Origin of the sequence: Legionella santicrucis, assembly GCF_001468135.1 — a bacterium.
Taxonomy (GTDB): domain Bacteria; phylum Pseudomonadota; class Gammaproteobacteria; order Legionellales; family Legionellaceae; genus Legionella; species Legionella santicrucis.
In genome coordinates this window covers 163,422-221,092 of record NZ_LNYU01000091.1, presented here as the reverse complement: position 1 = coordinate 221,092, position 57,671 = coordinate 163,422, and the positions used below count along the sequence as shown (strand labels likewise).

Here is a 57,671-nt window from a genome sequence, read left to right as displayed (position 1 = left end):
TTGGCTATGATCAAATCTACTGGATATTGTAATGCATCAGGCAAACTTACTAGTAATTGATTCTCTTCTAATTGGTTCGTTAAGGCATTATTCGTGGTAGCTTGCAAAGCTTGCGGATCAATATCCACCGCATATACTTCTTTTGCTCCTAATTTTAATGCAGCCAAAGAAAGAATTCCTGAGCCACAACCATAATCAATAATAGATTTATTGCTTAAATTTGCTTGCTCAAGCCAGGTTAAACATAATGCTGTAGTAGGATGGGTTCCTGTACCAAAAGCTAAGCCTGGGTCGAGCATTAAATTCACTGCATTGGGTTCTGGTGGAGTTGACCAAGTAGGGCAAATCCATAAACGTTGTCCATAACGCTGTGGTTTAAAATCATCCATCCACGCTCTTTCCCAATCTCTATCCTCCAAAATTTCTAAAGTACATGCTAATGCAGGATAAGCTTGGGTCAACTGATCGCGAGTATATTGAGCTTGAAATATTTCTGCAAATAGGGCATGAATAATAACTTCGGGCCATAAAGGGGTAGTTCCTGGTTCTGGCTCCAGAACAGGGTTGTCATTTTTATCAGTAAGCATAATGGATAGTGCGCCAAAATCTTCTAACTGATCACTCAGTTGTTCAATTTCTTGGCTAGAACAATGTTCTATTTTTAATTGAAACCACATAGTAGTTAGCCCTTAAGCATTTTTTCCAGATAGTGAATATTTGTGCCACCTGCAATAAAAGATTGATCATGAAAGATGCGTTGATGCAATTCGATATTCGTTTTTATACCATCAATGATAATTTCATCCAGCGCATTACGCATTCTTGCAAGTGCCTCAGCACGAGTGTTTCCATAACTAATGAGTTTACCAATCATAGAGTCATAATTAGGGGGCACCGTATAACTACTGTAAATATGAGAGTCAAAACGAATACCTGGACCACCTGGTTGATGTAATAATTTTATTGTTCCTGGCGAAGGCATAAATGTTTTAGCATCTTCTGCATTAATTCTACATTCAATTGCATGGCCGCGTAATTGAATATTTTCTTGCGTCAATGTAAAAGGTTGATCACTTGCAATTTTGATTTGTTCTTTAATCAAATCAATTCCTGTAATCATTTCAGTTACTGGATGCTCAACCTGAATTCGAGTATTCATTTCGATAAAATAAAAACAGCCATCCTGATATAAGAACTCAAAAGTACCTGCACCACGATATTTTAAATCTTGGCACGCTTTGACTACAGAAGCACCAATTTTATCTCTAAGCTCAAGGCTAATCCCTGGCGCAGGTGCTTCTTCTACTACTTTTTGATGGCGTCTTTGCATGGAACAGTCACGTTCACCAAGATGAATTGCGTTACCCTTACCGTCTCCTAACACTTGGAATTCAACATGGCGAGGATTTTCCAGAAATTTTTCCATATAAACGACAGGATTATTAAATGCGGCTTTAGCTTCACTACGTGTTAGTGCAATCGCGTTGAGAAGATGTGATTCACTATGTACAACGCGCATACCACGCCCCCCGCCACCTCCTGCTGCTTTAATAATAACAGGATAGCCAATTTTTTGACCTATTTCTAAATTTTTATGATCGTCATCAGTTAAAGGACCATCTGATCCAGGAACACAAGGAACTCCTGCGGCTTTCATGGCCTTAATCGCAGAGACTTTATCTCCCATGAGGCGAATTGTTTCACCTCTTGGGCCAATGAATCGAAATCCACTTTTTTCTACTATGTCCGCGAAATCAGCGTTTTCTGAAAGGAAACCATAACCAGGGTGAATGGCTACAGCGTCAGTAATTTCAGCAGCAGAAATAATAGCTGGAATATTCAGATAGCTTTTTTGTGCTGGAGCAGGTCCTATGCAAACCGTTTCATCAGCGAGACGAACATGTAATAAATCTTTATCTACGTTTGAATGTACGGCTACAGTCTGAATACCAAGCTCTTTACATGCACGTAAGATGCGAAGGGCGATTTCACCTCTGTTGGCAATAACAATTTTACTGAGCATGGATGCACCCTCATTCTATAATAAATAGAACCTGATCGTATTCTACAGGCTCTCCATTACCGACTAATATTTCTACGACTTTACCGGCGCGGTCTGCTTCAATTTCATTAAACATTTTCATTGCTTCAACGATACATAAAACATCACCTGCCTTGACTGTTTGGCCAAGGCTGACAAAAGGAGGACTTTCTGGCGAGGGTGATGTATACATTGTCCCTACCATGGGTGAATGAATTTGATGACCAGAAGTAGTGGGTGCTGCCGGCTTGCTTTCTTGGTGTGTGCTTCCTACGGTAGAATTAGACGTAGATCCAGCAGAAAGTGACGCTGCTTGTGGTACAGGAGGTGATACGTAATGAACTTGAGGATGCTCTACAACAGGAACACTGCTGTGACGACTTAATCTAAGTGATTCCTCACCTTCTTTAATTTCAATTTCTGAAATGCCAGTTTCTTCCAGCAATTCGATTAATTTTCTGATTTTACGAATGTCCATTATTTGTTTCTCTTTCAATAATTGAGGTTAATGCTAACGAATACCCTTGTACACCTAAGCCGCTAATAATGCCTATGGCTATATCAGAAAAATAAGAGTGGTGACGAAAAGTTTCGCGGGAATAAATATTACTGATATGTACTTCAATAAACGGAATTGCAACAGCACTCAACGCATCTCTTAAGGCTATACTGGTATGAGTAAATCCTGCAGGATTAAAAATTATATAATCGATTTCATTAGTACTTGCTTGGTGGATCGATTGAATTAAATCTGCCTCAGAATTACTTTGGTAACATTGCAGAGCAAATCCTGCTTCTGTTGCTTCTTTAGCTAAACGAGTATTGATATATTCTAGCGTCGTACCTCCATAAATCGAGGGCTCTCGTGTTCCCAAGAGATTTAAATTTGGTCCATGTAACACCAGAATTTTTTTCATGTTTTAGTCTGTATCGATAATTTTGGCAGATTTTGCCTGATCTCTGTAATGTTGTCTATATATCTCCGAGGATATCTACATGTTCTCTGCTATTTTTATATTTTAGATCATAAATTATATGGAAAAAGTTGATTGCTTTAAGGCATTAACCTAGACTCTATTGAAATAAAGCTGTGTTTTTTTAATGCCTTTAACCCTGAAAAAGAGTCGAGCTTATCCTGGTAAGGGCATGACGACAGCGGATTGTTTTAGGTTTTTTATATACTGTAGTGAGGCTACTGATTTCAAAAAAATTCAGCCTGTTGGGTGCTTCTTGCCGAGCTCACTGTGGACTTAACTGTCTAGGTTTAAAAAAGGAAGAAATTCAAAGGACTTTTAAATGCAGGAAATATTCAAGCAGCGGTTAGACGCGCCTAAAGTACAGCCAGAAATTTATTTTGTCATTTTTATGATGATGATCTTGGTGCAAATCTCCATAGATCAATATGTTCCATCATTACCTGCAATTACTAAAGATTTTCATAGCTCCGAATCATCAATTCAATACACGCTTTTTCTTTTTCTGTTTGGGCTGGGAAGTTCTCATCTATTTTTTGGACCCTTATCTGATAAAATTGGTCGTAGGCTTCCTCTTATTTATGGAATAGGTATAAGTATTTTAGGTAGTTTGTGTTGTTTTTTTGCACCATCAGTTATGATTTTAATTTTTGGGCGCTTTTTACAAGGATTTGGTATTGGTTCTTGTAGTTCAGTAGGGCGCTCTTTAATGAGAGATCTTTTTACAGATCGATATTTGTCAAAAATCAGTTCCTATGTTGGTGTATTAAGCACATTATTATTGGTTGCTTCTCCAATATGGGGTGGATTTATTCAGCAACATTTTGGATGGAGAGCTAATTTTTTATTTATCTTTATCGTAGGATTGTTATTTTGGATTTTTATTTTATTCGCTTTACCAGAAACAAATAAAAACCTTAACCCTAATGCAACAAAAATAAATGTTATATATGAGACTTATCATAGCTTATTAAAGTCTAAAGTTTTCTTAGGATATACGCTTTGTGCTTGTTTTGCTTGTTCAGGTTTAGTTGCCTATATTACTATCGCTCCGTTTTTATTCCAAAATGTATTGGGATTAACCCCTTTAGAATACGGACAATTGTCAATTTTTATAGCTGGGGCGATTTGCCTTAGTGGCATTATAAACAGCCAATTAATTATGATTAAGGATGTATCTTTCATGTTGTTTCTTGGTGTGTTGCTGATGATTGGTGGGGGTTTGTTGATGTTTGTCTTTGCATTATTAGGCATAATGCATGTGTTAACGATTATGATCCCTATCGCTTTATTTAGTATGGGTTCAGGCTTTACTTTCATTAACGCTTTTGCAGGAGTTTTCCATCCTTTTCCTCAAATAGCAGGAACAGTTGCTGCATTATACGTTAGTATGCAAGATTTTACCGCTGCATTAACGAGCGGCATGATTGCAATTACTAAGGTGCAAGGGCAGCTGTCATTATCCATTATATTATTTGTTTTAGGCTTAAGTGCTCTAGCCGCTTGGTATTATCAGCAAGTATGAAATAATAATTTCAAAAATTCTAAAATTATGCTAGTTTGGATGGGCTTTATATTTTCAGTTGTATTTGTAGGTGTGACTCCCTGTTGAATTCATTCAAGCTTTATAACTTGTTTTTAAGGATATATTGGATTCACCAGATACGAGTTGCTTCAATATTTTCAATTAAGTTGCAAAAAGGAGTTGATTTCAATGCATCATAATTACTATTTATCTCCATTAGCTGTTGCTCTGGCCCTAGGAATGATATCTCCTGCGAAAGCGGCAGACCCCATACTTTTACAAAACGCATCTTTTTCGGAAGTAAAGCAAAAATTTGCTTTATCAACTCAAGGTGTTGTTGTCGCTAAAGATAGCTTGAGCTTCGTTAGTGAGCATACTGATCGAAATAAAGTAACTCATGTCCGTATGCAACAAAAATATGTAGGATTTCCAGTTTATGGTGGTTACGCAATCATGCATAGCATGAATACAGCAAAGTCATTGGCCGCTACTACCCAGTCTACAGTTGAGATGAATGGTGTTGTTTATCAGGGGTTACAAACGGAATTAGGTCAACCAAATGCTTCTTTTGTGCAAAATGCAGATCAAGCATTACAACAATTTAAAGCTAAATATGCTGATCAAAATGTAGTCGATGAAAAAGTCATTCCTATGGTATATATCGATAAGAATAATCAAGCACACTGGGCTTATAAGGTAAGCATCCATGTGAATCATCTGGATAAAGTCCCAGAGCGTCCAACAGCAATTATTGATGCTCAAACTAAGCAGCCTTTTGTACAATGGAATGATATTAAAACCGAGAGGGTATCTGTAAAAGGATCTGGTTTCGGAGGAAATAAGAAAATGGGGTATTACGAGTTTGGTAAGGACTTCCCATATTTGGACCTAACTCGTGATGTCAAGAATGCAACGTGTTATATGGAAAATGAATCTGTAAAAGTGATTGATATGAAACACAAATACAGTTCTGTCAAAGCGGCGATGTCGTTTGCCTGTTCAACAACCGACTCTGATATCTACCCCACTGGGTATCGTGCAGATAATGGCGCACTTTCACCATCAAATGATGCATTATATGCGGGTTATGTGATCAAACATATGTATACCGACTGGTATGGCGTAGATGTTCTTTCTAATTCTAATGGATCTCCAATGCAATTAGTCATGCGCGTTCACTATGGTGATGGTTATGAAAATGCTTATTGGGATGGTGAGCAAATGACTTTTGGTTGTGGCGACAGGATGATGTATCCTCTGGTTTCTCTCGGCGTTGGCGCTCATGAAATTAGTCATGGATTTACAGAGCAGCATTCTGGTCTTGAATATTACGGCCAATCTGGCGGAATGAATGAGTCTTTTTCTGATATGGCAGCCCAAGCAGCTGAGCATTATTCAGTAGGTAAGAGTAGCTGGCAAATTGGCGGTGAAATTATGAAAGAAAGTAGTGGCTATGATGCTTTGCGTTATATGGATAAACCAAGTCGTGACGGTGAGTCTATAGATACCGCAGATGAGTATTATAGTGGCCTAGACGTTCATTATTCAAGTGGCGTATACAACCATTTATTTTACATATTAGCAAATCAGCCTAATTGGGATACTCGTATGGCTTTTGATGTTATGGTGAAAGCGAATATGGATTATTGGACACCTTATTCAAGTTTTGATGAAGGTGGTTGTGGTGTACTAAGCGCAGCTAAAGATTTAGGCTTTTCTTTAAATGATGTGAAAAGCTCATTACAAGCTGTCGCCATCAATGTTAGCAAGTGTGGTTAATTTGTATTCATCATAAAATCAGCCAGAAGTTGGCTTACAACTTCTGGCTGTTCCATATGAATATGATGTCCCCCATCCATTTTTTTAAGAATTAAGTTTCTTACAGTCTTGATGCGATTTTTAGTAATTTCAGCGTCAAAAGAAAATCCTTGATTTGCTATAAGCAAATAAGTTTTTGCAGTAATTTCTTTTAAGCAGGAAAGAATTTGCGTTTCTGTCATGCGTAAAGGAGAGCGCGCCAGTAAACGCTGATCATGTCGCCAGTAATATTTGCCTCGTTTTTCTACTAAACTCCGCTCACACAGAGTTTTTGCGATATCTATGGAAACGTATCCTTTAAAGGCACGAGCCAGCGCAGCACTCTCTAAATGAGCATAGCCTTTAGATTTTTTGCTTTTTTGTGTGAGAAAATGGGCATATTCTCTTAATTGTTGGCACGCTGTCTCTCCAGGATGCGAAAACGGTCCTAAACCTTCAATGAGTATTAGAGAAAGAAAGCGTTCGGGAATAACCCCTCCAACCAAACTGGCCAGACAAGCCCCCATGGAGTGGCCTAATAAATGGACTTTATCGATTTTTAGGGCATTGAGTATTTCAATGACAATAAAAATCCCGTCAAAAAAATGATAATGACATCCTTTAGGTAGATGGGATGAATGACCGTGTCCAGGCAAATCAACTGCAATAAGATAAAAATCATTCTCAAGGTATGAGGCTAGTGGAAGGAAACTGTTTGCATTATCTAACCAGCCGTGCAGTGCTAAGATAGTTGGTTTTTGAGGATGCCCCCAAGTTTTGCAAGCTATAGAAAAGCCTGGAATCTTAAGATTTAGTTTGTTCATATCATTTAATATTTATATATTTTATTAAGTAGTTATTATATCTCTACTAGGAGTAGTAGAGCTATAATTCATTCATGGCCTGAATAGAGATTTGCAGTATATTGGCTACAGTTTTTCCATATGAATTGAAGATTTCATTTTAAAACAGTTAAGATAAGGCAAGAAGATGATTTTATATTGATTAGTAATTATGCTAAGTAAAGAAACCTGAATAGGGTAAGGCATGCAACAAGATAAACGTAGTATTTCATTAATAACTTATAATATTCACAAAGGATTTGGGGTGGGTGCCATTCGCTTTTTGCTTCCTAAAATGCGTGATGCGATAACGAGTTTAAATCCTGATTTTGTTTTTTTGCAAGAAGTTCAGGGGGAGCACATAAAACGACAAAAACGAATTAATGCATGGCCTGCTTCCCCACAATCTGAGTACATAGCTGAAAACATATGGCCGCATTATGTTTATGCGAAAAATGCAGTATATCAATCAGGGCATCATGGGAATGCTATTTTAAGTAAGTACGCCTTTGAGCGATTTGAGAATATTAATCTTACACATATTCGTAGGGCCTCAAGAGGAATATTACATGCGCAATTGAAGCTGGATAATGTAACGATTCATTTATTATGCGTGCATTTAGGTCTTTTTAAAGCAGAGCGTACCGTTCAATGTAATACTTTAATGCAACGAATTAAAGATGTTGTTCCTCAAGATGAGCCTTTATTGATGGCTGGTGATTTCAACGATTGGCGCACTATTATTTCCAAACCTTTGGCCGACTATTTAAATATAGAGGAAGCGTTTGTTTCTGTTGAAGGGCAACATGCACGCTCTTTTCCTGCAATTAGGCCTGCCTTGTGTATTGATCGAGTGTACTTTCGAGGTATGAAAGTACAAGAAGTAGCATGTTTACAGGGTAAACCTTGGAGAATGCTTTCTGATCATTTGCCACTTTATGCACGTTTTGAATTGGTATAGTTTTTTAACTTAGCGTGAGTTCGGGATAAGCGGACGTGAATGGATCGTGCTCAAGAAGGATTTTCATAATTCCGCACTCACGTTAACTTAATGTAAGCTCGACATAAAAAATACCCTCCACGAAGCGGAGAGTATTGGATATATTGATGTGGGGCTGATTGTCATACCTGAACAGGTACCCCATTAGAAGACTATTCCATCCCGTTATTATATTCACCCATACAAGCTAAGCTGTTCAAGCGGGCGCGATTGAGTAAGGCTTCTTGTGCTGCAGTAATATTGGCATCTTTGCCAGCCCAGGCAGATAGGCAATTCTCTTGCAAAGCCCTGCCAAAGGAAAAACTAAGCAACCAAGGTTGATGGTCAATGCTGTTGATTGCATTTAAATTTGCTGTAGCTTGTTGGGGTGTTTGACCACCAGATAGGAAATTAATTGTGGGTACCGCAGCAGGAACATTATTACGGAATACACCAATCGTGTAATCAGCAACTTCATCGGGTTCACTAAACGGTTGATTTTCTTTGCCACAGGTTACCATACTTGGTTTTAAGATAATATGTTCTAGTTCAACTTGATGGATAAATAAGGCATGAAATAACTCATGGAGCACAATTTCGCATACTTCAGCGCAGTGCTCTATGCTGTGATTTCCATCCATAAGTACTTCAGGCTCAACAATAGGAACTATACCTGCTTCTTGGCAGGCTGCAGCATAACGCGCCAGATTTTCTGCGCCTGTTTTTACGGCAGTTAAACTGGGTGTATATTCAGAAATAGAATAAACATTACGCCATTTAGCAAATTTTGCTCCTAATTTTTTAAAATGCTGTAAACGCTCTGCTAAGCCATCTAGGCCTTGTGTTACTTTTTCCTGTTCCGTATTGGCTAAATCAACTAAACCTTTGTCTACTTTAATTCCAGGAACGATACCTTTATCTGCAAACAATTTAACAATGGGGGTTCCATGTTTATCAGTTTGGCTAAAGGTTTCTTCAAATAAAATAACACCATTGATATAGTTTTCTAAATCAGGTGTTGTGGCGAGTAATAACCTATAATCTCTGCGGTTTTCTTCAGTATTTTCAATTCCTATTGAGGAAAAGCGCTTACCTATAGTTGCATTACTTTCATCGGCAGCTAAAATGCCTTTACCTGCCTGAAGTATTTGTTCCATAGTGCTGGATAATTCTTCATAACTCATAATGTGCTCCTGATCATTATCTAGATATATATTTTTCACGAATAATTTGTTGCATTGCAAAACCCTGATCTTTTAAAGAATTAAAAGCCTCGTCAATCATACCTGGATTTCCGCATAAATAAATAATATCTTTTGTGGGATTAAGGTTTAGTGACGGAAAAGCATGTTGTACATAGCCACTGAATTCATTTTCAATTAATTCATGTTGGGGTTGGCGACTTAAGTAAGGTCTGAATGTGGCTTGAGGATGTTTTTGAACAAAATCTCGAAATTCATTAGCATAGAGAATCTCTTCGCGCCGTTGTACTCCCTGGAGAATAACCACTTGTAGTTCAGGATATTGGTTCATGAGATTTCCAAGATCTTGGAGCATTGATCGGTATGGAGTAATCCCTGTACTAGTGGCTACCAAGACAAAACGCCCAAAGTGGCCTTCTTTAAGTGTTAACCGGCCGTAAGGACCGCTGACTTGTATAGTATCACCAGGTTTTAAATGATACAGCAATTCAGTACCTGGCCCATTTGCAAAATATCCTGCAGCGATCTCAATTTTATTATCCTGTTTTGGGATATTGGCTATACTATAACTACGCTTTAATGTTTTACCTTCATGTTCAAAGTGAATGGTAATAAATTGACCAGGAGAATAGTTAAAATATGGAAAAATCTGACAATTAAAAACAAAGTGTTTTACTTTAGGTGAGATCATAAATGATTCTACTAAAGTGATGGGAAATGTATTTATTTGCATAATGAGTATAAACTTTATTATAAAACTTGAGATTATAACCTTGAAATGAAGTTAATATAAGCAAAAATTATGCATTATAAGTTTTAACGGCATATAATTATATTATGAACACTCCAGACCTTGTTACAATGATAGGCAATTTAAGCCGTTCTTTATATCCGGTACAGCATCTAATTACTGGTGGGGCTTATATTCTAGGTATTTTATTTTTTATGACCGCTATTGCCAAACTCCGAAAAATAGCTGATTACAGGGCTCAGTCGTCTTCTCATGAAAAGATGTACGGTCCAATGATGTACTTAATATTTGGAGCCCTCCTTCTTTATTTGCCGTCTGCTTTGGACTTAATGGCCAATACGGCCTTTGGAGTAGGGAATATATTAACTTATAGCTCATATAATCCTTCAAATATATTTAGTTCAATGGGGCTTCTCATTCAAACTATAGGCATATTATGGTTTGTCCGCGGCTCTGTTTTAGTAGCACATTCAAGCCATCCGGGGACGGGACATGGGCCAAAAGGTTTAGCATTTATCTGTGCAGGGATTTTAGCGATGAATTTTGATAATACGATAGCTGCTCTGAATTATGTTGTGAATAATTTTGTGAGTTGGACACTTTAAAAATACGTCATGGTTGTTACTTTATATCTTAATTAGTCTTCTCCACATATCCTGAGATTATTTGCTTTAGCAAAATCTAGAATTGATTGGTATAATAAGGGACTTGATTCTTTGAGTTTAGGGTCAAGCAAAACGCATTGATAGCCTTCACTATTTACACTTGGGCGCAATAAAGGAGAATAGCGAATACGGCTATTTTTGAAACTTGCTAATGAGCCACTCATTCGTTCAGCCCAGTCACTGGGTCTGAATGTTTTTCCCTGATCAGTTATTCCTTCGATGATAATTGTTTTATTTTCTGCGGCAGCCATGACACTATGCAATTTAAATACAGTGTGCTAAGTATAACATCATATGGGAAGTGCTGTATTGAAATTTATTCATTTTGTTGAAATAAATTTGTGTTAAATATAATTTGCAAAAGTAATTTTTATCCCTATTATGTCAAGATACTTTATTTAGGGGTTTTTTAAAGGTTATTAAGAATGGAAAAAGATAGTCATTCTGGTATTTATTTGTTGCCCAATCTGTTTACAACGGCAAGTTTGTTTGCCGCATTTTATTCTCTTGTTGCATCAATGAAAGGACAATTTGAAGCATCAATCATTGCAATATTTATCGGTATGATTGCAGATGGATTAGATGGAAGAATTGCACGTTTAACTCATACGCAGACCGCATTTGGTGCCCAATATGATAGTTTATCCGATATGGTCACATTTGGGGTGGCTCCTTCACTTTTAGCATATAATTTGATTTTAAGTCACTTAGGAAAAGTGGGGTGGCTAGTTGCATTTGTTTATACAGCAGCAGTTGCTTTACGTTTGGCTCGTTTTAATACCCAGCTCGAAACAGCAGATAAAAAATATTTTCAAGGACTGCCTTGTCCGCCTTCTGCAGCAGTAATCGCTTCTTTTGCATGGTTATGCTATCAACATGAGTGGCAAAACATTTTTGTTGCGTTATTAACTGCGATTTTATCGTTAATTACGTCTACATTAATGGTTTCTAATATTCGTTATTATAGTTTTAAGGAAGTAGATTTTAAGGGGAAAGTTCCATTTCTGTATGTATTAGTAATGATCATTTTATTTGTTGCTATTGCTGCTGATCCTTCATTAGTTTTATTTGTCGGATTTACTATTTATGCTATTTCTGGATTAATTATGACTTTAATTGTTTTACAGAAAGTGAGAAAGCAAAGAAGGAATATGGAAAAATAGCTCTACTGCGGAGGTATTTATTCAAAAGATATGCTTGAATCTTGGTAAAAAGTTAGGTTGAAAATAAAATCGCTCAAAAATAGTTGAACAATCATAAAAGTTAAATCAGTGTAAAAGGTCTGCTCTTATAAATATCAACGAAAATTTATAAGAGCAGACCTTTACTATTTTTAGCCTAAATAAGGTTCTTTCGAGGAATATAGTGAGTGGTCTTGGCGATTAAATAATGATTACTACTCGCCTTCACCAAAAAAATTATTGATTAAGTGAGTTAAAGCTTCATTCATTTGAATTTCATCAGGACCATTTATTTCTATAATAATTTCAGTTCCTTGATTTGCGGCGAGCATCATTACACCCATAATGCTTTTTCCATTAACGGTTTGCGAATTACAGGTTACATCAATCTGGCTTTGAAATCTTGCAGCAGTTGAGACAAATTTTGCTGAAGCCCTTGCATGTAAGCCCAATTTATTAATTATTTTAATCTTAGTTTTTATCATAGCGCATACAATGTATCATGAAGTGTAAAATAAGTGTAGTCTGATGGGGATGAAAACACAGCTTCAATGAAGGATTTGCGAGTACCGGGATAGGACGTTCCTTACCCGGTTACTCATTACTCTTGTCTAACCCATCGTTTACTTGATGGCTGCTTGCAAACTCCATCTTGCGCCTTGCACTCAAGCAAAATATGCTGGTTAATGCAAGAGGTTATAACTTACTCATGATGATTACGGATTTTTTCTTTATGTTTGAGTAGTTGCCGATCTAATTTATCAATCAATGTATCAATTGCGGTGTATAAATCATCAGATTCTGAACTTGCATGTAGCTCCCCTTTGGCTATATAAACAGTTGCTTCAGCAATTTGTCTTAATTTCTCTATACCAAAAACTACATTAATGGAAGTGATTTGATCAAAGTGACGCTCTAGCTTATCGAATTTCTCTTCAGTAAATGCTCTGATGGCAGGAGTAACATCCATATGATGTCCTGTGATGTTAATTTGCATAAAAATCTCCTAGTTGCTTTAGAAATCATGAAAAGCCATGATTTCTAATAATTAATATGAGTTCGATATAAAAACAATATAATTTTTTATATCGAATTGCTTTTATTTAAAACTGGCTCTCGTGCTACGCACCCCACTTTCGCGTAGGGGTAAGCTTTACGAGACAACGCTTGTTTAGCGACATAATAGGAATTTCCATTCCTTTTATGTCAAACTCACGTTAGTTATCAATTATTTTTCTTTCATTAGATGGAGCAATTCCCATTGCTTCACGATATTTTGCTACAGTTCGTCTTGCTACTTGAATCCCTTGTTTTTCCAGTAATAGGGTAATTTTACTGTCACTTAATGGTTTTTTTCTATTCTCGGCGGCAATTAATTTTTTAATCACGGCACGTATTGCCGTAGAAGAACATTCATCGCCAACATTTGTACTAATATGACTAGAGAAAAAATATTTAAGTTCAAATACACCCCTAGGAGTATGAATGAATTTTTGCGTAGTAACACGCGATACAGTTGATTCATGCATTTCTAGAGTTAAAGCAACATCATTAAGAATTAATGGTTTCATTGCCTCTTCTCCATATTCTAGGAATCCTTGCTGATATTCCATAATACAGGTAGCTACTTTGAGTAGTGTTTCTTGTCGACTTTGAATGCTTTTTAAAAACCATCGTGCTTCTTGCAGGTTATTTTTTAGAAATTGATTGTCTGCACTATTGTCTGCTCGTTGAATAAGTGATGCATATTGATTGTTAATGCTTAAGTGAGGAAGCACATTTTGATTTAATTGAACTTTCCATTGGTTATTGATTTTTTTAACCGTTAAATCGGGAATAATATATTCAGTAATGTCTTCATGAATTAAATTCCCTGGTTTAGGGTTTAATTTTTGGATAATTTTTAATACCGAGTCAATTGCTTTTTCAGTAATCTGATGATTTTTCATCAATTGTCTGTAATTATGTTGGCCAAGTAACTCAATGTCTTTAGTAATTATCTTTTTAGCCAAGGCTAAATGTTCTGTATCTTGAGGAAATTGATCCAGTTGTATGAGCAATGTTTCAGCTAAATTAATGCAAGCACATCCTACAGGATCAAATAATTGAAGACGATGACGTACGGCTTCTATTTCATCTAAATCAAGGGGGTGCTCTTCGCTTGTAAGACTTGCGTGTAACTCAGCAATGTCCACACTTAGGAATCCATCGCTGTTAATTGCATCGATAATGGCAGTAGCTATAGCCCTATCTATATCACTCATAGGAGAAAGGTTAAGCTGCCATTTTAAATGATCTTTTAAGTTAGTCGTTGTACAATGCAAGTTGTCAAAATTATAATCATTTTCATCAAATGATGTTCGTTTATCGGTGCTTTGATATAATTCAGACCATTGAAAATCATTTTGCTCATTATCTTGTTGTCTTGTTTCATCGATTTCAAGTCCTTCTTTGTCTTCATTTGGCGTTGCTTCAAGCAAAGGATTTGATTCAAGAACGAGCTGAATTTCTTGTTGTAAATCAATAGTTGATAATTGCAAAATTCTTATCGCTTGTTGTAGCTGTGGAGTTAGAGTTAAATGCTGGCCAATACTTAGTTGCAATGATGGTTTCATGCAAATCCTCTTTGTTTTCTTTCATTGCTATTTACTATCAGTTTAAACGATTCGTAAGGATTATCCAGTATTTCACCGGGTTATTTAGAATAAAACTCGAGTAATAAAAAAGCCCCTTATCGGGGCTTGGATATTTATTTTACTTTTTTCTCTTTGAAGAGTACATGCTTACGTACTTTTGGATCATACATCATGAGTTCCATTTTTTCAGGATGGTTTCGCGGATTCTTCGTTGTAGTTTTGTAGTATCCAGTTCCTGCTGTGGACTCCATTTTCACTTTAATAGTGACAGCTGCCATGGCTTATCCCCCTAAATTATATTTTTTCGCCTTTAGCTCTGAGTTTATCCAGAACTGCTTTTATACCTAATTTGTCTATAATACGCATACCTTTGGTACTAAGTTTTAATGTGACAAATCGTTTTTCTTCTTCAACCCAAAAACTATGGTTTTGAATATTAGGCAGAAAGCGTCTTTTAGTTTTATTGTTAGCGTGCGACACTTTGTGGCCAGTCATGGGTCGCTTGCCAGTTACCTGACATACTCTAGACATTATGTTACTCCAAAATAGGTTTTAATGTGCTTGTCTTTGTAAAATTCTGGGCAAATAGCCGGATGTGAAATACAAGAGCGGTTTTATATCAAAAAAACGCATTAGTTGCAAGATTTTTGTAAGAACATATAATTCCTGACTTTAGATAAATTGGATGTGAAGATGCTGCGTCAGATAAAAAGTTATGTGTTACGAGCTGGGCGAGTAAGTAATAGACAACGCCAAGGTTTGGAGCTTTGGTTAAAGGATTATGAGCTCACGGTAAGTGGAGGTCCTTGGGATTTGAATAAAGAATTTACACGATCAGCTGATACTATAGTTGAAATAGGATTTGGAATGGGGGCTTCGTTGTTAACTATGGCAAAGACTAATCCTGAACTTAACTATATTGGAATAGAAGTACATCTTGCGGGTGTAGGGAGTCTGGCCGCTGATTTACATGAGCATCAATTATCCAATGTGCGTATTGTAGCTAATGATGCTGTAGAAGTATTTCATACCCAATTACTCGATAATTCACTTGCGGGAGTGCAGATTTTTTTTCCAGACCCATGGCATAAAAAGCGTCACCATAAAAGACGTTTAATCCAGACAGCATTTATTCAATTACTCGTACAAAAAATTAGACCCGGAGGATTTATTCACTGTGCTACTGACTGGCAAGAATATGCAGAGCATATGCTCCATGTTTTATCCACTGAGCAAGCTTTAAGAAACACCCAGATCGATGGTGGATATTCTCCAAGACCTTTATCGCGGCCATTGACAAAGTTTGAAAATCGGGGTGAGCGTTTAGGGCATGGCGTTTGGGACCTAATTTTTACAAAATTAACGTGATCTTGATATAAAAGGTATAGAGTTTGATCTTCTATTGTTCAATGTGTAATATAAATCTGGAAGTAACTTACAGAGGATGTAATCATGGAATTTATAACGGAAATCAATGCGGCTTTAAAATCGGGATTGCAAGGATTTAAACTGTTTATTGAACAAAAGATTAGCGGAGATGTGAATTACTTAGAGCGTCCATTTTGGATTGAAAATGGTGAGCAAGTAACTGTTTTGAATTATTTAATTCAGCAGCATCAAGAAAAGGAAAAAAAGTGTATTAATGAGGGACTTTCTTCTGATTTAATACAGTTTATTGATTTTGTTCTAAGTAGAGTAAAGAATAAAAATATTGGTGAACCACTGCATCAGGCGCTTGCTCTTGGAAAAATACAGTTAGCGCATCATCTTTTTGATACTGTTGTTTTTGATGTTCATCGGCGTGATCAAGAGGGGCGTACTTTATTATCTTTGGCTGTAGAAACAAAAGATCGCCATTTATTGAGGAAAATATTAAAGAGTCATCCCGATGTGAATGCAACAACACGGATTACAGATGCTCGTGTTTCGTTTCAGCCATTACATCAAGCTATAGCATTGGATTTCGCATTTGGGGTAAGGAATTTAGCAAACGCTGGAGCGGATTTAACTAATCCTTTAGGGATGATGAAGGATACGCCAGTATTATTGGCGGCGCGGCAAGGTAAAATAAAAGCGCTTGAAGCTTTATTAGAGTTTCCTATAGAAAAACTCGATCTTGAAGCAGAAAATAATAGATTATCCACAGATAAAATGACAGCAGATAATGCAATTGAGTCTCTTTGCAAACTGTTAGCACACGATAAAAATAACAAAGACTTGATTCGAGGTGTCGCTATGTTGCTTTGTCGGGGTGCCGAACCGCCCAGAAAAGAGTCGATGTGTCAATTATTAGCAGATAAGCGTACTGATTTGCTTAAAGAAATTGACCGTTATATGAATACACGACCTGAGCTGGTTGACCCTTTTGTGAATCGGTGCCATTTGGCAGATAGCGCATTACATAAAATAATTTATGTGGATCATTCCTGGGGTAGTACTTTACGCCAGTTATTTGGTAGACCCAGCGAGGCTGCTTTTGTTATCGAGCGATTGGTTACACGTAAATACAGTCGTCGTCAAGAAGGAAGCTCTGAATCCCCCGCATTATCAACTGTTGCTGCAGTACCATTAAAAGGAGATGAGCCTCCTCTTAAACTCTATGCAGAATTTGTCCGACGCTATAATGAGGCTTATCAGAACCAACGAATTACAAATCCTTGGAGTACTATGCGATGGATGATTGCTGAAGGAAAATGTAATTGGGAAATGGTGAAGCAATATGCTCGTAGTCATCCAGGAACTAGAACACAGATTATCTATGATGATATGTTTAAAACTTTACCTAAAATGGAGATGCATGAACAAATTGAAAATACAACCGGAACGCTTCATTGTAATGTCAGGCTTTAAATGAGTCACAGTTTGAGTATGGGGATAGCAGTGCCAAAATTAAGATTATGATATATTATTAAGCTCGTTGTTTGGGGTATACGTTATGAACGTTAGTTTAGTGCTATTAATCTTAATTTGTTTTATTGGAATGATTAGTCCGGGACCTGATTTTTTGTTGGTTACAAAAAATGCACTCTTATACCCCAAACGCCAAGCGTTGGCTACCGCTTTTGGTATCGTTTCAGGATGTCTTTTTCATGCTACTTATTGCATTTTGGGTTTGGCATTAATTATTACCCAAAGTATTTTAATTTATACAATTATAAAATATGCAGGAGCCTGTTATTTAATTTATCTTGGATTTAAAAGTTTAAGTTCAAAGAAAATGAAGAAAGTACATTCAGATATTTCTTCTATAAAAAATATTACTGTTTTAAGAGCTTATACAGAAGGTGCTTTATGTAACGTATTGAATCCTAAGTTAGCTTTTTTTCTATTAAGTTTATTTACTCAGTTTGTTTCAATTGATGCAGCATTTAGTGATAAAGCTTTAGTTGCGGGAGTGTTTGTAGCTGAATCAGCTCTTTATTGGCCTCTTTTGGTTTTATTCTTACAATCACACCATATCCGAAAGTTATTTACTCATTTTCAAACCTCCTTAAATCGTGTATTTGGTGGTTTGTTGGTGTATCTAGGTTTTCGAGTGATGTTGAGTACGGATGCTTAAATTTCTAACGCAACGTCACTTTATTACGTATCACTAAAACGATATTGCGAGGAACAGAATGTCAGAATTAATTCTAGGAATGAAAAAAAAAGAGCTTGATACACCTTGCTTAGTGATTGATAAAAATATCCTGAAGTCCAATTTAGAGGCAATGAAAAAACACTCGATTGAAAATAAGATAAATATTAGACCCCATTGTAAAACGCATAAGTGCTCAAAATTAGCTAAGTTACAGATTGAGTATGGGGCAATAGGTGTAAGTGTTGCAAAAATTTCGGAGGCTGAAGTTCTCATTGAGGAAAAAATACCCAATATTCTTATCACTTCACCAATTATTACAAAAAATAAAATTTCTAGATTCCTTGCTTGTTTGGAAAAAGCCCCCTCTACCATGATTGTCGTAGATAATAAAGAAAACATTCTTGCTTTAAATGAAGTAGCTGCGTGTCATAATAAAATGATTCATGTGCTCATCGATGTAGATCCGGGTATTGGGCGTACTGGAATAAAACCAGAGCATGTCTTAAATTTTGCAAGAGAAATTCAACGATTACCGTGGTTAAATTTGATGGGAATTCAATGTTATGCAGGTAATTTACAGCATGTTCTTTCTTTTAATGAACGCAGAGAAAGATCCTTAAAAACCATGCAGATGGCAAGCGAAATTGTAAAAAACCTCAAAGAAAGTGGTTTTAATTGCCCAATATTAACAGGAACCGGAACAGGAACTTATGACATAGATATTGAGGCAACCGAGGTCACTGAAATTCAGCCAGGCTCTTATACTGTAATGGATGTCCAATATACTAATATTGGTTCTAAAAATAACGACAAGCAATTTGATCTCTTTAAACCAGCAATGACCCTTCTTACTACCGTTATCAGTAATAATAGAACTGAACATGTTACCGTAGATGCGGGAACTAAATCGATTTATGTAGATCACCAAAAACCAAAGATAATCAGCCATCAGGGATTAGCTTATGATTGGGGCGGATTTGGTGACGAGCATGGTAAAATTTCTGCAGTAAACACTGTAAAATTGCCTTCTTTGGGGGAGGTTATTGAGCTTGTAGTACCTCATTGCGATCCAACCATTAATCTATTTGATCAATTTTTTATTACTGAAAATGATATTGTGATTGATGTTTGGAAGATTGATCTTAGAGGAAAATCTCAGTAGGAAGCTTGCTTAAACTTCATATACCCCCTAGAATTCTAGTTTTCTTAAAATTGGCCGGGGGAGTAGTACATGGGGTGGAATGAGCCAGATAAAGGCAAAGAGCCTTGGAAGGGTAAAAATCAGCCTCCAGATTTGGATGAAGCGCTTAAGCGCCTTCATGAGAAGCTGAAGAAGATTCTTTTTGGCGGTACTGTAAAAACAAATAATGAGCCCTCTAAAAAATCAAATGGTGGATTAGTAGCCATGATGATTGTTCTAATTGCTTTCCTCCTGTGGGCTCTGTCTGGTATTTTCATCGTTGATCCCGCCGAACAAGCGGTTATTCTTCGTTTTGGTAAATATGTGGAAACAGTAGGATCAGGACCTCATTGGATACCACGAATTATTTCCTCCAAAATTATTATGAATGTGGATAGAGTATTGGATTACTCCTATTCGGCACAAATGCTTACCAGTGATGAAAATTTGGTTGTTGTTTCTTTAGCGGTACAATATCGCATTGGTGATTTAGAGCAGTACTTATTTAACGTGGCTAATCCAGAAGAAAGTTTGCAGCAAGCGACCTCCAGTGCTTTAAGACAGGTTGTTGGCGCTACTACTTTGAATCAAATGATTACCGAAGGACGTGAAGTCTGGGGAAGCCAAGTTCAAGAGACTTTGATAAAAACTCTAAATTTATATAACACAGGTATTGTCATCGTTAATGTGGCACCTCAACCTGCACGAGCTCCTGAAAGTGTACAAGAGGCTTTTGATGATGCTATTAAAGCTCAAGAGGATGAAAAGCGTTTTAAAGCACAAGCGTATGCCTATGTAGCTAAGGTAATACCTATTGCTGAGGGTAAAGCAAGTCGCATTCAGCAAGAAGCGGAAGCCTATTCAAAACAAGTTGTTTTGAATGCTCAAGGTGAGGTTTCTGAGTTTTTGGCCTTACTGTCTCAATACAATGCTGCTCCTGAGGTGATGGCTGAACGTATGTATTTGGAAACCATGCAAAAGGTATTAAATAAAACCAGTAAAATTATTGTTGATAGCAAATCAGGTAATTTATTGTATTTACCTTTAGATAAATTATTTACAAACTCGTCGGGTCCTCTGGAGACCGCAAAAAATAATAAAGCAGGAACTGATGAATCTAATGAAGTAGAGAATTTAGTTGATGGGCGAGAATTCACGCGACCTGTTTATCGACAAGGGAGAGATTAACAATGAAGAATACTGGCAAAGCCCTTGGCATATTGATTTTTTTAATGTTTCTGGTTTTACTTACTACAGTATTTACTGTAACTCAAGGACAACAAGGTATTCTTTTACGTTTAGGACGCTTGGTTAATGACGGTGTAACTAATAAAGTTAAGGTATTAAATCCAGGACTGCATTTTAAAGTGCCGTTTGTTGAAAATGTACGTATTTTTGATACTCGCATACAAACGATGGATATTAAATCAACTCGTATTGTCACTCGAGAAAAAAAGGACGTAATGGTTGATTACTATGTTAAATGGCAAATTGTTGATTTGGCTCAATATTTTAAATCGACTGGGGGGAGCGAATTTAAAGCTGAAACCTTGTTGGAGCAACAATTAAATACTTTATTACGGGCACAATTTGGTAAACGCACTATTCCTGAGGTGGTATCAGGCGGGCGTGATGATCTGATGCAGTTGCTTCGTAAAGCAGCTCAAAAGCAAGCAGGCGAATTAGGTATTAATGTTGTAGATGTACGTATTAAGGGTATAGAGTTGCCAGCAAGTACGAGTAATCAAATCTATCAACGCATGCGTGCCGACATGCAAGAAATTGCAAATAAACACCGTGCTGATGGCCAGGCCGCTGCTGAACAAGTACAGGCCAAAGCAGATGCCGATGTTATGGTTTTATTAGCAAAAACTCGTAGTGATGCGCAAAAAGTCAGAGCAGTTGGACAGGCGAAAGCTGCATCAATCTATGCAGAAGCATACGGTAAAAATAAGGAGTTCTTTGCTTTATATCGTAGTCTTCTGGCTTATGAAGGTAGTTTTAAAAGTAAAAAAGATATTTTGGTTTTGGATCAAAGCAGCGCATTTTTTGATTATTTTAAGCAAGCTACTCCAAAAAATGATGGTGTACCTGTGAAAAAATAACTATAATGACCAATTTTGTTGAAATTGGGTTCATAACTTTTTCAATTAAGAGCAATAAAGAGCATTTTGCAAATTAAGAGTGGATCATGGGTAAAAACGTTGTTGTTTTAGGAACACAGTGGGGCGATGAAGGCAAAGGTAAAATTGTCGATTTATTAACGCAAGATGCACAGGTTGTTGTTCGTTACCAAGGCGGGCATAATGCCGGTCATACTTTAAAAATTAATGGGGTTAAAACTGTTTTACGCCTCATTCCTTCAGGTATGTTAAGACCTCATGTAATTTGTTATATTGCAAATGGGGTAGTGCTTTCACCAGATGCATTACTGAGTGAAATAAAAGAACTGGAAAATACGGGGATTGACGTTCGCTCTCGTTTGCGTATTAGCAAGGCTTGTCCCTTAATTCTCCCTTGCCATGTTGCTATGGATAAAGCACGTGAAGCACATATGGGAAATTCTGCTATTGGTACTACTGGGAGAGGTATAGGCCCGGCTTATGAAGATAAAATAGCCCGTCGTGCATTAAAGGTCAGTGATCTCTTCCATCCAGAACGCTTTGCCACTAAATTGGAAGATCTTCTAGACTATTATAATTTTGTTTTGACCCAGTATTTCAAGCAACCGGCTGTAGCGCTTCAACCTTTATTGGATGCCGCCCTACAATGGGCTGAAGAATTACGCCCTATGATTTATGATGTTTCGACTTGCTTACATGAACATAGAGAGCGAGGAGATAATATCCTATTTGAAGGAGCTCAAGGAGTATATCTGGATATCGATCATGGCACATATCCTTTTGTAACCTCTTCGAATACCTGTGTAGGCTCTGTGATTAACGGCGCAGGCTTTGGTCCGAAATATATTGATTATGTTTTGGGAATTACGAAAGCATACACTACTCGAGTTGGAGGGGGGGCTTTTCCCACCGAACTTTTTAATGATGTAGGAAAGCGTATTGCTGAGCGCGGTCAAGAGTTTGGTGCAGTTACTGGTAGACCACGACGATGCGGATGGTTTGATGCTGTTTTATTAAAGCGATCAATTGAACTGAACAGCATCACAGGCCTGTGTATTACCAAGCTAGATGTTTTAGATAACTTAGATGTACTGCGTATCGCTGTCGCTTATAAAGACAGTAAAGGTAATTTAATCTCTCGACCGCCACAAGCTGCTGTTGATTTTGAAGATTTGGAGCCCGTTTATGAGGAGATGCCAGGGTGGCAGGAATCTACTGCTGACATCAAGAATATGAAGGATCTACCCGATAACGCAATTGCTTATCTAAAGCGAATTGAATCATTGCTGAATATCCCTATTGATATACTATCAACTGGTCCTGAGCGTGATTCGACAATTATTTTACGTGATCCATTCAAAATTTAAGACGTATCGATAATCTATTCCTATTTTAGGTGTCGCTTTTTATGCGCGACACCTACCTTAGTTAAGAATCTAACACTGGTTTAAATAAATTCATATCATGATGTGAGTAAAATGGTTCCTCATTCATTGAATGATGGTTTATGCATCAAAAATGAGACGGTACTTGACCCGATAACGTCTACGCTAAATAAATAGATGTAAGGGGCTGGGCTATTAAAGCTCAGCTTATGTAAAAACATAGGTTAAAACTTATTTTCAAATTCATTCAGTTTTTGTTCTAAACTCCATTGTAATTGAGCTTTTTCACTTGTTTGAATAAATTGCTTACAGTTTTGACTGTTTAAATCCTGGCAAGCTTGAATAAGCTGAGCTTTATTGGCATCTGCCCAGATGCTTTTTCCTGGTAAAAATGCATAAGTTAGCGCATTCCTATTGATTTGTTTTATGGTTTTATAATCTAAACCATGGTGCAATACGGCTTCTACATATTGTTGGCTTAAATTAGTTCTTAATATCCCTTCATCATCCGTGGACAAAACGACAGGAACATGGTGTTTTAGGTAATAATTAAGGGGGTGTTCTCGACCAGAAATGTTTAAAATTTTAAGATTGCTAATTAAATTAATTTCCACTGCTTTATGTTGAGTTGCCATGTAGTCCAATGTATCTTTGACATGACTCTCATTTGCGATATCTACACCATGTCCAATTCTTTGGGCTTGGCCAGTAAATAGAGCATCATGTATGTGATAATCTAAATCTTTAGGGGTAACAATTTCTTGAGTTAATTCGCCAGCATGTAACGCAATATTTACTTGAGGATAAATTTGATGAAAGTACTGATACATTTGCATTTGTTGGGGATAATCACGTAAGGAAATAATTCCATCTTCAGGCTGTACTAAGTTAACCCCAACTAAGACCCCTTTATTTTTCATGGATTGAGCTACAGCCTCAAAAGCATTAAGTGTTTGTGCAAAAAGATTATCTAGAGGTTGTTCTCTAAGTGAATAATATAAAAACTTTACTTGTATTTTGCAGTCTTTCTTTTCTGGATAGGTCGCACATCCCAATTCCTGGCGTGCTTTTTGGATGATATGTTCTGCTTCCATGGCAGTATGATTGATGTTATTTTGAAAGTCTTTATTTGCTAATAAGAGAGCTCTTTTTTCATTAAAGGTAGTGGTATTTTTAAGTAAATCACCAAAACCCAGTGAATGAGCATTATCAGGTAAAAGCATTAATTCCATATATTGCTCATTTTGCTGTGCTGCAACTTCCAGTACAGCCGCCACTAATTCAGGCTGATAATCTTCTACAATAGCATTGAACTTATCAAATGAATTAAAAAAATGATCATGTCCTGACTCTTTTCCAGGAACAAAATCCTTCATGGACCAGCTTTTCACTGTATTTGCATAAATGTCTGGTTGTTTGAGTAAATTTTTAGTATCCATTTCATTACAACCAGTAGCATTTTTACTTACTTTTGATGTCACTGTATCCAAGCAATAATTTTCTTTAGATGCGAGCTCTAACATTATTTCAGGGTATGCGCCTCCTGCTAAATGATAATGAAGCTCTCCGCCTTTGGGCATGCTTTTAAAAAATGCATATAAAGAATTAGGATCGTCTTTTATTTGCTCAAGGTGAGATTGCACACTTGCGTGAGCAATAGATAAGAAAGAGAAACTTAGGAAACATAAAGTTGATTTTAAATAATCCATGATGACCTACTGGTTGTCATTTTTGTGAGTGAATTATTGCATAATTATTATTAATTCCCAACCATTGTATTTCACTCCTATTCATAGCAAAATAATTTTGTCATTGGTTTGTTCGGCATTTGGGAAGTGCAATGAATAAAGAGGAGCTCTTTATCAATCAGTTACTACATAGTCTAATCAATTAGGAAAATTAATATGAAACATTTTTTATCAAAATACATTGTTTTAAGTACTTTTTTTGTCTTTTTGATGACAGGCCTCAATGTAGCCGCATCTAACTCAACAGATAGTGCAAAGAAAATGACGATTAATGTCGGCATTTATGCTCCCTTTACTCATAATTCTGCTGTTATTGGTAGAAACATGTTGGGAGCAATGGAAATCGCGCGTGATCAATTAAAACCTTCTAACATAACTTATGAGTTTTATACTTTGGATAAGATGCCAGATAATAGCAATGCCACAAAAACATTACAAAAGTTTATTGATACACACCATATTAATGTGCTCTTGACAGAAGGAACTGATAGCGGTGCTTTAGTGGCCCCGTTAGCAAAAAAAAATAACATCATTCATTTTTGTTTAACCAATGATGCTATAATTACTGATGGAAAAAATAACTTTTTAGCACAAGGTGCTCATCACCAGAATGCGGTGGCTTTAACTAAAACAACGAAGCCTGAGTTTATTGCGCAGTTCAAAGAAGAATATTTTAGTCATCCTATTACTCAAGCAGGTTATGCTTATGATATATTCCATATCGTTCATAATAGCGCTGTTCTTGCAATGAAGACCAACTCTGATTTCTCCAGTCAAGCAATCGCCACGCATCTTTTGGCTCTTGAACCTGGGGTTGGTGTCATGGGGACATTTAATGTGGACAAAAAAGGAGTTTCCTATAAAAAACCAGTGCTGACTGCATAGACTTTGTATGCGGTTCTTATTTTGATGAGTCCAAGCCAATAAAAGCCGTTAAGAACGGCTTTTATTTTATAAAAATTCCTTTATAGGTGCTACTAAATGAAGTGCAACTCACGCGCTTCGTTTGATATACAGTGTAATTGCTCACCAAAATGCGCGCAAATTAGGAAAGAGCGATAACCTGAAAGTTATGGATGTTTGTAATAACTCCTTTTTCCCAACCACCAATAATTAAATTATCGGCTTTATTTTTTAATTGCGCTGCTACCTGACCCGAAAAATGGGTTGCTTGGCCATTTTTATCTGGAAAAGCATCAAAGATTGCATAAGTATCTGCATCAGCTTTCAATGCGGCCCAAAAATAGGTTTGAGGTTCTGTCGCATCAATAACTTGCGATGCGTTATGTAAAAACAGTTCAATTTCCTGATTTTTTCCTGGTTTTACTTTGAAAACAATCAAATTAGCTACTTTAGAATTTAAAATTTTTTCTTTATTGAAATGATTAGTTGTGATGAGGTCAAAATTATTAATATTTTTCACTACTCCATTTTCCCAGCCATCTTTTACTAATTCTGGCGCATTTTCTTTTAATGCATTGGCTACCTGACCAGAAAAATGCTTCTCTCTTCCAGTTTCATTATAAAAAAGATCAAAAATAGCAAAATGCTCATTTTCTTTTAATCCAAACCAAAGAGGAGTTCCTGGTTCTGTTTGACGTACTACTATGCTTCCATTGTGTAAAAACTCTTCCAGTTGCAATGCTGTTTCTGGTTTGCTTTTTAAAGAGATATAAGTCGCTTTTTCAATGGTTATAGTATCAGTGCTCATAGTTTTTTTGCTCGCATAATTGTTGGTTGAAAGTCCTAAAGTTAAGATACATGTCGTGAATAATAATCTAAGTTTCATTGATACTCCTATAAAAAACTATCTATTAGTAGATAGATTGATTGAATAAAAAATTTTAACCCATTTTTTTTATAAATTGTTTTACAATTTCAATATAAGTAAAATCATGATACAAACGTGACATAAGCAAACCTCCTTCTAATTGAATCAGTAAATATTTTGGTAGATTATTTTTTGAATATAAAACATCAAAAGAGTTATTTTTAAAGTTCTCTATATCGAGCAACTCTTTTATCCATTTTTCGAGTGCATCAAAAAAATGACGAACTTTATTTTTAAGTTTTTCAGGCAAAGAAAGCACATCCGATGCTAGAATGCCGCCCAAACACATTTTCATTTCATCGTGTAATGTCAATGATAAAATTACATCAACGACCTGTAACAACTTTTCTTGTAAAGAAAGAGCGTTATTGAATTTAAGTTCATTTAATACAATGAGCATCCGCTCTAGTTGCCAATCAATTACAGCAACAGCAAGATCTTCTTTGGTAGGATAATAGTAATGAATACTGGATGTTTTAATTCCTACTATCAAGGCAATATCTTTATAGCTAAAAGCATGATAACCCATTTTCTGGATTAAACTTTCTGCTGTATTTAGTATTTTTTCTTGCATCATTGTTAGTTTCATAATATTTATTCTACCTACTAGTAGATAAATGTCAAGTTTTTAATTATTTTTTAGCTAGAAATGGATCTCCTCTTGCGCAAACATAGTAAAATTTTCGCGTCAATGGACTGAAGAACAATGATTTTTAACACATTGCTTTTAATCTAGCTACTCGTTCTGCTGTTAAAGGATGGGTAGAAAATAAGTTGGCCAATTTTTCTCCATTTAATGGATTCACGATAAACATATGGGCCGTTGATGGATGTGTTTCTGCTTCATTAAAAAATCGTTCGTGGCTAGCTTGATCGAGCTTTAATAAAGCATTAGCAAGCCATCTCGGATTACCGCAAATACGTGCTCCGCCAGCATCTGCTTCGAATTCACGAGAGCGTGATATAGCCATTTGAATTAATCCTGCTGCCAGAGGAGCAACAATCATCATAATAATTCCAACAACAGGGTGTACACCCTCTTCATTATTATTTGAATGGTTACCAAACATAGAAAACCACATAAACATATTAGCAATTCCACTAATTGCTCCTGCTATAGTCGCACTTACCACACTAATTAAAGTATCATGGTGAATTACATGGGCTAGCTCATGAGATAAGACTCCCATTATTTCTTCTTTAGTCAATCGTTCCAATAAGCCTGTGGTAACTGCAATACTTGCATTTTCAGGATTTCGTCCAGTTGCAAACGCATTTGGAGTAGCGTTATTAATTAAATAAATCTTGGGCACAGGCGTTCCTGCTCTGTGAGCGAGTTCCGAGATAATATTAGCGACAAAATGACTGGAAGATAACGGCTCAGCGTTATACATTCTTAAAACAATAACATCTGAGTACCAGTATGCTGAAAAATTCATAATTCCCGCAAATATTAAGGCGATCAGCATTCCGGTGGTTCCACCAAGCAATCCACCAATAATAATAAGCAATGCTGTTAGAGAAGCAAGTAAGAGAAAGGTTTTCAGATTATTTATCATCTTTATCACTCATCATTAATCCTTATTATTTCTAATAATGAGGGCAGATATGAAAATTTCAACTCTGATGACCTTATTGGTTTTTTATTGAAGTTACTCCAAATTATGTCGATGCATACAAAACAAAAAGCCTGGGGGGTTTTTACTCCGCCCAGGCTATAAATCCAAAAGTCATTGGGAAATAAATCGATTATCTGTTCGCTAGAGACATACCTTCCAATACGGTTAACGCAGCGTAGAGTTGATAGTCATTGTGCATTAAGTCATCCAATACTGCTTTGGTACTTTTTGCTTTTGTCTTTTCTACACTTTTGTTAAGTATATGTCCATTCAGATCTGCTTCACTAAATCCAGTTGCATCAGCAGGCTTAGCTGCATTTTTTGGAATTTCTACTTCGTTTACTACGATATCAGGAATAATTCCTGTTGCTTGGATGGATGTTCCTGAGGGTGTATAGTACAGTGCTGTAGTTAGCTTAATTCCTGTTTTATTATCTAAAGGCAATACAGTTTGTACTGAACCTTTGCCAAAACTTGTTGTACCTAGAATTACTGCTCGTTTATTGTCTTTAAGTGCTCCAGCTACAATTTCAGCAGCAGAGGCGGAACCATTATTGATAAGGACAACCATTGGCGCATTATGTAAAACGTCCAGTCCTTTTGATAGAGCAGTGAAATCTGAGCCGGGTAATCGTCCTTTAGTAGAAACAATGGTTTCTGGTTTGCCTGACTTATCTTTGCCTAAAAATGCATCAGAAACCTGAATGGCTGAATCAAGCAACCCTCCTGGATTGTTTCTTAAATCCAGTATAAGGCCTTTTAATTTACCGCCAGATTTTTGTTTCAGTTGAGTGATCGCTTGCAACATATCTTTTCCAGTTAAAGCTTGGAATTGAGTTAAACGAATGTAACCATATCCTGGGGCTAATAATTTGCTTTGAACGCTTTTAATTTGAATCACTTCTCGCACTAAATCAAAAGTAAGCGCTTTGTTCACTCCTTTACGTAGTATCGTTAATTCAATGGTGCTTCCAGCTTTGCCACGCATTATGTTGACTGCATCTTTAAGAGAGAGTCCTTGAACGGATTCTTTTCCTAATTTAATGATATAGTCCCCAGATTTAATTCCTGCTTTAAAGGCGGGAGTATCAACAAGTGGAGTGACCACTTTGACAACACCGTCTTCCATGGTTACTTCTAAGCCTAGGCCACCAAATTCACCGCTAGTAGATGTTTGTAACTCTTTAAACTCTTCTTCATCCAGATAGCTGGAGTGAGGATCAAGACCACTGAGCATACCGCGAATGGCATTATCAAAAAGTTCTTTATCATCTATAGGCTTGACATAATATTTTTTAATTTCACCAATTGCATTGGAAAATCTTTGCACATCTTCTAAAGGTACTGCTTTGGAGTCTGAATTAGAGGCACTGCTTGATGTATCTGTATTCAACTCATCATCTGCGAATACCGGCAGAGACAACATAAGAGTCATTGCATACGCTATTGCAAGCGGGTATGAGTGTAGTTTTCTTAGCAACATAACGATCTCCTCAGATACAGGCTAGAATATAAGCCATTTTCTTTTGTTATAATTATTGAAATGCAATTTAGGTGCCAGGGATCAAAAAACCTAAGACAACCAGTTTAATGGCGGAATAGCCTTCCCCTTTAATCTTATTTCAAAGTATAGACCGTTTTGTTTAATTCCGCCGCTATGGCCTACACTCGCAATTTGTTCATTTTGACTGACGTATTGTCCTTTTCTTTTAAATAGAGATTGATTATGGGCATATAAAGTCATAAAACCTTGGCCATGATCAATAATAAGAAGTAAACCATAACCCTTAAGCCAATCACTAAACACGATTTTTCCAGGATAAACGGCAGTAACTACCGCTCCTTCTTCGGCAAAAAATGTCACTCCTTGATGCATTTTGCGAAATGACCGGCCCTGAGTCTGTACTGGAAGCGGCAATTTTTTGCGCATCTGACTAAAAGGCTTACTCGTTTGGGTAATGCTTTGTTGCGATAATGATTTTAATAAGCGAGCTAAATTTTCTTTATTTTTTTTTGCTTCGTGTAATGTATTTTGTTTGTCTTGAATTTCATGATTAAGTGATTGAATTAGAGCGGTATGATAACCTTTATTTTGGTTTAATTTTTCCTGATGTTGCGTTAATTCAGTTTTAAGTTGTTTGTTGGCTATGAGCTCAGAACGGAGCTTTTCTTTACTCTCATTAAGATTTTTACGCGTTTTATCGATTTGTTCTATAAGTTGTTGTCGTGATTTAACGATATACTGATAATAGGTTAAAATCCGGCTTACTTTATTTGGATCATCTTGATTGAGTAACAGTTTAAGCGGTTGATATTCGCCCATTTGGTAACGTGCGCGTATGTGATTTGTCAGCAATTGTTGTTGTGTAATAAGTTGTTTGTTTAATTGATTGACCTGATCTTGTAGCCCAACAATTTTCTTTTCGGTACTATTTATATCATTTTGTATCGAGCGTAGCTTCTGGACACACTCACCGATTTGTTTTTCGGTTTCTGAGAGCTCTTTATTTAAAACACCACGTTTATCATGCGCAGAATTTAAGGTTTGTTGTAGGCTATTAATTTGAGCATCTAATTGTTTGAGTTTATTTTGTGTTTGCAGTACAGCAGGGGATGATTCTGCATAAAGATTGAAGCAAAACAGCACCCCAAAAAGAGAGCTGTTAAAATAAATAACTGCTTTTTGCCAATGGCTACGTTTTTGCTCTTGATTTATTTTAACCAAGGAGAAAGAATGACTTCGCTTGGTATCAGACTGATTTGAGCTACAACAAATAGTACAATTATGTTTATTCATGAATATTTTTTTCTAATAATGAATGGCCACTCATTTCAGCAGGGGGAGTAATTCCGAGTAAGGTTAACATAGTTGGCGCAATATCAATTAAACTTCCTTCACTGCGGGTAAAATGCCAGAGCCCCCCAACGTATACTAAAGGTACAGGCTCACTTGTATGAGCAGTATGTGCTTGATGGGTGTTTTCGTCAAACATTTCTTCAGCATTACCATGATCTGCTGTAATCAGTAATTGTCCACCATGTTGGGCTAATGCATGCCATACGTGACTCATACATTGATCCAGGCATTCTATGGCGGAAAGAGTTGCTGCAAAATCTCCGCTATGACCAACCATATCTGCATTAGCATAATTACAAATAATTACATCATATGCTTGGCTGTTAATCGCCTCAACTAAATGCTCTGTTAATTGCGGGGCGCTCATTTCAGGTTGTAAATTATAGGTAGCAACTTTAGGAGACGGAATTAGAACTCGTTCTTCATTGGGGAAAACACTCTCATTGCCACCATTAAAGAAAAAAGTGACATGGGCATATTTTTCGGTTTCTGCGATACGTAATTGGCTTAATCCATGGGTGGCAAGAACTTCTCCTAAAGTATTATTTAAGGGAATTGGAGGAAAAGCGGATGTCGTTGGCAAATTTTTATCATATTGAGTCATACTCACAAAAGAAGATAATTGGGGCTGAATTGTTCGGTTAAACTTGTTAAATTCAGGATCAAGAAAAGAAGTAGTGAGTTGGCGGGCTCTATCAGCACGAAAATTAAAAAATAAAACAGCATCGCCATCTTTAATTGGGTGCTGTTTTCCAATTCGAGTAGGGGGTATAAATTCGTCCGACAGATTTTCCAGATAATACGACTTTATTGCTGTTTCTGCATCTGCATAGTGATACTTGCTCTCGCTTTGAGTTAATAAGGTATAAACTTGCTCTATTCTTTCCCAACGATTATCTCTATCCATCGCATAATAACGCCCGCTAATCGAAGCTATAGTCGCTATTGGATGAGTTTTAAGGTATGCGTCGAGACGTTCTAAGCTTAGTAATGCGCTTTGCGGTGGTGTGTCCCGCCCATCTAAGAATAAATGCAGATAAACTGCAGTAAATTTTTGTTGGGTGCATAAGTCAAGTAACGCAAATAAATGTTGCTCGTGGCTATGAACTCCTCCTGCAGAGAATAATCCCATGATATGTAACGCTTTTTCGGTTTTTTTTAATGTGGTGATTGCTTTATAAAAAACAGGATTATTCGCGAACTCACCATTTTTTATGCTTTTATTAATCCGTGTAAAATCTTGTTCTATCACTCGACCTGCGCCAATATGCATATGTCCTACTTCTGAATTACCCATTTGCGCATCGGGTAATCCTACAGCATCACCCGATGCTTGCAAAAGAATATGTGGGCAGTTTTCCCACCATTCATCCCATTGTGGTGTTTTGGCTTGGGCAATGGCATTGTATTGGTTATTTTCGTTATATCCCCAACCATCCAAAATCATAAGCAACAATGGTGCTTTTTTTTGCATTTAATACTCCGCAAAATAGGATCAAATTTTAGAGGAAAGATTATACATGACTTAAGTTGCAATGCATTCCTTAGTATCTAAGAATTCTCACAAAATTAGAACAAATTTGTATATAACAGCGTACTTCTATGCATAAATTTGTGTATGTCCGAAAAGTGTTAATTAATGGGAGCTCGATATAAAAAATAAACGTTATTTTTTATATCGAACTGATTTTATTTGGAACTGTATTCCCTATAAATGTGACGCATGTTATGGAGTTACGTTCATTTAACGGCGTAAAGGCAGCATGAAAGTTCCTTTTTAGAGCTCACATTATTTAGATAATTTTTGAGTAGTGACATTTTTATGTTAAAGCAGTTAGACTATGCACTATTTATTAGTTTGAGAAAAATAGTGTTAGAGCAAAAAATTCCTCAGCATATTGCTATTGTTATGGATGGAAATGGTCGTTGGGCTGAAAGTAGAGGATTGGCTCGCATTGAAGGTCATAAAGCAGGAGTTGAATCTGTGAAAAAAATGATTCGCAGCTGTATGACAAAAGGAGTTCCTTATCTTAGTTTATTTGCTTTTAGTTCTGAAAACTGGTTACGTCCTGTTGAAGAGGTGAGCTTCTTGATGGAGTTATTTCTAGAGTCTCTGCGCAAAGAGATAGCAGAATTAAATCAGCACGGAATAAGGATGCGTTTTACTGGAAATCGTAGTTCTTTATCCCCAGTTTTACAAAAACAAATGCGTGAAGCAGAAGTTTTAACAGCAAAAAATGAGCAATTTACTTTGAATGTAGTTGTTAATTATGGTGGTAAATGGGATGTGGCGAACGCAGCCAAAAAAATAGCACAAGCGGTTGTGAGTGGTGCATTGAAGATTGATGAGATTAATGAAACCAATTTTTCTCATTATTTGGATACAGACGGATTGCCTGATCCTGATTTATTTATTCGTACTAGTGGCGAGCTACGGATTAGTAATTTTTTTCTTTGGCAGCTTGCCTACACGGAGCTTTATTTTAGTGAGGTTCATTGGCCCGATTTCGGAGAGGATGAGTTTGAGTTGGCTTTAGCCTCTTTTAATAAAAGAAAAAGAAGGTTTGGGCAGATTTCTTAATTTACGTGAGTTCGATATAGAAGGCATAGAAATGTCTTTTATGTCGCTAAACGAACGTTATTCCGTAAAATGAGCAACATTTATACGGGATCCCGTTTTAATTGGAGTAGTTCGATATAAAAAATTACATCATTTTTTATATCGAACGCACATTAATTAATTTTTAAAACCATAAGGGCAATATCATGTTCCTACAACGTCTTATAACTGCATTGATTTTAGCTCCCTTGGTTTTGTGGTTGATTTTTTATGGCAATCAATGGATTTTAGCAGGAATTGTTTTAATCATTTATATTGCTGCGGGTCGAGAATCCTTACAATTAATTCCTATAAAAAAAATCAGCACTCAAGTTGGATTTCTTTTGTTGCTGCTTTTTTGTTTGTGGGGTTGTGGTTATTTATTTCCTTATTGGTTAGCCCTAGGCTTGATTATATGGGGCTTGATTATTGTGGCGATCCTCACTTTTCCTAATTCACAGAAATATTGGGGCTATCCTATTATTGTTGCTACCACTTGTTTATTATTGTTGCCTTTATTTTTGCAAAGTCTCGTTCATTTATATGGTTTACCTCAGGGCAAAGAGTTATTGGTCTACCTATTGTTTTTAATTTGGGCATCAGATTCAGGTGCTTATTTTAGTGGTAAGATTATGGGAAAACATAAGCTAATTCCTCAAGTTAGCCCTGGAAAGTCGTGGGAAGGGGTGATTGGCGGCGTGGTTTTATCCTTGATCATTGCATGGGGAGGGGATTATTATTTTAAACCTATTGCCCAGGCTCATTGGTTTGTTTTGGCCTTATGTACTATAATAATTGCAATCTTCGGAGATTTATTTATCAGTATATTGAAGCGCAGGTGTCATTTAAAAGATACAGGTGCCATAATTCCTGGTCATGGGGGTATCTTAGATCGTTTGGATAGTTTGATTGCAGCTTTACCTTTATTTTATTTCGGATTAACTATGTAACCTCTTGAGTTAACCTTTAAAGCTGTTTGGACTTAATAATTAATCAATAAACAGGATGTTTTTGGATGGTTGCACCTTGCTGGTGAGCGCCTTTATATTTTTTTAAGTCTAAACAATTGGAGAGCAATTAGGAGTGTTACTACTATTTTTTAGGATAGCACTATGCTTTCAACGTTGCTGTATTTTTTCTTAGCTTTAATCTTATTAGTTACAATTCATGAGTATGGTCATTTTCAAGTGGCACGTTGGTGTGGTGTTAAAGTGCTGCGTTTTTCTTTTGGTTTTGGGCCTATTTTGGCGCGATGGCAAGGTAAAAAAGGAACGGAGTACGCCTGGTCTTTATTCCCGTTGGGGGGATATGTCAAAATGCTTGATGAATCTGAGGGCGAAGTAGCGGAAAATGAACGTCATTTAGCATTTAATAATCAACCACTCTGGAAAAGGACAGCAATTGTTTTTGCAGGTCCCTTATTTAATTTTCTTTTTGCTTTTGTTGCTTTATGGTTGGTATTAGTTATTGGAATGCCGTCTTTGGCTCCTATGATTGAATCTGTAAAACCCAACAGCATTGCTGCCCATGCGGGTTTAGAGGCAAAAGAAGAAATTATTGCGCTCAATGATAGTAAGATAAATAGCTGGCGTGATTTTCAATATGCCATTATGCCTCTTGTCGGTTCTGAAGAAACTATACAATTAACAGTTAAATCATTGGTTGATGGACGTCAACATCAAGTATTTTTACCTTTAGCTAATTGGCACTTGGATAGCAAAAGACCCGATCCTCTCCAAAGCTTGGGTATAGAGCCTTTTATTCCTTCAATTCCTCCTGTTGTTGGTGAAGTAGTACCCGATTCTCCTGCAGCAAAATCTGGATTACAAAATGGCGATATCATTTTAAGTGTCGATGGTAAGTCTTTCAAAGACTGGTTGTTCCTCGTTGATTTTGTACAAAAACATCCCGATAAAACAGTAACATTAACTATTAAAAGGAATAAAGCGATACAAAAAATTATGGTACATACCGGAAGCCAAGAAAATAAGGGTAAAATTGAGGGCTTTTTAGGTGTGCGCTCACAGAAAGTTAAGTGGCCTGCACATTGGTTACGCTTAGAGAGACAAGATCCGTTTACGGCCATCGGTACGTCATTAAAACAAACAACCCAACTAACAAGCGCAACATTTACATTAATGGGCAGATTAGTAATGGGTAAGTTAGGGCTAAATAGCATTAGTGGTCCAGTTGGAATCGCACAAGGCGCAGGAGATTCCGGAAGAAATGGACTAGCTGCTTATTTGTTTTTTCTTGCACTAGTAAGTATCAGCTTAGGTGCATTAAATTTATTACCTATTCCTATGCTTGATGGTGGTCATTTATTGTATTATTTGGTGGAGGCAATTCAACGTAAGCCTTTATCAAATGGTTTAAAATCAGCAGGAGCTTATTTTGGTTTATTGCTATTAGTTGTGCTTATGTTTATAGCAATAACTAATGATTTATCCAGGCTTACAGGTTAGTTATAGTACCTATATGCTCCAAAGGATTGGAGCAAAACCTTGACAGTAGTTTCTACTTCCTATAAAAAGTGGTTCAATTTTTAGTGTACCGATTTGGTATTAAAAGTGCACGTAGTACTGGGCGTAAAATAATAATGAAAAAAATCAGTAGTAAATTAATATTAGGTATTTGTTGTTCCTCGCTTATTGCTTGGTCTTCACAAACAATCGCAGCGGATACTTTTGTTGTTAAAAGTATTAAAGTTACAGGATTACAGCGCGTATCCGCCGGAACAGTCCTTAATTACATTCCTGTGCAAGTAGGTGAGGAAGTTGGCCCTGAATCTACTGCTGAGATTATTCGAGCTCTTTATGATACTGGTTTTTTCCAAGCGGTTTCTTTGGAACGTCAAGGTAACACTTTAATTGTTAATGTAGTAGAAAGAGCAACTATTGGCTCGATTAGTGTTGTAGGAAATAAGGAAATTCCTAGTGACAAAATGAAAGATTTTCTCAAAGAAATGGGACTGGTTAAAGGTCGTGTATTTCAAACATCTACTTTGGAGCGTTTAGAAAAGGAACTGAAGCAAGCCTATAATGCTAGAGGAAAATATAACGCACGTATAGAAACTCGAGTTACTCCATTAACAGAGAATAGAGTAGGGATAACTGTTACTATTTCTGAAGGACGAGTATCAAGAATTAAACAGATCAAGATAATTGGTAATCATGATTTTACTACTAATGAATTGTTACCAGAGTTTGCTTTATCTAAATCGGGTATTTTTACTTATTTTACTAAAAAAGATCAGTATTCAAAACAAGGTATGGATGCATCTTTAGAGGCATTACGCTCCTTTTACTTGGATCGAGGGTATTTGAAATTTAAAATTGTCTCGTCACAAGTTTTACTCTCTCCGGATAGGAAGGATGTTTATATCAATGTTCATATTGAAGAAGGGCCACAATATCATTTTTCAGGTTATAAAGTAGTAGGTAAGCCTATATTGCCCCCAGAGAAAATTGAATCATTAGTCCAAGTTAAAAAAGGTGCTGTTTTTTCACGTAAAAAGGTAACTGATACTATTTCTTCGATTGGATTAGCTTTAGGAGATATAGGTTATGGATTTCCCGCAATTAATGCAGAACCTCAGTTAGATGAAAATGAGAAAACTGTATTTATTACCTTTATTGTGCAGCCTGGTCGACATGTTTATGTCCGTCGTATTAATTTTCATGGTAATACTAAAACGAGCGATTATGTATTACGCAGTGTTATTCGCCAAGACGAAGGAGGATTGCTATCTTTACATAACATTAAAGAATCAGAAAGGCAGTTGCGCCTATTGGGATATTTGAAAAATGTTGATGTAAAAACTACTCCAGTTCCTGATGCAAATAACCAAGTTGATCTAGATGTCCAAGTAGAAGAAGCCCCTTCTGCTGAGGCAAGTGCTTCTATTGGTTATGGTACCAATGGTTACCAATTGAACGCTTCGGTGAATCAACACAATTTTATGGGAACGGGACGAGCAATTGGCGCAGCATTTACAGCAAGTAAATGGGGACAAGATTATACTTTAAACTACTATAATCCTTTTTATACAGATACAGGAATAGGGCGAGGAGTTAACCTTTATTTTGCTCGAGTTGATCCTAAAAATCTAAATGTGAGTACTTATAGCTCCAACCGTTTTGGCGGGGATGTGAATTATAGCCTACCATTAGGTGAGATCAGCAGATTACAGTTTGGATATGGTTATCAGGACATAGATATTAAAAGTGTAGGTTATGTTGTTCCTATTCAGAATTTTGTAAATTTATATGGAAAACATTTTCACGAAATTCGTTTATCTACTGGATGGAGCCGTAATACTTATGATCAATTTCCTTATCCCACTCGAGGTATTAATCAACAAGCCGCTGCGGTAATTGCTTTACCAGCTACTTCTGGATCTTTATCTTATTATAAAGGTTCCTATCAGGCCCGTTTGTATCAACCCATAACCCATGGATGGATTTTTTCTCTGCAAGGATTTGCAGGTTATGGAAACGCCTTTAATAATAATGGGTTGCCATTTTTCGAGAATTACTATGCGGGGGGTACTGCACAACCAGGCCAAGTACGCGGATATGACAGTTATTCTTTGGGGCCTTTAGATAACTTTCGCAATTCAGTGGGGGGTAACTTATTACTTAGTGGAACTGCGGGAATTATATTGCCTTATCCTTTGAGCAGAGACAATGTGCGTACGACAGCTTTTGTTGATGCGGGTAACGTATTTGCAGTGAATACTCTGCCTACTTTAACTGGAAAGTATGAAGGGCCTTTAAGATATTCAGCAGGGGTTTCTATTGAATGGCGTTCTCCTTTTGGCCCATTAGCATTTAGTTTGGCTAAGGCATTGAACCCTCAACAATTCGATCAACAGCAATTGTTCCAATTTGCATTGTCCTCTGGATTTTAATTTTTTATTTCGCCCTTCCTCTCTCGCAACGTAGGAAAAAATAGGGACTGTAAGCAGTCCCTAAAGCGATTTTAATTTCCACAAATTATTATTGAAAACTCGTGTTGTACATATCGCAACCTATATCGATTTATGCTAGCATCATGCTCTTTAATTTAGGAGAATAGTTATGAAGCGGTTTGGTTTGGTTGTATTGACCTTTGTTTTTAGCGTGTTTGGCGCTAACGTATTTGCTGATACAGCAAAGATAGGAGTGGTTGATTTACAAAAAATCATGCAAACTTCAAGTCAAATCAAAGATATTCAACAAAAGTTAGAAAAAGAATTTAAGCCCCGTCGTGATAAATTATTAGCGGTTGAAGCCAAGATAAAGGCTGATATGGAGAAGTTCAAGCGCGATAGTGCTGTTTTGAGTGCTACTCAAAAGAAAGAAATGGAACGAAAAATTGTCAGCGCACAACAACAATTTGAACGTGATGGTCAGCAATATCAGCAAGAGTTGAGCACTGCAAACAATGAAGCTATGGAAAGTTTATATGCGAAAGTACGTGCAGCAATTTCAAAAGTTGCTAAAGATGACAAATATGATCTTATCGTACAAAAAGATGCGGCTCCTTTTAGCTCAGATTCCCTTGATGTAACTGACAAAGTCGCTAAAGCGATTAATTAATTTGGCGATGTGACGTTGCTAACGTTAGCACAACTGGCTGAAAAATTAGGTGGCGTGTGGCATGGTAATGCAGAACACGCCATTTTTTCATTTGCTTCTTTAGCTCGAGCTACTCCTAAAGATATAGCCTATTACGATAATCTTTTACTACGAGGTGCTTTAGAACGCACCTCTGCCGGTGCAGTATTACTTAAATCAGAACATAAAGCTCTTTACCAAGGAAATTGTATTATTGTATCCAATCCCTTGCAAACAATGATGCAAGCCACGCAATTTTTATCAAAGCCAACTATTTTGTATCATGGCATAGATCCTACTGCTCAAATTCATCCTTCAGCTCAAATAGGTGAAGGAGTATCTATAGGTGCATACAGTGTCATTCATGCTGAAGTGCGATTGGCTGATCACGTTGTGGTAGGAGCAAATACTGTGATCGAATCGTCTGTTGTGATTGGAAAAGAGAGTCAAATTGGCCATGATGTAGTGCTGCATTCGGGTTGTCAATTGGGAGCTCAGGTAGTGATTGACTCTGGATGTATTATCGGAGCTTTTCCATTTAATTATTTGAAACAACAAGGTCATTGGCAACAAGGTTTTAGCGTAGGTACAGTTATTATAGCGGATAAAGTACGACTTGGAGCTAATACCGTAATTGATAGAGGTTCTTTAAGTGATACTTACTTGGGAGAAGGGGTTTGTATCGATAATTTAGTTCAGATTGCACATGATGTGCTGATTGGGAAAAATACAATTATTGCAGGATGTACTGCTATAGGCGCTTATGCTCAAATTGGAGAGGACTGTATTATTGGTGGTGCAAGCTCTATTGCCGCTTATGTATATTTAACAGACGATGTTGTGATTACAGGCATGTCTACTGTAAGTAAATCACTTGCTAAGTCCGGAATTTACTCTTCAGGCACCCTAGTCCATGAGCATCAACGCTGGCGTCGAAATGCGGCACGATTTCGACGATTAGATGACTATATAGAAAAACTTAATGCTTTAGAAAAAAAATTAAATCTAATAGATGCAGTTGAGTCCTCTGAAGATTAGATATTTCTGGTAAGTTTAACTGTGCCTTGAGGTAAATAAGGTAGGATAGGACGGACAAGATTTTAACAATTAATAATTGATTTGCATCTATTAAAACTGGATAATGCATTCTTCATTGTGCCAGCTAAATAGACTGATTAAGCGAGAAACTGCGTATGAGTGAACCTATAGATATAAAACAAATTTTTAGTTTGTTGCCCCATCGTTACCCGATGCTATTGGTAGACAGGGTATTAGATTTTAAAGCATATGAACATTTAACGGCTATAAAAAATGTGACGATTAATGAGAACTTTTTTGCTGGCCATTTCCCAGAAAGCCCCATTATGCCGGGGGTATTGATGCTTGAAGCGTTAGCTCAAGCAGGTGGTCTTTTTGCGGGATTATCTCAGACACCTGAAGAAAATGAAGGAATTTTACATTTTTTTGCGGGTATCGATAATGCAAAATTTAAACATGTAGTGGTTCCTGGTGATCAATTACGTTTGGAAATAAAATTATTAACGAGAAAAGGAGTTTTTTGGCGTGTGCATGGCGAAGCTTATGTAGGCGATAAACTGGCCTGTTCTGCAGATTTATTAAGTGCAGCGAAGGAATTTCAAAAGTGATAGATGAACGAGCTATAATTCACCCCACTGCAAAATTAGCAAATGGGGTATCAGTAGGTCCTGGCGCTATAATTGGTGCAGATGTGGAAATAGGTGAAAATACCTGGATTGGTCCTTACGCGGTTATTGAAGGTCCAACAATTATTGGTAAAAATAATAAAATTTTTCAGTTTGCCTCAGTAGGGGACGAACCCCAAGATATGACCTATAAAGGTGAATCTACCCGTTTAGAAATTGGTGATGATAATATCATACGTGAATATTGTATGATTAGTCGGGGAACTGCTAAAGGTGGTGGCGTTACTCGTATAGGGAATAAGAACTTTTTTATGGCTTATTCACATGTTGGGCATGACTGTATGATTGGCAACCAAATTATTTTGGTGAGTTATGCGGCACTATCAGGGCATGTCACAGTTGGTGATTATGCAAACATTGGGGGATATGCTGCAGTACATCAGTTTTGTCATATAGGTGCATATGCTTTTATTTCGAGGGCTTCTTATGTCAGTAAAGATGTTCTTCCTTATCTCATGATTTCTGGTGATACGACTTCGGCTTGTGGTATTAATACCGTGGGACTGCGTCGACGAGGATTTTCATCAGAGGCAATTGATAATTTGCGGCGTGCTTATAAAATAATTTTTCGCAAAGGATTAACTGTGCAGCAAGCTGTTGCTGAATTAGAGTTGATGCAACACGAATGCCCTGAAGTAGTTCTTATGATTGATGCATTGAATCAAGCTACACGTGGTATTGTTAGATAAATTAAATGCAACTGCTCACTTCATCTTAAGTGTGCCTTTATTTTGTGCGAATTGGATAATATTTTTATATCCTGATGTATGCTTTTTTTAATATTTTTGTCCAACTGCGCACAAATTCGAATGCTCACCAAAAAATTTATGTAGAGGGCTAGCAGTTGCAATTGGACGAATAAATTAAGTTAGAGTGATATCTTTATGCTAGACATTCAATTATTACGTGATGAGCCGCAATTTGTCGCCTCGCAGTTATTAAAAAGAGGCTTTCAGTTTGATGTTTCATCTTTTATTGCCTTAGAAGAAAAGCGTAAATCATTACAAGTTGCAACGCAATCATTACAAAATGAACGTAACACCCGTTCCAAAGCCATTGGGGAGGCAAAGTCTCGTGGTGAAGATATAGATGTCATGCGTGAAGATATGAATCGTCTTGCTAAGGAGTTGGAACAAAAAAAAGGTGAACTTGATGATGTGTTACAACAAATTGAAGCAATTGCTTTACGTTTGCCTAATATTCCACATGAGTCTGTCCCAGTTGGCGAAAATGAACAACATAACCAAGAAATTAGACGTTGGGGCACAATTCCAACTTTTGATTTTCCAGTAAAGTCACATGATGAATTGGGAGATGGGTTGGGTCAAATGGATTTTGCTTTGGCTGCTAAGCTGACGGGTAGTCGCTTTGTGGTTATGAAAAATCAATTAGCTAGATTACATCGTGGTTTGATTCAATTTATGTTAGATCTTCATACACAACAACATGGATATCAAGAAATTTATGTTCCATATATTGTTAATGCAGACAGCTTATTAGGCACGGGTCAATTACCGAAGTTTGAAGAAGATCTATTTAAATTAACTGGGGATCATGGGTATTATTTGATTCCTACAGCAGAAATTCCTGTAACTAATACGGTCCGTGATACTCTTTTAGCTGAAGAGAATTTACCTATTCGTTATGCATGCCATTCGCCTTGTTTTCGAAGTGAGGCGGGTTCTTATGGTAAAGATACTAAAGGTATGATCCGACAACATCAGTTTGAAAAAGTAGAATTAGTATGGATTACTAAGCCAGAAGAGTCATATATTGCTTTGGAACAACTAGTACAACATGCCGAAACGATACTGCAGCGCTTAGAATTACCTTATCGTGTAGTTACTCTTTGTACCGGTGACATGGGACCTAGTGCAGCGAAAACTTATGATATAGAAGTATGGTTACCCAGTCAGAATACTTATAGAGAAATTTCGTCCTGTTCTAATATGGAAGCTTTTCAAGCGCGTCGTATGAAAGCACGCTATAGACATGAGAAAACACGTGAAATCAATTTGGTACATACTCTGAATGGATCAGGCCTTGCCGTAGGTAGAACATTAGTTGCTTTAATGGAAAATTGCCAAGATAAAGAGGGTAATATTCACATTCCTATGGCCTTAAGACCTTATTTAGGTGGTATAGAGTGTATACAGCATGTGAAGTAATAAAAAAGCATATTTTTAGCCTGTGCTTACCATAAGTCAGGCTAAAATAAAACAGAACCTTTTCGAAAAGTATTCAAGGTTGGTCTGAATTGTATTTCTCTTTCTTTTTTGCTGTGCTCTGTTGATGAAAAGAAAGTTAAATGCTGGTTAAATAGAAAACTCTTATATGATGGGCGCGATTTTTCTTTTGAGCGATCATTGTTCTCAAGAACACATATTATTTCATGATTAAAATTATTTCTTTTTTTAGGATTTTCTACGAAAAATTTAAACGCCGTTAATGCATACTCCATAACATCTGTCTCTTGCATATATTCATTTCTTACTAAGTTTTTTTTTGCAAAATGAATGAAATAATTAAGACAATGATTAAATTTATCAATTGGTATATGATGCTTTTTTTCTAAAAGTGATGCGAGCTTATTATTTTGTTGATGAATTAATTGCAGTAAACGTTTCTTTTTTATTTGATTTACTTTGTTTTGTTCGTTTTTTATGCATCTGATTGAATGATGTAATCGTGTAGTAAAGGATGGAGTATTAAATAATTTTTCGATTACATCAAATTGGCGAGTGGCTGTTAAAAAAAACAATAAATTGCGTTTACATAATAACTTGAACTCATTATGTATTTGCTCATTTTGATGCATTTCATCTGTTTTATTGAGATTACCATTAATTTTTCTAATCCATGCTAAGTAAGATACGAGCAATGGGCATGTTGCTTCAGAGATGTGATGTTTTTTTAAAATGGAACTTCTTTTATATTTATTAACCCTTCGTAAGTGCACATCCAGTGCTAATTGAATGGAGTCCATCATTCAATTCCTGTTCGTCCTAGTTTTAAAAGTATAGTAGTTTTTGTAAAAAGTGCATTTATTTTGGGCCGATTGATATTTTTGTGTAATTTCAATAAATTAAGTAATGTTTTGACTGAATCATTCTTTGCTTTTAAGATGTGCTTTTTGCTCTTATTTAAAGAAAAATTATGCGCACCAACACATTAAAACTTATTCAGGTGACTAATAATTATTGGGAGCAGTGGTTATTTCCCACAAAAACAAAGTTTTGTTCCAGTTTTCTTAAAGGCTCAAAAATGAAATACAGACCATAGGACAGTTTTTGAAGAAAAAATTAACTGCCTCTTTTATAACGCATAATCAATAATTGCTGAAGATAAGGAATTTATTGTGAAAAAAGGATTATATTGTTTCATTGTTTTATTTTGTATGCTGACGACTTTTTCTCAAGATATTTTTTCTGCCTGTCCTGTCTTTCATTCTTCTGGAAAACCTGCAGAGCGAACTAATGATGCTTTAGGCTTTATACTTTTTTCAGAGACTCAGTGCCCTAGAGATGTTTTTGCATTGCGGCAATTTTTAAAAAATTCGGGTTTGAAAATAGAAACAACAATGGTTGCAAATCGAGGATTCCATAATCCATCTCAAGGTAGTTTTAGTTTATTTGAGATGGCCTTAGGGGAGTTAAAAATAATGGATTATCATTTATCCATTAATGCCGGCGATTTTTTCTTTGGTCATTTTACTACTGTAAGCCCAACTGGTGATTTAGTTGCTGATCAGAATCCAGAAAAGAATGCATTAATGATCGAGGCATTTGCTTGGGATCCTAAAAAGGAGGTATTTAATTTTTATGAATTACGTGGTGATGGCACACAAGGCCAATGGTTTTACCGTGGGGATTCAGTAGATATTTTTGCAGATAACGCGTTACTTCATCGCCAACCCGATCCAAAACATCCCCAATTTGGTACACGATTACGTTGTTCTGGATGTCATGGGGCTGGTGGACCCATTATGAAAGAATTGGATAAGCCTCATAATGATTGGTGGGAACCAAAGCGAAAATTGGATTTTGGTGGGCGCAAGCCAGATGCGACATTGCAAGATATTTTAGAAACACTAGTGGCGCCGGAGCAATTATCCAAAAATGTTTTACTTGGTGTTAACAAGCTCAATTATAATGAGAAATTCTATCGAAAAAAGGCTTCTCTTTCCCTACAAGAATTGCTTCGTCCCTTGTTTTGTCCGGTTGAACTCAATTTAATGTCTGATATTTACCCAAATGATGAATTTTATTCCGAAGTAAGTATTCCCATTGAGTTTTTTATTGATTCAAGATTGTTATCGGATCAGAAAAATCAAGCGATTATTATTTCTAGGGTTTTTTACGAAGAGGCATTAAATGTTTTAGGGAGTCATTTTCCTGAAACTTATTTACAAGATGCAGATCATGCTTGGCTTACACCCGTGAAGGCTGAATCAGATAAATTAGCAGTAGATAATTTAATTAACAGTGGAGTAATTGATACTAAATTCATGTTGGATGTTTTAGATATAGATAAAGCAAATCCAGTATTTTCACCGGCACGATGTAGTCTTTTACGTTTGCTGCCTGCAACCCCTACTTTGAACTGGCATGATGTATTTATAAAAAACTTAAGCGAGTCAAAAGAGTGGGCTGCAAAAAAATTGCTAAAAAATCGTACATCCCCACAACAAGATATTGAGTTTTATCAACAAAAAGCAAGAAAATTTCTACAGAATTGTCAAGAAAAACTAAAAAATAGCAAAAATGTGGAAAAGATGTATCGCTTGTTAGTTCAAAGACGCATAGAGGTGAGTACATCAGAAATTTCCTTAAATCCACTTGGACAAATTTTAGAACCTGGATTTCGTGTTATTTTTCCTGAGAATGAAAGATCACTTGCTTCAAGGACATTAAAGCTTACGTCCGTCTGTGATGTAATAGAGCAGCAAGACAAAACATCATGAGAAAGAAAACGAAATGTTCCTAGAATAAATTTTTATAGTTTTATTGTTGTATCACGAGCGATTTTTTAGTGATACCAATTAATTGTGTTTTTCGTAACCTGGGTATGAGCATTTTACTCGAAAACCCAGGCTACAAGGGGTTATCTATGCCAAGTGCTGCTACGTTTCACTACACGACAATCACCATGATAGCACTGTTTTTTATAAGATGAATGATGGCATGTGTTGCCTACACAAGTGGTGCCATGAACATCTTTTGTCCATACAGCCCAACTATTAGAAGCGAAAAAAACACCTATACTCATGCCTATAATTATTTTTTTAAAATGAGTTGATATCATATAAATCTCCTTGGGTCATATATTTTCTTATATGACTATAATTTTTGCATTATCTCAGATGAGTATAGGTGAAAGCAGAGGATTTTTCTTTTTTTTATTCAAAATGATCATTATTTTTTATGGTAAGATAATTATTGTAGTTTGTTGGTTCAATTTTATTTAGATGATTTTCTTTTTTTCATACTTTCTTTTAACAGAGAAATGAAATCAATTACATCACTTTTGCTCTCTTTTTCAGAGATTGCTTCTTTAGTTTTTGATTGTTTTGCAATTTGTTGATCTAGCCATTTTTTTAATGCTTCTCGATATTCATTGTGATATTTTTCTGGTTGCCATTTTGTAGTCATTTCTTGAATCAAAGCCGTGGCCATTTTTATTTCTGAATCAGAAATTTTATAAGTCTTGAGATTTTCTTGAGGGAGATCAATTTCATGTTCTGCACGGATTTCATCTTTAAAATGGATTAAGTATAAAAGTAATGCATGCTGATGGGGAACAATCAAGCATATGGATTCTTTAGTCCGTATGATAACCCGAGCTACGCCGGCTTTATTTGTTTTTTTTAATGATTCTCTTAATAACACATAAGCTTTTTTGTTTTTGCTTTCAGGTACTAAATAATAAGGTTTAATTAAATAAAGGCTATCGATTTCTTGAAAATTGACGAACTCTTCAATAGTGATTGCTTTAAATAAATCAGGCTCAACCTTTTCAAATTTTTCTTCATCCACAATAATATAGCGATCTTTTTCGTATTCAAATCCTTTAACGATATTATCCCAAGATACTTCATTTCCTGTTTTTTCACTAATACGTTGATAGCGAATTCTTGATTTAGTCTTTTTATCAAGTAAATGAAAATTAATCTCATTTTTTTCTTCAGTTGAATATAAAGAAACAGGAATAGCAACAAGGCCAAAAGAAATTTCTCCTTTCCAAATTGATTTAGGCATTCTATTTAATCCTTAAATAAATTCATTTATAAAATCTTATAATTGAGGTTTATTAAAAAAGATTAGACCATTTATCTCTTTTTTGAGTTCTATTCAAAGTGGAAATTTCTAGTTTTTTTAATAAAATTAAAGAAGAGATAATACATCATGGAGATAGCCATGCGTTTGGAGTCTTATCGAAAGAAAAGGAATTTTAATAAAACTCCTGAACCTCAAGGCAATGTTTCTCATGAAAACAAATTTTTATTTGTTATTCAAAAACATGCAGCCAGCCATCTCCATTATGATTTTCGGTTAGAATTGAATGGAGTATTACTCAGTTGGGCGATTCCCAAAGGCCCTTGTTTTGATCCTTTAGTGAAGCGTTTAGCAATACATGTTGAAGACCATCCAGTTGAGTATGGCTATTTTGAAGGAGTTATACCCAAAGGCCAATATGGTGCTGGTGTTGTGATGCTTTGGGACCAAGGTTTTTGGAAAACTCTGGATAAAAATCCCGAAGAGGCCTATAAAGCGGGACATTTACGATTTGAGTTAAATGCTAAAAAATTAAAAGGACGTTGGGATTTGCTTCGTTTTAAAGAAGAGAACCAATGGTTTTTAATTAAATATAAAGATGAATTTGCTCAAAAATTAGAAGATTATGATGTTACTTTGGAGGCACCAAATAGTGTATTGACTCATCAGTCTATTGAGGAAATAAGTAAAAAATTTCGTTTTTTATGGACAAAAGAAGGACTAATGGAGAAGCCGACTAAAAATTTAGGCTTAAAAAAAAACATGACGATGGACTTTTGAAATTACCAAATAGTTTGCCAATTATTCCTTTTCCTGAATTTATTCAACCTCAATTAGCAACTCTAGCGGATAAGGCTCCGGAAGGTCCAGAGTGGTTGCATGAAATAAAGTTTGATGGATATCGAATCATTGCTTTTATTCATGATAAAAAGATTCATTTAAAAACACGTAACAATAATGATTGGACCAGCTATTTATTGTCGATAGAACAAGCAATTAAAAAATTATCATTGCAGCGAGTCATTTTGGATGGAGAGCTTGTGTTGCTTGATAAGCATGGATATTCTGATTTTCAATTGTTACAAAATACTATTAAAGTTAACGCAAATGCTCCTTATGTTTATTATATTTTCGACATTCTTTATTACGATCAATTTGATTTAAGATCTTTACCCTTATTAAAGCGTAAGCAGATTTTAAAAGAATTATTAGCAGGAGAAAATAAAACGCTTCGTTATAGTGACCATATTATAGGGAATGGCGGTTTTCTTTTTCAGCAATCTTGTGATTTATCTCTCGAAGGAATAATTTCCAAACGAATAGATAGCCCCTATTTATCCAAGCGAAGTACAACATGGTTGAAGGTAAAATGCCAACAAAGGCAAGAATTTATTATTATAGGATATATTCCTTCTAAGGGAAGGCGTCACTATTTTCGATCTTTATTTTTAGGGGTTTATAACGAGCATGGGAAGTTAGAATTTGTAGGGAAAGTGGGGACAGGATTTACAGAGGAGTCACTTCAAGAAATTTTTACTCTTTTACAAAAAGAACCTCAAACTAAGAAGCCTTTTAATAAAAAAACTCCTGATTCTAATGATGTAATATGGGTAAAACCCAAATGGGTGGTGGAGGTGGAGTTTACTGAGTGGACAGCAGAAAGTCATTTACGTCATCCAAGTTTTAAAGGATTACGTTTGGATAAAAAGCCAGAGGAGATATTTAAGGAGGAAAAAAATATTGTGCATAAAAGCGATGCAGTGAAGAAAGTGAAACTGGATACTCAGAAACATTCATTTAAAATAACTCATCCTGATAAAGTACTTTATCTTGAAGAAGAAATTACCAAAAGAGATTTACTTAATTATTATGAAATTGTAGCTGAGCATATAATGCCCTTTATTAAAGATAGGGTTTTATCACTAGTACGATGCACTGAAAATCGGAATGATTGCTTTTTTCAACGTCATTATACTGAGTCTACACCTAAAGCTTTAAAAGCGATTACTGTAGAAGCTAAAGTGGGAAAAAAAGAGCAATTCATTTATTTGAATACTAAAGATGGATTATATAGTTTGATACAAATGGATGTTTTAGAAATTCATCCATGGGGGAGTCTAATTGCAGACATAGAAAAACCAGATTTTATTGTTATTGATTTAGATCCTGATCCATCAGTTGCTTGGGAGACAACAGTTAAATCTGCTTTGGAAGTAAAAAAATATTTGCAAGAATTTAAATTAACTTCTTTTGTCAAAACAACAGGTGGTAAAGGATTACATGTGGTTGTACCTATACAACCAGAATATGGGTGGGATGAAGTGAAAAATTTTGCACATGTTTTTGTGGCGTTTCTCGAAAAAATAAATCCTGAATGTTACGTGAGTAAAATGACTAAATCCAAACGTAAAGGCAAAATTTTTATTGATTATTTACGCAATCAACGTGGTGCAACCGCAATTAGTCCTTATTCAACAAGAGCACGTGCGCATGCACCTGTTGCTGTCCCTATTTCTTGGGATGAGCTTACTAACGATAAGCGTGATTCTGAATTTACTTTAAAAACATTGCCTAACCGTCTCAAGTTGTTAAGAGAAGATCCATGGACGGATTATTGGAAAATAAAACAATCTTTGCGACTCGATGAATTAAAATGAGTAATGTCGGTATTTGCGAATTTGAGCTGGATTAAATATTTCTCTAGCCAGATTCTCCCTCATATGGCTTGAGCATGATAGCTGTCATTACAATTTCTGAGGGAAATTTTGTTTTCGAATCATCCATAACTCACTGGTAACTGCTGCTGAGCTACGGTTTTAATCCCTGCTTTTTTATAAGCTCTAATTGCTGGGCTATTCGTACTTTCTGGATCAGCAAAGATATGGATATAGGAGTCATCTAATATCATAGATTCTTGGTTGGGATAACAATCACTAAGCTATTTTTAATACATCCCTATTTCCCTTAGTTTTTATAAGTAAGATCCATCATTGTATAAAAAAAACTAGAACTAAACTAAGAGATACTTCATCAATAAATCATGGAAATGGAATTTATTCAGAAAATTAATAACACATTTTAATGATTTATATCTGAAAATGAATAGAAATGCATAGAAACTAAATTATTATTTAATAAAGGAATAATAAATATGTCAGAAAAAATAAAAGGGACTGTTAAATGGTTTAACGAACGCAAAGGATTCGGATTTATTCAAAGTAATGGCAAGGATTATTTTGTACATTTTAGTTCCATTCAACTAAGTGGGTTTAAAACACTCGAAGAAGGCGATAAGGTTCTATTTAAATATGGAAATGGGCAAAAAGGGCTATGTGCCGAAGAAGTTCAGGTTGTCGATTAACATGCTCTTATTGTTTTTATTTTGATCAACTAAAATTATAGGCAAAGGAGTTAGGGTAGTTATCTTTCCTACAATTGCGGTAGATTATTACTCAATAATTGTCAGCAAATTCGTCATCTTTTGAAAGTAACTAGTTGAATTGTATCTATTTAAAAGAATTTTTTATGACAAAGAAAGATAAATGGTCTCGAAGTGTGACTCAAAAGAGTCATGCTTTAGATTTAGAAAAAGGTGTTTTTACCTGGAAAGATCCGAAAAAGATTGCTAAATCTTTAATACATTCAGCTGAAAAAAGTACGCGTCGAAAAGGTTCAATTTATCAATCTGCTATGTCTATGCTTAGTTTTTATATTAATCGAGCTGGAAAGAAACTATCTCAGGAGCAAAAAGATATTTTAAATGAGGCAAAGGATGAATTAAGTAAACTAAAAGAGACAAAAAATCTATAAAATATCTTACTCATTAATTGCATGGTAGAAAATATGAGTATTGAATTATTTTAGGACATAGTAATCACCATAACAAATTCTGGTTGCATTTTGTAACATATTATATGAAAGAAAGGAGACTCTGATGCCATATAAAAAAATCACTGACCTACCTGATAGCGTTAAGGATAACTTGCCTAAACATGCACAGGAAATTTATAAGGAAGCATATAATAATGCATGGGATCAATATGATGAACCAGAGAAAAGGCAGGGAGATCGTGACAGAGAAGAGACTGCTCATGCAGTTGCCTGGAATGCAGTAAAAAAAGAATATGAAAAAAACTCTGAAGGAGAGTGGGTAAAAAAATAACTGATGTTGAAGGAGGGGATGAAAAATGATTAAAGCTTTTTTAATTCAGTCAATGGGGCTGCTTAAATGAGTGGCTTTTTAACAACGCCCATTACCAGCAGGTGATCATCGGTATTTGGAAAGATACTTTACAGATGTCTGTGATCTTCCTGTTAGGAAAAATTCAAAGACGGGCTTTGGCAATACATCAAAGTAAACATCATTCCTATTACCTTATCTATCATAAAATGAGACAAAATAAAAAAGGATTTTATGGATTTATTGGATCGCCAAAATACAAAAGATAAAAAGTTGTAATAGATAAGCTTTTTTATTAGCGCCTCTTTTTTTCTGTCTGTAAACGAATACCTTTCTCTTCAATATCAATCAAACCTCGTTTATATAGTTGCCCCAATGCACTTTTAAAATTTTTTTTGCTCTCAGCAAATATTTGCTGAATTTCTGCAGGAGAGCTTTTGTCATGCAATGCTAAAAAACCATCATGATGTTCAAGTTTTGATAAAATTCGTTGCGCTAATTCATTAATACTATTTTGTCCTATTTGTCTTAAAACAACATCAATTTTATTATCTTCACGTACCTTCTTAATGTACCCTTTTATTTTTTCGCCATAAATTAATGTTTGAAAAATATCACCTGCATGGATTAATCCCCAGTGACTGTTGTTGATAATTACTTTTCGTCCTAACGGTGTACTATCCGCAATAAGTAGACTAACCTCTTCACCTGGCTTAAAGTGAGCTGCTGTTCTATCCAAAAAATAATCGATTTTTGAGCTTGCAATAATGCGTCCTTGATTGTCTTGCTTTAAATAGACAAGATAAGATTTTCCCTTTTCCATAGGGCGGTGTTGTTCTGGTTTGGGTACCAATAAATCTTTATCTAATCCCCAATCAAGAAAAGCTCCTACAGAATTCACATCAATCACTTTTAAAAAAGCACAGTTACCTAATTTGGCATGGGGGCGTACTGTTGTCGCTATAATTTTGTCATCTGAATCAAAATAAATAAATACATTCAGCATATCACCAACTAAAGCGTTTTTAGGGACAAATTTATTGGGTAATAAAATTTCCCCCCACTCTCCTCCTTGAAGATACACCCCAAAAGGAGCCTCTCGTACCATTTTTAATTTATTAAATTGTCCAACTTTTATCATGACCAAACCCACTTTTTTTATATTAGTCAACTAAGCCCAATTTCAAGCAATCATTACATTTGCCATCCTCCAAATATTGAAGGACTGGAAGATAACCAATGATAGATCATGGGCTAAAATTTTATTATGCGAAAACGAGCAGCCTCAACACCTAGTGGATGGCTGAATATATCGGAGTTATTAATAGGTGAAATAACTCTAAATTTTAGTGATTATGCCGTAACTTTATCCCTATATATGATACTAAAAAAATGTAACACGCAGCCATAGATAGGAACAAAGGCTATCAGACTGATTATAATTTTAAAACAGACATCAACGATGGCTATTTCCGGCCAATGTTGGCTCAAAAAAGGATGGGTACTATGGTAAAACGCAATAGTAAAAAACAAAAGGGTATCTATTATATTTCCTATTGTAGTTGAAAGAGCAGGAGCCACCCACCAAGATGAGCTATTTCGAAGGCGTTGAAAAATAAAGATATCCATAAACTGGCCAATGACATAGGCAACGAAGCATCCTAATGCAATACGTAAAGGCATATAGTGTATTGCAAAAAAACTATTCCAGCTTAAGGCTCCAAGAATTTCAATAGAGCTTGCTATAAAATAGGAGATGAGTAATCCGGGAATCATACTAAGAAAAATGATGCTTCGAGCTGTCTTGGCATTAGAGAGCCGAGTAGTCAGATCGGTCAAAATAAAAATGAAGGGATAAGTAAAAGCCCCCCAAGTAGTGTGAAAACCAAAGAGTTCAAAAGGGTATTGTACTAATATATTGCTGATAGTTATAAAAAAAACATGTGCAACTGTAAGAAGTCTAAGTGCTGAAATTTTATTCTGAATCAAAAAAGTAATCTCTAGTTTATAAATTCGAAGGTTTGTACTCTATATAGGCTTTGATATTTAGTTCTGATGTTAAGATAAAAGGCATTAGAATTCAATTGTTGGTAACAGAAGTGATGATAATCTACCTTTTGCCAGTTGGTTTTACAGCATTAAAGAACTTTCTGTTTCATTTGTACTTTTGCAATATACATATAATTATCTGTGCAATTAAAAATTTTTGATTGAACAAGTGTGTCATTTTTAAAAAACATCCAACCATCTCAAAAAATTAGTTCAGCTTATAATTATTTCATAGTACTCAATAAATTATACTCACAAATACCGCTCTTATAATGAGAATATGGCGTTAAATTTTTAAATATTGATTATTATCTACCGAGTTTGTGTCACTTAGGTTTTCTTGATTGCAAAGTTGAGCTCGTCTTAGCTTCAGTAGAATTTGTTTGTGACGCTTCTTTAGATGCATTTGGTGAAAAAATTGTTGTTCTCTTGCTTATTGAATAAGAGAAATTTATTGAGGATTCCAAGTGGGGTGGGGAAGTTTGAGTCGCTGTTTGAGATGATTGCTGAGAAGTTTTATCCTTTAAACCTTTGTTTGCTTTTTTTAATGTTTGGATTCTTCGGTCAAGATCGAAATGGTCCTCTGAGTCTTGCTTGCACAGTCTTTTGGCTTTTTCTAATGCATCAATGTCATCTATATATTCTGCTAAAATGTTCACACATTTTTTATTGTTTTTTATCGCATACATTAAGGGTGTTTCTCCCTTAAATGCAGCATCAGACTTGCATATTCCTTTCTCTTGCAGGTAACGAGCAATATCAGAGGCATTTTGCGAAATCGCAAAAAATAAAATAGGTACTTCATTGATGTCTTCTAGATTTACCCCCTCTTCTAAAAGCTCAATAAACTTTTCAACATCATCCCTAATGAGTGCATTTTTCAAGAGCTTTCTTAGCATTTCTTGATCCAATGGGGAAGAATCACTCATTTTTTCAAATTCTTCCAATTCGCAAAAATTTGCAAAAAACACATGGCCAGGTTTTAATCGCTCGATAAGATCTGTTGAGAATAGTGGATTATCACGTTTAATGATTCCTTCCTCAAAAGGTAATGCCCTAAGATTAAAATTCGAGTCTTCAATTTCGGTGAAATTCCACATCCCATTTCCTCGTGAGTCGCCATATATTTGAAATTTATCTCCTATTTTAATTAAGATAGGTGTGCCCTTTTCCCTTGCTCTTTTTAAAGTATTCTTATCTATTTGTGCTTTATCATCTAGAGATATTAAATAGAGATTACATGGATTAAAAAACTCCTGATCTTCTTTACACATCTCTCTTATATTAAAACCAAACACATTTTGGCCTTTATAAATTTCTAAGGTATTCAGCATGGCACGCTTTAAAACTTCCACATGGTAATCATGTGCATCAAAAAGATTTGGCTGAAAAAATGTAGCGGGGGGAAAACCATTTTGTATTAACAATCGATTTAAAAGTAAATTAACAAAAGTTCTGCCATTGGCATCAATAAAGGGATGAATTTGTTCACAGGTTTCAATCGTTTTCCCGATCAACTCTAAAATAGCATCGGGATCAGGATTCGTATTATTATATAATTCAGTAAGCTCTGTATTATATTCTTCTATAGCTTCTTTTAATAAACTTTTAACATAATTCGGCCATGGGGCGTTGTAATTATAACCAATACAATTATCCAGAATAAATTGAGCAAGCTCTTCGTTATTTGCTAGATGGTATTTTGCTTTAATTTTTGCAAAGTTCTCACAAAACAACGGTGTATTTTGACTTTTATTTTTAAAATACAATAAGATAGCTGAATCGTTATCTTTAATATCGCCAAATTTCTTATTTTCTAATTTATCAAGAAAATCTTTTAAACCTTTTACTGTGACGCGTTTTTTTTCAAAATAAATTGTAAATTGGTTCTCTCGTTGTTTAAACTCGCCAGGCTTTAGTTCTTCTATCATTTCTCCATTCACATTGATACTGACAGCTGCATGCAAGTCTTTTATTAATTGTTCACTAATAGTTTTGTCCTCTATATCTTGCATGGCTCTTTTTAAGCCTCTAAAAAATGCCGCAAGACTTCCTGGTTCTCTTAATTCATAAAGTCTCCAACCTCTTTCAGGTCTTTTTTTATCCTTCAATTTAGAATCATATCCTGCATCATGTCGTGCCTGATAGGCGCACTCCCAAGGGGAATAAAGAGCACCATCCACAGCTAATTGCCATAATCTATCTCTTGGATAGTTTTTTTTGAAATGAGAAAGAGCTTCTTCTGGATTAGATAATCTCGGAATTTCAGTAGACCTATGAACGGCGTGTTGAGGTTCAGGTAATAAAAAATCTATATGGGAGAGGTGCATTTTAACTTATTCTCTTAAAACCAATAATATATATTAATTATAGCCAATTAAGATTTACTCACGGTACGGATAATGCGGTTAAATAGGTCGACAAAGTTACAAAAAACTGGGCCTGATGTACGCACCAGATCTTTTTTGGAGTATTTTCTAAAAATTTATTGATTAATTTATTCAAATCAAAAGAATTGGTTTTGAAGATTTTTTAATAACTAATGCGAAAATAGTTTATAAAAATAGACGTTTCATGACCCTTGAGTTACATTCAATCTTTTGTCCCCATAGAGAGTTTCACATGAAAGAACATATTGATATTAAACTTGTCAGTAAGCGGGATATCCAGCAAAGAGAAAAGATATTTAGATTACGGTATTATATCTTTAGTCAGGTATATAAGCATCATAGTCCTCCTGGCATGAATCATGGGCTTCAACTATTCTCCAACCAAATTGACGATATATCTTATCTGTTCCTAGCTAGCATCAATGATAATCCAGTAGGGACCTTGCGTGTAACTCCTTTCAGCTGTCTGGAAAGTACAGACAATTTTATATTAAAAGATCATAAGGTGCCGGCTCATTATCTGACAGACAACTGTGCATTATTCAGTTTTTTTTGTATATTGCCGGAATATCATCATACCTCAGTCTCTTACTGTTTACTGCAAACAGTATTAACTCATGCAAGAGATAAAAATATCCAGCGTATCTTTATCGAAGCACACGAAGAGATGGTGCCGTATTACCAGCATTATCAATTCAGTCCCTGTAGTGACTGGATTAAGCCTGAAGGGTATGAACAACCAGTTATTGCAATGACCATTCAGGTTCAATCCTTGATCAATCTCGAGGGTTAAGCCGAGATAGGTTGATACCGTGCATTTAATAAACCTGCTAACTCTTTAATGCTTTTACCCTCCATAAAATCAGCAGGCGATAGGGTTATTTCCAGAGTCGATCGTAACAGATTAACCAACTCTATAGCTAAAATAGAATCTACGCCGTAATAAGTTATATTTTCGTTAATATCGATTTGTGTCGCTTGCATTTTTAAAATAACAGCTAGTTTATCTCTAATTATTTGGCTTAGTTGATCCATTCTTGCATTGTCAGGTAATAACATTAACTCTTCATGTAATGAAGAGTGTGTCAATTCGTGTTCCTTATTTTGCGTTAGTAGTGAGTTAAATAAAGATTTTGATGCCATTTTTTTATACTGTTTTGACCACTGCTCCCAGTCAATATCGAATATACCTAAAGACTGAGAAGGTGCGCAGAACAAATTATTTAGAATGTGTAATGCCGTATCATTATTAAATCCTTTAATACCTGCAGTATTTAAAAGCGGTTGTAAATATTCACTACGGGCCACAACACCTGTTTGTGTAAATACACCCCAATTAATTGAAGTGCAAGGTAAATCATGCTGTTGGCGATAATCAGCAAGTGCATCTAAAAAGCCATTCGCTACCACGTAGCTTGCTTGACCTATAGTTCCAATAAGCGATGAAATTGATGAGAACACTATAAAAAAATCCAGATCCAGTGTTTCGGTTAACTCATGTAAATTAATAGCTCCTGCTACCTTAGGTTGTAAAACCCTATCAAATTGCTCTCGTTCGAGTTGATGAATTAAAGAGTCATCCAAAACCATGGCGCTATGCACAATACCTTTCAGGGGAAATGGGCTTTGACTAATCTCAACAAATAATGCAGTTAAAGCTTTTTTATCACTGACATCCAATGCCCTGGCTTCAAGATTGGCATAAGGCAAAGAAAGATCCCTTTGTCCGTGACGGCTTAATAAATACACCTTGCCCGCACCTTCTCTAGCAAGTAATGTTCCTGCTTCAAGACCAAACCCTGAAGTACCTCCAGTAACAATATATGACGCCTGGCTATCGACTGTTTTACATGGGATTGCTACGGGACACTGCTGATTTTTATAATCAATAACTATTTTGCCTATATGCTTACTTTGTAACATAAAATGAAAAGCATC

The 57,671-nt window shown here is 35.9% G+C and carries 57 protein-coding genes (2 of these 57 cut by a window edge); 29 read left to right on the top strand and 28 right to left on the bottom strand.

Going from position 1 to position 57,671, the window contains the following annotated elements; genetic code table 11:
* The 4 genes in view from prmA to aroQ are tightly spaced (at most 10 nt apart) and all read right to left on the bottom strand, a layout consistent with a single transcriptional unit that may run on beyond the window.
* Nucleotides 1–677: the 5' portion of a 50S ribosomal protein L11 methyltransferase gene (gene prmA, locus Lsan_RS18670; RefSeq protein WP_058515622.1), read on the bottom strand. 193 nt of this gene lie to the left of the window's left edge; the window shows 677 of its 870 coding nt (coding positions 1–677); its start codon is at nucleotides 675–677; the stop codon falls past the left edge of the window.
* A gap of 5 nt (nucleotides 678–682) precedes the next feature.
* Nucleotides 683–2,023, bottom strand: coding sequence for an acetyl-CoA carboxylase biotin carboxylase subunit (gene accC / locus Lsan_RS18665; RefSeq protein ID WP_058515621.1), 1,341 nt, complete (start codon nucleotides 2,021–2,023; stop codon nucleotides 683–685).
* A 10-nt stretch (nucleotides 2,024–2,033) separates the two neighbouring features.
* Entirely contained in the window at nucleotides 2,034–2,519 is a 486-nt protein-coding gene (accB, locus tag Lsan_RS18660; RefSeq protein ID WP_058515620.1) for an acetyl-CoA carboxylase biotin carboxyl carrier protein, read from the bottom strand.
* Entirely contained in the window at nucleotides 2,506–2,958 is a 453-nt protein-coding gene (gene aroQ / locus Lsan_RS18655) for a type II 3-dehydroquinate dehydratase (RefSeq protein WP_058515619.1), read from the bottom strand. Before aroQ ends, accB begins: the two co-directional genes overlap by 14 nt.
* A 379-nt stretch (nucleotides 2,959–3,337) precedes the next feature.
* Here aroQ and Lsan_RS18650 point away from each other — a divergent pair, with 379 nt between their 5' ends.
* Nucleotides 3,338–4,540: a multidrug effflux MFS transporter gene (locus Lsan_RS18650; protein ID WP_058515618.1), complete on the top strand. Its 1,203-nt coding sequence runs from the start codon at nucleotides 3,338–3,340 to the stop codon at nucleotides 4,538–4,540.
* Between the two features lie 189 nt (nucleotides 4,541–4,729).
* Nucleotides 4,730–6,319, top strand: a complete 1,590-nt coding sequence (gene proA / locus Lsan_RS18645) for a zinc metalloprotease ProA (protein WP_058515617.1) — start codon at nucleotides 4,730–4,732, stop codon at nucleotides 6,317–6,319.
* On the opposite strand, the gene Lsan_RS18640 is transcribed toward proA, so the two are convergent.
* A complete protein-coding gene (locus tag Lsan_RS18640; RefSeq protein ID WP_058515616.1) occupies nucleotides 6,316–7,161 on the bottom strand; it encodes an alpha/beta fold hydrolase in 846 nt (281 codons plus the stop codon). The two genes, proA and Lsan_RS18640, sit on opposite strands and share 4 nt — an antisense overlap.
* Nucleotides 7,162–7,384: 223 nt before the next feature.
* Between Lsan_RS18640 and Lsan_RS18635 the strand changes: the two genes are divergently transcribed.
* Nucleotides 7,385–8,140 (top strand): endonuclease/exonuclease/phosphatase family protein, encoded by a 756-nt coding sequence (locus Lsan_RS18635; RefSeq protein WP_058515615.1) that lies wholly within the window; start codon nucleotides 7,385–7,387, stop codon nucleotides 8,138–8,140.
* 191 nt (nucleotides 8,141–8,331) lie between these two features.
* Here Lsan_RS18635 and Lsan_RS18630 read toward each other — a convergent pair whose 3' ends face one another.
* Both Lsan_RS18630 and Lsan_RS18625 read right to left on the bottom strand, forming a co-directional pair.
* Nucleotides 8,332–9,342, bottom strand: coding sequence for a class I fructose-bisphosphate aldolase (locus Lsan_RS18630; protein ID WP_058515614.1), 1,011 nt, complete (start codon nucleotides 9,340–9,342; stop codon nucleotides 8,332–8,334).
* Nucleotides 9,343–9,358: 16 nt separating this feature from the next.
* Nucleotides 9,359–10,093: a ferredoxin--NADP reductase gene (locus tag Lsan_RS18625; protein ID WP_058515613.1), complete on the bottom strand. Its 735-nt coding sequence runs from the start codon at nucleotides 10,091–10,093 to the stop codon at nucleotides 9,359–9,361.
* A gap of 104 nt (nucleotides 10,094–10,197) precedes the next feature.
* Here Lsan_RS18625 and Lsan_RS18620 point away from each other — a divergent pair, with 104 nt between their 5' ends.
* Entirely contained in the window at nucleotides 10,198–10,716 is a 519-nt protein-coding gene (locus Lsan_RS18620) for a hypothetical protein (RefSeq protein ID WP_058515612.1), read from the top strand.
* A 32-nt stretch (nucleotides 10,717–10,748) separates the two neighbouring features.
* Here Lsan_RS18620 and Lsan_RS18615 read toward each other — a convergent pair whose 3' ends face one another.
* The gene (locus Lsan_RS18615) at nucleotides 10,749–11,027 is read right to left on the bottom strand and encodes a DUF3579 domain-containing protein (protein WP_058515611.1); all 279 of its coding nucleotides are present in this window, start codon (nucleotides 11,025–11,027) and stop codon (nucleotides 10,749–10,751) included.
* Nucleotides 11,028–11,201: 174 nt separating this feature from the next.
* On the opposite strand from Lsan_RS18615, the gene pssA reads away from it, so the two are divergent.
* Nucleotides 11,202–11,939: a CDP-diacylglycerol--serine O-phosphatidyltransferase gene (pssA, locus tag Lsan_RS18610; protein WP_058515610.1), complete on the top strand. Its 738-nt coding sequence runs from the start codon at nucleotides 11,202–11,204 to the stop codon at nucleotides 11,937–11,939.
* Nucleotides 11,940–12,172: 233 nt separating this feature from the next.
* On the opposite strand, the gene Lsan_RS18605 is transcribed toward pssA, so the two are convergent.
* From Lsan_RS18605 to rpmB, 5 genes are all read right to left on the bottom strand, one after another.
* Nucleotides 12,173–12,442, bottom strand: coding sequence for an HPr family phosphocarrier protein (locus tag Lsan_RS18605; protein ID WP_058515609.1), 270 nt, complete (start codon nucleotides 12,440–12,442; stop codon nucleotides 12,173–12,175).
* A gap of 218 nt (nucleotides 12,443–12,660) precedes the next feature.
* Nucleotides 12,661–12,954 carry a ribosome hibernation-promoting factor, HPF/YfiA family gene (hpf, locus tag Lsan_RS18600; RefSeq protein ID WP_058515608.1) on the bottom strand — a complete coding sequence of 98 codons (294 nt, stop codon included), beginning with the start codon at nucleotides 12,952–12,954 and terminating at the stop codon, nucleotides 12,661–12,663.
* A gap of 220 nt (nucleotides 12,955–13,174) precedes the next feature.
* A complete protein-coding gene (locus tag Lsan_RS18595) occupies nucleotides 13,175–14,572 on the bottom strand; it encodes an RNA polymerase factor sigma-54 (RefSeq protein ID WP_058515607.1) in 1,398 nt (465 codons plus the stop codon).
* A gap of 134 nt (nucleotides 14,573–14,706) precedes the next feature.
* On the bottom strand, nucleotides 14,707–14,871 hold the full coding sequence (rpmG, locus tag Lsan_RS18590; protein ID WP_003635328.1) for a 50S ribosomal protein L33: 165 nt from the start codon (nucleotides 14,869–14,871) through the stop codon (nucleotides 14,707–14,709).
* A 16-nt stretch (nucleotides 14,872–14,887) separates the two neighbouring features.
* Nucleotides 14,888–15,124, bottom strand: coding sequence for a 50S ribosomal protein L28 (gene rpmB / locus Lsan_RS18585; RefSeq protein WP_003635329.1), 237 nt, complete (start codon nucleotides 15,122–15,124; stop codon nucleotides 14,888–14,890).
* A gap of 162 nt (nucleotides 15,125–15,286) precedes the next feature.
* Between rpmB and trmB the strand changes: the two genes are divergently transcribed.
* The 7 genes from trmB to Lsan_RS18550 all read left to right on the top strand — a co-directional run bounded on the left by trmB (nucleotide 15,287) and on the right by Lsan_RS18550 (nucleotide 22,843).
* A complete protein-coding gene (gene trmB, locus Lsan_RS18580) occupies nucleotides 15,287–15,961 on the top strand; it encodes a tRNA (guanosine(46)-N7)-methyltransferase TrmB (RefSeq protein WP_058515606.1) in 675 nt (224 codons plus the stop codon).
* An 84-nt stretch (nucleotides 15,962–16,045) separates the two neighbouring features.
* The gene (gene ankC / locus Lsan_RS18575) at nucleotides 16,046–17,443 is read left to right on the top strand and encodes a Dot/Icm T4SS effector AnkC/LegA12 (protein WP_058515605.1); all 1,398 of its coding nucleotides are present in this window, start codon (nucleotides 16,046–16,048) and stop codon (nucleotides 17,441–17,443) included.
* A gap of 85 nt (nucleotides 17,444–17,528) precedes the next feature.
* Nucleotides 17,529–18,152 carry a LysE family translocator gene (locus Lsan_RS18570; protein ID WP_058515604.1) on the top strand — a complete coding sequence of 208 codons (624 nt, stop codon included), beginning with the start codon at nucleotides 17,529–17,531 and terminating at the stop codon, nucleotides 18,150–18,152.
* Between the two features lie 58 nt (nucleotides 18,153–18,210).
* Nucleotides 18,211–19,335, top strand: a complete 1,125-nt coding sequence (locus tag Lsan_RS18565) for a DSD1 family PLP-dependent enzyme (RefSeq protein WP_058515603.1) — start codon at nucleotides 18,211–18,213, stop codon at nucleotides 19,333–19,335.
* Nucleotides 19,336–19,404: 69 nt separating this feature from the next.
* The gene (hflK, locus tag Lsan_RS18560) at nucleotides 19,405–20,541 is read left to right on the top strand and encodes an FtsH protease activity modulator HflK (RefSeq protein ID WP_058515602.1); all 1,137 of its coding nucleotides are present in this window, start codon (nucleotides 19,405–19,407) and stop codon (nucleotides 20,539–20,541) included.
* A gap of 2 nt (nucleotides 20,542–20,543) precedes the next feature.
* Nucleotides 20,544–21,458 carry a protease modulator HflC gene (gene hflC / locus Lsan_RS18555; protein WP_058515601.1) on the top strand — a complete coding sequence of 305 codons (915 nt, stop codon included), beginning with the start codon at nucleotides 20,544–20,546 and terminating at the stop codon, nucleotides 21,456–21,458.
* An 86-nt stretch (nucleotides 21,459–21,544) separates the two neighbouring features.
* The gene (locus tag Lsan_RS18550) at nucleotides 21,545–22,843 is read left to right on the top strand and encodes an adenylosuccinate synthase (protein WP_058515600.1); all 1,299 of its coding nucleotides are present in this window, start codon (nucleotides 21,545–21,547) and stop codon (nucleotides 22,841–22,843) included.
* A gap of 242 nt (nucleotides 22,844–23,085) precedes the next feature.
* Here Lsan_RS18550 and Lsan_RS18545 read toward each other — a convergent pair whose 3' ends face one another.
* The gene (locus Lsan_RS18545; protein WP_058515599.1) at nucleotides 23,086–24,570 is read right to left on the bottom strand and encodes an adenosine deaminase family protein; all 1,485 of its coding nucleotides are present in this window, start codon (nucleotides 24,568–24,570) and stop codon (nucleotides 23,086–23,088) included.
* 195 nt (nucleotides 24,571–24,765) lie between these two features.
* On the opposite strand from Lsan_RS18545, the gene Lsan_RS18540 reads away from it, so the two are divergent.
* Nucleotides 24,766–25,494 carry a type 1 periplasmic-binding domain-containing protein gene (locus Lsan_RS18540; protein ID WP_058515598.1) on the top strand — a complete coding sequence of 243 codons (729 nt, stop codon included), beginning with the start codon at nucleotides 24,766–24,768 and terminating at the stop codon, nucleotides 25,492–25,494.
* Between the two features lie 160 nt (nucleotides 25,495–25,654).
* Here the strand turns inward: Lsan_RS18540 and Lsan_RS18535 are convergent, their stop codons facing one another.
* The 6 genes from Lsan_RS18535 to gpmI form a co-directional block, all read right to left on the bottom strand.
* The gene (locus tag Lsan_RS18535) at nucleotides 25,655–26,398 is read right to left on the bottom strand and encodes a hypothetical protein (protein ID WP_237762210.1); all 744 of its coding nucleotides are present in this window, start codon (nucleotides 26,396–26,398) and stop codon (nucleotides 25,655–25,657) included.
* A gap of 55 nt (nucleotides 26,399–26,453) precedes the next feature.
* Nucleotides 26,454–27,029, bottom strand: coding sequence for a TetR/AcrR family transcriptional regulator (locus tag Lsan_RS18530; protein ID WP_058515597.1), 576 nt, complete (start codon nucleotides 27,027–27,029; stop codon nucleotides 26,454–26,456).
* 124 nt (nucleotides 27,030–27,153) lie between these two features.
* On the bottom strand, nucleotides 27,154–27,999 hold the full coding sequence (gene htpX, locus Lsan_RS18525) for a zinc metalloprotease HtpX (protein WP_058515596.1): 846 nt from the start codon (nucleotides 27,997–27,999) through the stop codon (nucleotides 27,154–27,156).
* Between the two features lie 190 nt (nucleotides 28,000–28,189).
* Nucleotides 28,190–29,542 carry a S41 family peptidase gene (locus Lsan_RS18520; protein ID WP_058515595.1) on the bottom strand — a complete coding sequence of 451 codons (1,353 nt, stop codon included), beginning with the start codon at nucleotides 29,540–29,542 and terminating at the stop codon, nucleotides 28,190–28,192.
* A gap of 90 nt (nucleotides 29,543–29,632) precedes the next feature.
* On the bottom strand, nucleotides 29,633–30,856 hold the full coding sequence (locus tag Lsan_RS18515) for a murein hydrolase activator EnvC family protein (protein WP_237762209.1): 1,224 nt from the start codon (nucleotides 30,854–30,856) through the stop codon (nucleotides 29,633–29,635).
* Nucleotides 30,849–32,390, bottom strand: coding sequence for a 2,3-bisphosphoglycerate-independent phosphoglycerate mutase (gene gpmI / locus Lsan_RS18510; RefSeq protein WP_058515594.1), 1,542 nt, complete (start codon nucleotides 32,388–32,390; stop codon nucleotides 30,849–30,851). The genes Lsan_RS18515 and gpmI overlap by 8 nt, the downstream gene beginning before the upstream one ends.
* A gap of 348 nt (nucleotides 32,391–32,738) precedes the next feature.
* Between gpmI and Lsan_RS18505 the strand changes: the two genes are divergently transcribed.
* The 9 genes from Lsan_RS18505 to serS all read left to right on the top strand — a co-directional run bounded on the left by Lsan_RS18505 (nucleotide 32,739) and on the right by serS (nucleotide 43,007).
* On the top strand, nucleotides 32,739–33,497 hold the full coding sequence (locus Lsan_RS18505) for an isoprenyl transferase (protein WP_058515593.1): 759 nt from the start codon (nucleotides 32,739–32,741) through the stop codon (nucleotides 33,495–33,497).
* Nucleotides 33,498–33,682: 185 nt separating this feature from the next.
* A complete protein-coding gene (locus Lsan_RS18500) occupies nucleotides 33,683–34,465 on the top strand; it encodes a phosphatidate cytidylyltransferase (RefSeq protein ID WP_058515592.1) in 783 nt (260 codons plus the stop codon).
* 162 nt (nucleotides 34,466–34,627) lie between these two features.
* Nucleotides 34,628–35,980, top strand: a complete 1,353-nt coding sequence (gene rseP, locus Lsan_RS18495) for an RIP metalloprotease RseP (RefSeq protein WP_058515591.1) — start codon at nucleotides 34,628–34,630, stop codon at nucleotides 35,978–35,980.
* A 134-nt stretch (nucleotides 35,981–36,114) separates the two neighbouring features.
* Nucleotides 36,115–38,427 carry an outer membrane protein assembly factor BamA gene (gene bamA, locus Lsan_RS18490; protein ID WP_058515590.1) on the top strand — a complete coding sequence of 771 codons (2,313 nt, stop codon included), beginning with the start codon at nucleotides 36,115–36,117 and terminating at the stop codon, nucleotides 38,425–38,427.
* A 169-nt stretch (nucleotides 38,428–38,596) separates the two neighbouring features.
* Nucleotides 38,597–39,097: an OmpH/Skp family outer membrane protein gene (locus Lsan_RS18485; RefSeq protein WP_058515589.1), complete on the top strand. Its 501-nt coding sequence runs from the start codon at nucleotides 38,597–38,599 to the stop codon at nucleotides 39,095–39,097.
* A 15-nt stretch (nucleotides 39,098–39,112) separates the two neighbouring features.
* A complete protein-coding gene (gene lpxD, locus Lsan_RS18480; protein ID WP_058515588.1) occupies nucleotides 39,113–40,153 on the top strand; it encodes a UDP-3-O-(3-hydroxymyristoyl)glucosamine N-acyltransferase in 1,041 nt (346 codons plus the stop codon).
* Between the two features lie 155 nt (nucleotides 40,154–40,308).
* Complete coding sequence (gene fabZ, locus Lsan_RS18475; protein WP_058465950.1) at nucleotides 40,309–40,761, top strand: 3-hydroxyacyl-ACP dehydratase FabZ; 453 nt, start codon at nucleotides 40,309–40,311, stop codon at nucleotides 40,759–40,761.
* The gene (lpxA, locus tag Lsan_RS18470) at nucleotides 40,758–41,528 is read left to right on the top strand and encodes an acyl-ACP--UDP-N-acetylglucosamine O-acyltransferase (protein WP_058515587.1); all 771 of its coding nucleotides are present in this window, start codon (nucleotides 40,758–40,760) and stop codon (nucleotides 41,526–41,528) included. The genes fabZ and lpxA overlap by 4 nt, the downstream gene beginning before the upstream one ends.
* 195 nt (nucleotides 41,529–41,723) lie before the next feature.
* On the top strand, nucleotides 41,724–43,007 hold the full coding sequence (gene serS, locus Lsan_RS18465) for a serine--tRNA ligase (protein WP_058515586.1): 1,284 nt from the start codon (nucleotides 41,724–41,726) through the stop codon (nucleotides 43,005–43,007).
* Between the two features lie 41 nt (nucleotides 43,008–43,048).
* Here serS and Lsan_RS18460 read toward each other — a convergent pair whose 3' ends face one another.
* Nucleotides 43,049–43,828 carry a hypothetical protein gene (locus Lsan_RS18460; RefSeq protein ID WP_058515585.1) on the bottom strand — a complete coding sequence of 260 codons (780 nt, stop codon included), beginning with the start codon at nucleotides 43,826–43,828 and terminating at the stop codon, nucleotides 43,049–43,051.
* Nucleotides 43,829–44,197: 369 nt separating this feature from the next.
* Here Lsan_RS18460 and Lsan_RS18455 point away from each other — a divergent pair, with 369 nt between their 5' ends.
* The gene (locus Lsan_RS18455) at nucleotides 44,198–45,802 is read left to right on the top strand and encodes a hypothetical protein (protein WP_058515584.1); all 1,605 of its coding nucleotides are present in this window, start codon (nucleotides 44,198–44,200) and stop codon (nucleotides 45,800–45,802) included.
* A 140-nt stretch (nucleotides 45,803–45,942) separates the two neighbouring features.
* On the opposite strand, the gene Lsan_RS18450 is transcribed toward Lsan_RS18455, so the two are convergent.
* Entirely contained in the window at nucleotides 45,943–46,143 is a 201-nt protein-coding gene (locus Lsan_RS18450; protein ID WP_058515583.1) for a hypothetical protein, read from the bottom strand.
* Nucleotides 46,144–46,298: 155 nt separating this feature from the next.
* Nucleotides 46,299–47,096 carry a non-homologous end joining protein Ku gene (gene ku / locus Lsan_RS18445; protein WP_058515582.1) on the bottom strand — a complete coding sequence of 266 codons (798 nt, stop codon included), beginning with the start codon at nucleotides 47,094–47,096 and terminating at the stop codon, nucleotides 46,299–46,301.
* 159 nt (nucleotides 47,097–47,255) lie between these two features.
* On the opposite strand from ku, the gene Lsan_RS22725 reads away from it, so the two are divergent.
* Nucleotides 47,256–47,894 (top strand): DNA polymerase ligase N-terminal domain-containing protein, encoded by a 639-nt coding sequence (locus tag Lsan_RS22725; RefSeq protein ID WP_193392755.1) that lies wholly within the window; start codon nucleotides 47,256–47,258, stop codon nucleotides 47,892–47,894.
* Complete coding sequence (gene ligD / locus Lsan_RS18440; protein WP_237762208.1) at nucleotides 47,891–49,771, top strand: DNA ligase D; 1,881 nt, start codon at nucleotides 47,891–47,893, stop codon at nucleotides 49,769–49,771. The genes Lsan_RS22725 and ligD overlap by 4 nt, the downstream gene beginning before the upstream one ends.
* Before the next feature lie 119 nt (nucleotides 49,772–49,890).
* Here the strand turns inward: ligD and Lsan_RS23415 are convergent, their stop codons facing one another.
* The gene (locus tag Lsan_RS23415; protein ID WP_272947163.1) at nucleotides 49,891–50,022 is read right to left on the bottom strand and encodes a hypothetical protein; all 132 of its coding nucleotides are present in this window, start codon (nucleotides 50,020–50,022) and stop codon (nucleotides 49,891–49,893) included.
* A gap of 243 nt (nucleotides 50,023–50,265) precedes the next feature.
* Here Lsan_RS23415 and Lsan_RS18435 point away from each other — a divergent pair, with 243 nt between their 5' ends.
* The 3 genes from Lsan_RS18435 (at nucleotide 50,266) to Lsan_RS18425 (ending at nucleotide 51,276) form a co-directional block, all read left to right on the top strand.
* Complete coding sequence (locus tag Lsan_RS18435; RefSeq protein ID WP_058515581.1) at nucleotides 50,266–50,475, top strand: cold-shock protein; 210 nt, start codon at nucleotides 50,266–50,268, stop codon at nucleotides 50,473–50,475.
* A 164-nt stretch (nucleotides 50,476–50,639) separates the two neighbouring features.
* Entirely contained in the window at nucleotides 50,640–50,924 is a 285-nt protein-coding gene (locus tag Lsan_RS18430; RefSeq protein WP_058515580.1) for a DUF3175 domain-containing protein, read from the top strand.
* A gap of 124 nt (nucleotides 50,925–51,048) precedes the next feature.
* On the top strand, nucleotides 51,049–51,276 hold the full coding sequence (locus Lsan_RS18425; protein ID WP_058515579.1) for a ChaB family protein: 228 nt from the start codon (nucleotides 51,049–51,051) through the stop codon (nucleotides 51,274–51,276).
* A gap of 313 nt (nucleotides 51,277–51,589) precedes the next feature.
* Here the strand turns inward: Lsan_RS18425 and Lsan_RS18420 are convergent, their stop codons facing one another.
* The 3 genes from Lsan_RS18420 to Lsan_RS18410 form a co-directional block, all read right to left on the bottom strand.
* Nucleotides 51,590–52,435 (bottom strand): CvfB family protein, encoded by an 846-nt coding sequence (locus Lsan_RS18420; RefSeq protein ID WP_058515578.1) that lies wholly within the window; start codon nucleotides 52,433–52,435, stop codon nucleotides 51,590–51,592.
* A 212-nt stretch (nucleotides 52,436–52,647) separates the two neighbouring features.
* The gene (locus Lsan_RS18415) at nucleotides 52,648–53,283 is read right to left on the bottom strand and encodes a 7-cyano-7-deazaguanine/7-aminomethyl-7-deazaguanine transporter (RefSeq protein ID WP_058515577.1); all 636 of its coding nucleotides are present in this window, start codon (nucleotides 53,281–53,283) and stop codon (nucleotides 52,648–52,650) included.
* A 386-nt stretch (nucleotides 53,284–53,669) separates the two neighbouring features.
* Nucleotides 53,670–55,673, bottom strand: coding sequence for an ankyrin repeat domain-containing protein (locus Lsan_RS18410; protein ID WP_058515576.1), 2,004 nt, complete (start codon nucleotides 55,671–55,673; stop codon nucleotides 53,670–53,672).
* 292 nt (nucleotides 55,674–55,965) lie between these two features.
* Here Lsan_RS18410 and Lsan_RS18405 point away from each other — a divergent pair, with 292 nt between their 5' ends.
* The gene (locus tag Lsan_RS18405; protein ID WP_058515575.1) at nucleotides 55,966–56,526 is read left to right on the top strand and encodes a GNAT family N-acetyltransferase; all 561 of its coding nucleotides are present in this window, start codon (nucleotides 55,966–55,968) and stop codon (nucleotides 56,524–56,526) included.
* On the opposite strand, the gene Lsan_RS18400 is transcribed toward Lsan_RS18405, so the two are convergent.
* Nucleotides 56,523–57,671, bottom strand: the final stretch of a protein-coding gene (locus Lsan_RS18400) for a type I polyketide synthase (RefSeq protein ID WP_058515574.1). It continues 5,094 nt past the right edge of the window; only the last 1,149 of its 6,243 coding nucleotides appear in the window; its start codon lies beyond the right edge, outside the window — the gene reads right to left on this strand; the stop codon is at nucleotides 56,523–56,525. The genes Lsan_RS18405 and Lsan_RS18400 overlap by 4 nt on opposite strands.

Excerpts from the sequence above, each read along its gene's own strand:
- accC (WP_058515621.1), bottom strand. The coding sequence starts at position 2,023 with ATGCTCAGTAAAATTGTTATTGCCAACAGAGGTGAAATCGCCCTTCGC.
- accB (WP_058515620.1), bottom strand. The coding sequence starts at position 2,519 with ATGGACATTCGTAAAATCAGAAAATTAATCGAATTGCTGGAAGAAACT.
- aroQ (WP_058515619.1), bottom strand. The coding sequence starts at position 2,958 with ATGAAAAAAATTCTGGTGTTACATGGACCAAATTTAAATCTCTTGGGA.
- Lsan_RS18650 (WP_058515618.1), top strand. The coding sequence starts at position 3,338 with ATGCAGGAAATATTCAAGCAGCGGTTAGACGCGCCTAAAGTACAGCCA.
- proA (WP_058515617.1), top strand. The coding sequence starts at position 4,730 with ATGCATCATAATTACTATTTATCTCCATTAGCTGTTGCTCTGGCCCTA.
- Lsan_RS18640 (WP_058515616.1), bottom strand. The coding sequence starts at position 7,161 with ATGAACAAACTAAATCTTAAGATTCCAGGCTTTTCTATAGCTTGCAAA.
- Lsan_RS18635 (WP_058515615.1), top strand. The coding sequence starts at position 7,385 with ATGCAACAAGATAAACGTAGTATTTCATTAATAACTTATAATATTCAC.
- Lsan_RS18630 (WP_058515614.1), bottom strand. The coding sequence starts at position 9,342 with ATGAGTTATGAAGAATTATCCAGCACTATGGAACAAATACTTCAGGCA.
- Lsan_RS18625 (WP_058515613.1), bottom strand. The coding sequence starts at position 10,093 with ATGCAAATAAATACATTTCCCATCACTTTAGTAGAATCATTTATGATC.
- Lsan_RS18620 (WP_058515612.1), top strand. The coding sequence starts at position 10,198 with ATGAACACTCCAGACCTTGTTACAATGATAGGCAATTTAAGCCGTTCT.
- Lsan_RS18615 (WP_058515611.1), bottom strand. The coding sequence starts at position 11,027 with ATGGCTGCCGCAGAAAATAAAACAATTATCATCGAAGGAATAACTGAT.
- pssA (WP_058515610.1), top strand. The coding sequence starts at position 11,202 with ATGGAAAAAGATAGTCATTCTGGTATTTATTTGTTGCCCAATCTGTTT.
- Lsan_RS18605 (WP_058515609.1), bottom strand. The coding sequence starts at position 12,442 with ATGATAAAAACTAAGATTAAAATAATTAATAAATTGGGCTTACATGCA.
- hpf (WP_058515608.1), bottom strand. The coding sequence starts at position 12,954 with ATGCAAATTAACATCACAGGACATCATATGGATGTTACTCCTGCCATC.
- Lsan_RS18595 (WP_058515607.1), bottom strand. The coding sequence starts at position 14,572 with ATGAAACCATCATTGCAACTAAGTATTGGCCAGCATTTAACTCTAACT.
- rpmG (WP_003635328.1), bottom strand. The coding sequence starts at position 14,871 with ATGGCAGCTGTCACTATTAAAGTGAAAATGGAGTCCACAGCAGGAACT.
- rpmB (WP_003635329.1), bottom strand. The coding sequence starts at position 15,124 with ATGTCTAGAGTATGTCAGGTAACTGGCAAGCGACCCATGACTGGCCAC.
- trmB (WP_058515606.1), top strand. The coding sequence starts at position 15,287 with ATGCTGCGTCAGATAAAAAGTTATGTGTTACGAGCTGGGCGAGTAAGT.
- ankC (WP_058515605.1), top strand. The coding sequence starts at position 16,046 with ATGGAATTTATAACGGAAATCAATGCGGCTTTAAAATCGGGATTGCAA.
- Lsan_RS18570 (WP_058515604.1), top strand. The coding sequence starts at position 17,529 with ATGAACGTTAGTTTAGTGCTATTAATCTTAATTTGTTTTATTGGAATG.
- Lsan_RS18565 (WP_058515603.1), top strand. The coding sequence starts at position 18,211 with ATGTCAGAATTAATTCTAGGAATGAAAAAAAAAGAGCTTGATACACCT.
- hflK (WP_058515602.1), top strand. The coding sequence starts at position 19,405 with ATGGGGTGGAATGAGCCAGATAAAGGCAAAGAGCCTTGGAAGGGTAAA.
- hflC (WP_058515601.1), top strand. The coding sequence starts at position 20,544 with ATGAAGAATACTGGCAAAGCCCTTGGCATATTGATTTTTTTAATGTTT.
- Lsan_RS18550 (WP_058515600.1), top strand. The coding sequence starts at position 21,545 with ATGGGTAAAAACGTTGTTGTTTTAGGAACACAGTGGGGCGATGAAGGC.
- Lsan_RS18545 (WP_058515599.1), bottom strand. The coding sequence starts at position 24,570 with ATGGATTATTTAAAATCAACTTTATGTTTCCTAAGTTTCTCTTTCTTA.
- Lsan_RS18540 (WP_058515598.1), top strand. The coding sequence starts at position 24,766 with ATGAAACATTTTTTATCAAAATACATTGTTTTAAGTACTTTTTTTGTC.
- Lsan_RS18535 (WP_237762210.1), bottom strand. The coding sequence starts at position 26,398 with ATGAAACTTAGATTATTATTCACGACATGTATCTTAACTTTAGGACTT.
- Lsan_RS18530 (WP_058515597.1), bottom strand. The coding sequence starts at position 27,029 with ATGAAACTAACAATGATGCAAGAAAAAATACTAAATACAGCAGAAAGT.
- htpX (WP_058515596.1), bottom strand. The coding sequence starts at position 27,999 with ATGATAAATAATCTGAAAACCTTTCTCTTACTTGCTTCTCTAACAGCA.
- Lsan_RS18520 (WP_058515595.1), bottom strand. The coding sequence starts at position 29,542 with ATGTTGCTAAGAAAACTACACTCATACCCGCTTGCAATAGCGTATGCA.
- Lsan_RS18515 (WP_237762209.1), bottom strand. The coding sequence starts at position 30,856 with ATGAATAAACATAATTGTACTATTTGTTGTAGCTCAAATCAGTCTGAT.
- gpmI (WP_058515594.1), bottom strand. The coding sequence starts at position 32,390 with ATGCAAAAAAAAGCACCATTGTTGCTTATGATTTTGGATGGTTGGGGA.
- Lsan_RS18505 (WP_058515593.1), top strand. The coding sequence starts at position 32,739 with ATGTTAAAGCAGTTAGACTATGCACTATTTATTAGTTTGAGAAAAATA.
- Lsan_RS18500 (WP_058515592.1), top strand. The coding sequence starts at position 33,683 with ATGTTCCTACAACGTCTTATAACTGCATTGATTTTAGCTCCCTTGGTT.
- rseP (WP_058515591.1), top strand. The coding sequence starts at position 34,628 with ATGCTTTCAACGTTGCTGTATTTTTTCTTAGCTTTAATCTTATTAGTT.
- bamA (WP_058515590.1), top strand. The coding sequence starts at position 36,115 with ATGAAAAAAATCAGTAGTAAATTAATATTAGGTATTTGTTGTTCCTCG.
- Lsan_RS18485 (WP_058515589.1), top strand. The coding sequence starts at position 38,597 with ATGAAGCGGTTTGGTTTGGTTGTATTGACCTTTGTTTTTAGCGTGTTT.
- fabZ (WP_058465950.1), top strand. The coding sequence starts at position 40,309 with ATGAGTGAACCTATAGATATAAAACAAATTTTTAGTTTGTTGCCCCAT.
- serS (WP_058515586.1), top strand. The coding sequence starts at position 41,724 with ATGCTAGACATTCAATTATTACGTGATGAGCCGCAATTTGTCGCCTCG.
- Lsan_RS18460 (WP_058515585.1), bottom strand. The coding sequence starts at position 43,828 with ATGATGGACTCCATTCAATTAGCACTGGATGTGCACTTACGAAGGGTT.
- Lsan_RS18450 (WP_058515583.1), bottom strand. The coding sequence starts at position 46,143 with ATGATATCAACTCATTTTAAAAAAATAATTATAGGCATGAGTATAGGT.
- ku (WP_058515582.1), bottom strand. The coding sequence starts at position 47,096 with ATGCCTAAATCAATTTGGAAAGGAGAAATTTCTTTTGGCCTTGTTGCT.
- Lsan_RS22725 (WP_193392755.1), top strand. The coding sequence starts at position 47,256 with ATGCGTTTGGAGTCTTATCGAAAGAAAAGGAATTTTAATAAAACTCCT.
- Lsan_RS23415 (WP_272947163.1), bottom strand. The coding sequence starts at position 50,022 with ATGATATTAGATGACTCCTATATCCATATCTTTGCTGATCCAGAAAGT.
- Lsan_RS18435 (WP_058515581.1), top strand. The coding sequence starts at position 50,266 with ATGTCAGAAAAAATAAAAGGGACTGTTAAATGGTTTAACGAACGCAAA.
- Lsan_RS18430 (WP_058515580.1), top strand. The coding sequence starts at position 50,640 with ATGACAAAGAAAGATAAATGGTCTCGAAGTGTGACTCAAAAGAGTCAT.
- Lsan_RS18425 (WP_058515579.1), top strand. The coding sequence starts at position 51,049 with ATGCCATATAAAAAAATCACTGACCTACCTGATAGCGTTAAGGATAAC.
- Lsan_RS18420 (WP_058515578.1), bottom strand. The coding sequence starts at position 52,435 with ATGATAAAAGTTGGACAATTTAATAAATTAAAAATGGTACGAGAGGCT.
- Lsan_RS18410 (WP_058515576.1), bottom strand. The coding sequence starts at position 55,673 with ATGCACCTCTCCCATATAGATTTTTTATTACCTGAACCTCAACACGCC.
- Lsan_RS18405 (WP_058515575.1), top strand. The coding sequence starts at position 55,966 with ATGAAAGAACATATTGATATTAAACTTGTCAGTAAGCGGGATATCCAG.